We start from the raw sequence: 56,042 nt of genomic DNA on the forward strand, positions 1-56,042 counted from the left end.
ACCCGACCGCACCTGCCGACCCCGCGTCCGCCGACGGCCCCGCCGCCGGGGCGACCCTGTCGGCGTCCGCAGCCGACGGCGGCGGCCGAGCCGCGCCTCCCGGACCCGGAGCCGACCACGTCGTGACCGGGCCCGGCGGCGGACTCACGTGGTTCGAGGACGGCACGGTCGAGGGCGCCGACGTCGCCGTCTTCGCGAACGAACTGCTGCCCGAGCTGCCGGCGCACGGGGTCCGCACCGTCGTGCAGGGCGAGCGCGTCGACTACGAACGGCTGACCGGTCGCCCGCACATCCGCGTCACGACCATGCCGTCGGACAAGCACGACTGGTTCGACCTCGGCATCTTCGTATCGGTGAACGGCAAGCAGGTTCCGTTCACCCCGCTGCTCCGGGCGCTCGCGAAGCGGGACCGGCGGATGAAGCTCATCGACAACTCGTACCTGTCGCTGTCGGACCCCGCGTTCGACCGGCTGAAGGAGCTCATCGACGAGGCACGCGACCTCGACGAGTGGGAGCCCGACCAGCCGATGACGGTCACGCCGCTGCAGGCCGGGCTGTGGTCCGAGTTCGACCAGCTGGCGGACGAGACCTCGCACGACGAGCGGTGGCAGGCGATCGCGTCGGGGTTGCTCGGGGCGACGCCCCCCGGGTCGGTGCCCGTGCCGACGTCGGTGCACGCGGAGCTCCGGCCGTACCAGCACGCCGGGTACGCGTGGCTCTCGTTCCTGCTGTCACACGGCGTCGGCGGGGTGCTCGCCGACGACATGGGGCTCGGCAAGACGCTGCAGGTCCTCGCGACGATCGCCGCCGCGCGGGAGTCGTCGCCGGACGAGCCGCCGTTCCTCGTCGTCGCCCCCACCTCGGTGGTCGGGAACTGGGCGACCGAGGCCGCCCGGTTCACCCCGTCGCTGCGCGTCTCCACGATCGGCTCGACGACGCTCAAGGACCCCGGGCTCGTCGCACGCGCCGCGGCATCGTCGGACGTCGTCGTGACGTCGTACGCGCTGCTCCGGCTCGACGCGACGGCGTACACCGACCTGCCGTGGGCGGCCCTCGTGCTCGACGAGGCGCAGTTCGTGAAGAACCCGCAGTCGCAGACGCACCGGGTGGCGGTGGACCTCCGCGCGCCGGTGAAGTTCGCCATCACCGGGACCCCGCTCGAGAACGGGCTGACGGACCTCTGGGCGCTGTTCCACATCGTCGCCCCCGGACTGCTGTCGTCGTGGTCGCGCTTCGGGGACGACTACGTGAAGCCGCTCGGCTCCCCCGACCTCCGGGGCGTCGCCCGGCAGGAGCTCACGGCGCGGCTGCGTCGGCGGATCCGGCCGCTCATGCTCCGGCGCACGAAGGAGAGCGTCGCCGCCGACCTGCCGCCGAAGCAGGAGCAGGTCGTCCGGGTCACGCTCGACCCGGCGCACCGGACCCTGTACGAGACGACGCTGAACCGTGAGCGGCTGAAGGTGCTCGACCTCATCGACGACCTCGCGAAGAACCGGATGATCGTGTTCCGGTCGCTGACCCTGTTGCGGATGCTCGCGCTGTCGCCGGCGCTGGTCGACGGTCCACGCGATGACCTGTCGTCGGCGAAGCTCGACCTGCTGCTCGACGAACTCGAGCAGCTCGCCGCCGAGGGTCGCCGCGCCCTCGTGTTCAGTCAGTTCACCTCGTTCCTGCGGATGGTCGCGGCAGCGCTCGACGACCGTGGGATCGGGTACGAGTACCTCGACGGCTCGACTCGGCGCCGCCCCGAGGTCATCGACCGCTTCCGGAACGGCACCGCCCCGGCGTTCCTCATCTCGCTCAAGGCCGGCGGCTTCGGGCTGACCCTGACCGAGGCGGACACCGTCTTCGTGCTCGACCCGTGGTGGAACCCCGCTGCCGAGAACCAGGCGGTCGACCGGACGCACCGCATCGGGCAGACCCGCTCGGTGAACGTGCAGCGATTCATCGCCGAGGACACCATCGAGGAGAAGGTCCTCGCGCTCGCGGCGAAGAAGGCCGAGCTGTTCGCGACGATGATCGACGACGACGCGCTCTTCGCCGAGGACCTGACGGCCGACGACATCCGGTCGCTGCTGGGCTGACGTCGCCGGGGCGCGGCGGCGCGGCGCGCGGTGCGCGGTGCGGGCGCACAACGGAAGTCCCGCCGAACCACGGCGGTGCGCGGTTCGGCGGGACGTCGGTTTTGCGGCGCCTCAGCGGGCGAGGGCGTCGATCGCGGCGACCTCGTCGGAGGACAACTCGATCCGAGCACCGGCGGCGTTCGACCGGATCCGCTCCGGGTTCGACGACTTCGGGATGACCACGAACCCGTGGGCGACGTGCCACGCGACGATGACCTGGGCGCTGTCCGCGTCGTGAGCGTTCGCGATGTCGACGAGCGTCGGGTCCTGCAGGTTGCTCGCCTTGAACGGGCTGTAGCCCTCGAGCACCACCCCACGGGACGCGAGGCCGTCCGCGATCGTGCGGTCGTACTCGACGGGACTCCACTTGATCTGGTCCACGGCCGGGGCGGTGCCCGTCGCCGAGGTGATCTCGTCGATCTGCGCGAGCGAGTAGTTGCTCACGCCGACGGCCCGGGTCAGCCCGTCGGCCTGCGCCTGGACCACCTGCTCCCACACGTCCGGACGTGCCTCGCCGTTCGGCGGCCAGTGCACGAGCCAGAGGTCGAGGTGGTCGAGGCCGAGCTGGTCGAGGCTCTCCTCGATCGTCTCCCGCACCCGGTCGGCGTTGTCCGGCGGGAGCTTCGTCGTCACGAAGACGTCGTCGCGTGCCAGTCCGGACTCGGCGATGGCCTTCCCGACGCCGCGCTGGTTGCGGTAGCCGGTGGCGGTGTCGATGTGGCGGTACCCGGCCGCCAGGGCTTCGCCGACGGCTGCGGGGGCCTCGGCATCGGGGATCTGCCAGGTGCCGAAGCCGAGGAGCGGCATCGACCCACCGGTGACGGACACGGACGGGTTCGCGTAATCGGTCATGCACCCGTGTCTACGCCGTGCTCGCGACGCCGTTCAGAGCGAGGCGGTCCAGTCGGCGACGGTGACGACCTCGGCCTGCCGTGGGAAGACCTTCTCGACGAGGACGCGGTGGACCTCCGGATCGCCGTCCACGCACGCGTCCGACAAGACCGTGAGGCCGAAGTCGAGGTCGGCCGCCTGGCGGAGCGTCGAGAGGACGACCCCGCTCGTCGCGATACCGGTGAGGACGAGGTCGCGGACCTCGAGACCGCGGAGCAGCACCTCGAGGTCGGAGCCCGTGAACGCACTGACGCGCAGCTTCGTCACGACGAGGTCGTCGTCCCCGACCCCGAAGGCACTGTGCACGTCCGTCGCGCCCGGGGCCTGGGCGCCGATGCGTTCGCGTGCTTGCCGGAACACCTTGTTCGAGCGTGCGGCCTCGGGAGCACCGGGACGCATCGCGATCCGCACGAAGACCACGGGGATGCCGCGTTCACGGGCAGCCGACACCGCGGCCGTCGCTGCCGCCAGGACCTCGTCCGTGCCGAGCCGTTCGACGATGCCGTTCTGGTAGTCCATGACGAGGAGTGCGGTGCCCACCCGGAAGACGCTACTCCGACGGTCCGGGCGGTCGACCCTCCGCTGGGGTTCCGGTCGATGTCCGACGTGTCCGGCATCATCGACGAGGCCGTCCGGCCCGCACCACCGCACCACCGCACCACCAGGAGCTCCACCACCGCATGACGTCCCGCCGACGCCGTACCCGCACCAGCCTCACGTCCGTCCTCGTCCTCCTCGCACTCGCCGTCGGTGGGTACGCCTTGCACGCCGCGGGCGTCATCGCGCCCGATGCCGAAGCCGCACCGGCGACGACCAGCGCACCCACCGCAACCGACGCGCCCACGATCGAGACGGAACCGGGCACGGCGGGGACGACCCGCGCCTCCCGAACCGCCGCACCGAGCGCGGCTGACGCACCGAGCGCGGCCGCTGAGATCGCGCGAGCGGAACTCGCCGCGCTGCCCGTCAAGGGCAAGGCGCCCGCGACCGGGTACGACCGGGTCGGCGAGTTCGGCACCGCCTGGCTCGACGTCGACCGGAACGGGTGTGACACGCGGAACGACGTGCTCGCGCGCGACCTCTCGGCGATCACCCGTCAGGGCTCCTGCCGGGTGATGAGCGGGACGCTCGTGTCGCCGTACACCGGGGCGAGGATCGACTTCGTCCGCGGCGAGGGGACCTCGACGCTCGTGCAGATCGACCACGTCGTCGCACTCGAGAACGCGTGGCGGACCGGGGCGCAGCAGCTCTCGCAGCGTGAGCGGGAGGCACTCGCGAACGATCCCGAGAACCTGTTCGCGGTGGACCAGCACTCGAACGGGCAGAAGCGCTCCGGCGATGCGGCGACCTGGCTCCCGGCGGAGAAGTCGTTCCGGTGCACGTACGTCGAGCACCAGGTCGCGGTGAAGACGAAGTACCGGCTGTGGGTCGCCCCGGCCGAGCACGACGCGATCGCGCGGATCCTCAGCAACTGTTGAGCCGTGCGGCAAAACGACAGGTGTAGTCTAAGTCGTGTCGATGCGAACGCATCGTCCGGACTCGCTGCTCCACCGCGGACCCCGAGCCCTTCACCGTCGAAGACCTCAGGAGGCCTCCCCATGCCCGGCACCACCACCGCCCGCTTCACCGACCGCGTCGTCCTCATCACCGGCGGTGGATCCGGCCTCGGCCGCGCGACCGCCGTCCGCCTCGCCACCGAGGGCGCGAAGCTCTCCCTCGTCGACGTCTCCGCCGAGGGCCTCGAGGCCTCGAAGACCGCCGTGCTCGACGCGGCCCCCGACGCCGAGGTCCTCACGACCGTCGCCGACGTCTCCGACGAAGCCCAGGTCGAGGCGTACGTCACCGCCACCACCGAGCGCTTCGGTCGCATCGACGGCTTCTTCAACAACGCCGGCATCGAGGGCAAGCAGAACCCCACCGAGTCCTTCACCGCGGCCGAGTTCGACAAGGTCGTCGCGGTCAACCTCCGTGGCGTGTTCCTCGGCCTCGAGAAGGTGCTGCGCATCATGCGCGAGCAGGGTTCGGGCATGGTCGTGAACACCGCGAGCGTCGGCGGCATCCGCGGCATCGGCAACCAGTCCGGCTACGCCGCCGCCAAGCACGGCGTCGTCGGGCTCACCCGCAACTCGGCGGTCGAGTACGGCCGCTACGGCATCCGCATCAACGCCATCGCCCCCGGCGCCATCTGGACGCCCATGGTTGAGAACTCGATGAAGCAGCTCAACCCCTCGGACCCCCGGGCGGCCGCCGAGGAGTTCATCCAGGTCAACCCCACCAAGCGCTACGGCGAGGCCCCGGAGATCGCCGCGGTCGTCGCGTTCCTGCTCTCAGACGACGCCTCGTACGTCAACGCCACGGTCGTCCCGATCGACGGCGGACAGTCCGCCGCCTATTGAGCCGCGCGGTCCGGCGCGTGACCGTTCTGGTTCGCGATCCCCGGCTTCCCCGGACCAGAACGGTCAACGCATGACCACGAAAGGCCGTCCCGTCCCGGCGTCCCGACGACCCCGCCCGACGTGACAGCATGGAGGCCGACCCTCGGGAGGGAACCGCATGAGCACGAACGACCAGACCGGATCGGCCTTCGGTCGCGGCGTCGACAACACCCCGCCGACCGCGTCCGCCGAACTCCGCCGCCGGATGGCGACCTCGCCCGCGGGCTTCCTCCGGAGCGCGGCGTGGGTGCCGTGGCGTCCCGCGGATGCGCCCGACGGCGGGAGCGTCGCGCACGTGATCATCCGCGAGAAGCCGTTCGTCCCGGTCTTCACCGACCCTGCCGAACTCGCCGCGGGGCTGCCCGACACCGAGGGCCGACCGGTCTCGATGTCCGAGCTCGTGACCGCGCTGCCGGAGGAGTTCGGGATCGTCGTCGACCCCACGAGCGCCGCGGAAGCGAACTTCCTGCACGCCGATGTCCTCGCCACCATGCGGGCGCAGATGCAGAGCGGTGTCCAGCTCGACGAGGACCCCGACCAGAGCTGAACCGGCCGCCTACCGACCACTCGGGCCGGGCTCGACGAGCTCGATGAACCGGGACAGCAGCGACAACCCGGCGATCGAGGGCGGCAGACCCGTGGCCAACGCCGGCGAGTACACGAGGTACGCCGCCCACTTCGCCCGCGACAGCGCCACGTTCAACCGGTTCGGCATGAGCAGGAAGTCGAGCCCACGCGGGATGTCGGCCGCGCTCGACGCCGCGAGCGAGACGATCGACACGACGGCCTCACGCCCCTGGAACAGGTCGACCGTGCCGACCTGGGTGCCGCGCAGTCCTGCTCGGTCGAGGGCGTCGCGGATCACCGACCCCTGCGCGTTGTACGGCGCGACGACGATCACGTCCTCGTCCGTGAGCACGCGTTCGGTGTCGCCGTCCACCCATCGCCGACCGACGACGTCCTGCGCGAGGGCGACGACCCGGGCGGCTTCTTCCACCGAGGAGGTGGTGTTGCCCGCGTGCACGATCGGCTCCGGGTGGACCCCCGGTTCGATGCCGTCGAGGTGCCGCCCGGACACCATCGACGCCAGCTGCCCGTCGTAGGACAGTGCCGACACCGATGCTGTGAGAGCTGGCTCCATCCGACGCGTCCGCGCCAGGAAGTAGCCGAACGCATCCGGCAGTACGTGCTGGCCGTCCGCGAGCCACCCGAGTGCGGACTCGTCGACCGGCTCGGGGTGGGACCCCTGCGACACCTGCGGCAGTTGCTGCGGATCTCCGAGCAGGAGCAGCCGGGTCGCCGCGATCGACGAGGCGATCGTCGGCGCGAGGGAGAACTGCCCCGCCTCGTCCACCACGAGGAGGTCGAGGGACCGCCGCGGGATCGTGCCCTCGTTCGCGAAGGTCCACGCGGTGCCGCCGACGACCCCGCCCGTGCCGGTCTCGGCACACGACGACAGGAACGCAGCCACGGCGGCGTTGTTCTTCACCGGCGTCCACGCGGCCGACTCGAGGTCGTCCTCGGTCGCACCGCTCTTCGGCACCTTGACGACACGATCAGCCGGAATGCCGGCCGCGACCACGGACGACAGGAAGTTCTCGGAGGTGGCGTGCGACTGCCCGACCACGCCGACCCGCCAGCCGTACTCGCGCACGAGCCGCGCGACGACGTTCGAGCCGACGTACGTCTTGCCCGTTCCCGGAGGGCCCTGGATCGCCAGGTACGACCGATCCAGCTCGAGCAGCGTCGCGACCACGGCCGACACGGTGTCGTCGCCCTGCACGGGCACGATCGGTCCCCTGGGCGGGACCCGACGGAGCAGGTCGAGCGCCGGGTCGGGCAGCATCGCGGGCAGGGCGTCGAGGACCGCTTGCCCCCACTCGGCGATCGCCTCGGGCTGGGGCTTCGCTCGCGGCGGTGCTGCCGGTGCGAGGGCGACCGGGAAGTCCTCGTGCGGCGAGCCACCGACCGGCAGGCTCTCCTTCACGAGCACCTCGAAGCCGTCACCGTTCTCGAACGCGTCCAGCACGACCGCGCGAGCCGACGCGCCCTTCGAACCCGGCGCCGGAGCGGCGACCGATGGCGGGAGTGGGTCGTCGTAGACGAGGTGGGGCGTGCCTCCTGGACGGAGCCGCGAACCGGGCGCGAGCGTCCCCGACAACCGGATCTCTCGTGACTGCGACCGCGCACGCGGCAGGGTCCCCCAGTCGCGCTCGACCGAGGCCCGCTCGACGACCAGCACGTCGCGGGTGTCCGCCCACTCGTCCACCGGGTTCCGCAGGCGGTCGAAGTGGTCCTGCCAGAAGGTCTTCGCCTCGCGCCGGTGGTAGTCGATCGCGGCCGCGGCGAGCGCCAGTGCCGTCTGGTCGGACGTGCGGTCAAGGGCGTCGACCCCGTCGAGCTGCGCGGCGAGCGCCGTGTACACGGGGTTCGGTTCGCGGTCGACCGGGATCGGCGGGAGCAGTTCGTCCGGCTCCGCGGCGATCGGTGTCGGCGCGGCCGCTCGGAGCGACAGGAGCCAGTCGCGCAGCCGGAGGGTCGACCGGCAGTCGTAGGCGTTGTAGTCGGCGACCTCGTCGAGCATGTGCTGGCCGGCGGCTGGGTCGCCGTTCCGGAGCTCCTCGATCGCGTCGACGTACGCGGTGATGCTGTCCGCCGCGTTCGTGACGTCGCTGAGCCGCAGGTCGTCGCCCATGTACAGCGGCTCGAGCTTCTTGATGGAGTAGCTGCGGCTGCCGACCACGAGCGCTTTGCGGACGATCGGGTAGAGGTCGACGAGGACGCCGGCGCGGAGCAGGTCGTCGACGGCCTCTTCCCCGACGCCGTGCCGGGCCGCGAGCGAGAGCAGGTGCGTTCGCTCGTACGCCGCGTAGTGGTAGATGTGCATCCCGGGGTGCTGCTGCCGCCGAGCCTCGATGAAGGCCAAGAAGTCCACCAGGGCCTGGCGCTCGTCGCGGATCGTGTGGGCCCAGAACGCGGTGAAGCGCGCCTCGGGGTCGACGAGCCCGAACAGGTAGTCGAGTCCCCAGTGCACGCCGTCCTCGGTGTGGAGCGGGTCCCCCTCGAAGTCGAAGAACACGTCGCCCGGGTCCGGTGCCGGGATCGCGTCGAGCGCGCGCGGGTCCGCCACCTCGTAGGCGGGCGTGCGGCCGTCAGTCTGCTCGGTGTCGACCTGGAGGCGCGCCTGACGCACCAGCCGAGCCTGCGTCCCGCGCGGGAGACCGGGCACAGCGGTGGTGCGGTCCGCCAGCTCGTCGATCGTCCGCACCCCCTGCCGGATGAGCTTCGTCCGTTGGTCGAGTCGCATGCCCGCGACGAGGACGAGGTCACGGTGCTCGGCGACCTGCGTCGTGCAGACGTCGCACCGGCCGCACGACGAGTACCGCAGGTCGGCCCACTGCAACGGCTCGGTCTCGGCCATCCGCTCGGCGATCACCCGCTGCAGCTCGACGCGCTGCGTCCGGTACACCGGCGCGATGTCGGCGAGGTCGTGCGTGGTGGTGGTCCGGTCGCCCAGCACCAGGTGCACCTGCTCGCCGGTGGGGATGCCGTGCGCCTGCATCTGCTCGGCGTAGGCGGCGAGCTGCAGGAGGGCGCTGATCTTGGCGTGACGGGCGAGCTTGGTGTCGTAGACCTCGTACTCGCCGCGGTCGTTGCGGATGATGAAGTCCGCGAAGCCGATGAAACCCGGCGCCCCTGGCGTCGGCGAGGCGAAGAAGGTCGGTTGGTAGAGGACGTCGGCGCCGTCGTGCATCGCTGCCCGTGCTCGTTCCGCCGTCTGGGCGTACTGCGCGGGCTCGGGGCGGTCGAACTCGACGACGTCCCGGGTCTCGCGGAGGATGTCGAGGTAGTCGAGCTCGTGCTGGTCCCCCAGGCGTGCCGTGCGCTCGAGCATGTCGTCGTGCGTCTCGGGCAGTGGTTCGCCCCGCCCGAGCTTCGCGTCCATGCGCCGCAGGAACGCCCACTCGCAGGCCGCCCAGGTCGAGAGGTCGCTCGGGCTGAGCAGGACCTGCCCGTCGCCGCCGATCTGCATGCGTTCCCCCGTCTCGTCGGTCTCCTGCGAGCCTAGGGCCGCCCGCCGACACCGTCCGTCCGCACGAACCGCGGCCCCTCGTACCCGTCCCGCGACACCCACGCCGTGAAGTCCGCGAGCGACCGCACCCAGTGCCCTCGCTCCCCGTAGAGGGCCTGGTAGACGACGACCGGCTCCTCCGTCTCGACGTCCCGCGCCACGAGGACCACCTCGTATTCGCCGCCCTTGAAGTGCCGGTACCGCCCAGGCGTCACGTCGTCGACCATGCCCCGATGCTAGGGCCGACACGCTCCCTAGACTCGACGCCATGACCGAGCCGGCACGCACCGAACGCGGACTCGACCGCCTCGTGAACTTCTCCGACGCAACCGTCGCCATCGCGATCACTATCCTGATCCTCCCGCTCGTCGACCTGGCCGGCGAACTCAGCGGGGGCCGGGGTGCCGGAGACCTGCTGCAGGAACACTGGCCCGCAGTCCTCGAGTTCTTCATCACCTTCTGGGTCATCGCCCGGTTCTGGACGCTGCACCACCAGGTGTTCGAGCACGTCCGCTCGTACAACCTCCGGGTGATGCGGCTCAACTTCGTGTGGCTGGCCAGCATCGCGTTCCTGCCCTTCGCCGCAAACCTGCTCAACACCGAGGTCGAGGGCGACCGGGTCGCACACGCGCTCTACCTCGGCAGCATGGTCGTGACGAGCCTGACGCTCACTGCGATCGAGTGGGAGCTCCGCCGCGCACCGGAGTTGCTGTCCTCGCCGCTCGGCGACTGGCGGAAGGGGCCGATCGCCGCGGGGCTGCTGGTCCTCGCGCTCGTCCTCTCGTTGATCTTCCCGTCGGTCGGCCTGTACTGGGTGCTCCTCCTGGTCCTGCAGGGCACCCTCGCCAGGCGGCTGCCGAAGCCCCACACCTGAGCCGACCGCACTGCGACCCGCCACGCGCCGCGCTCGTCACACACGGTCATGTCGATGCCCCCGAGCCCTCGAGGACGTACCGTCGCGACATGACCGTCGCCACGGCAGTCGCCGTCCTCGTGGGAGTCCTCGCACTCGCCACGGCCCTCGGCCTGCTCCTCCGCGCCCGGACCGGCCGAGCCCGCCCCACGCGGACGAGCGACACCCGCACGAGCACCGAACCGAGCACGGGCACCGACCCCACCACCGCCGACCTCGCCCCCGCCGAGGCCTTCGGCACCGAGGCCACCCTCGTCCAGTTCTCCACCCCCACCTGCGCCCGCTGCCCGGCCACCCGTCGCCAGCTCGACGCCGTCGCCGCCGCGAACCCCGGCGTCGCTCGACTCGAGATCGACCTCGCCGAACGCCCCGAGCTCGCCCGACGCTTCGCCGTCATGCAGACGCCGACGGTCCTGCTCCTCGACCGGAGCCGCGCCGTGCGCACCCGGTTCGGCGGCCCGCCACGCCCCGCCGAACTCGCCACGGCACTCCACGCCGTCCTGGCCGCAGCAACAGCAGCACCAACAGCAACAGCAACGACCCCCGGAGACGAGCTCCCATGACCGCCACGAACGACCCCGCACGCGGCATCGACCCCCGATCCCCGAGGTTCGGCGCCGCCATCACGACCGTCCTCCTCGCGGCGACGATCGTCCTCACGCTGATCCCCGCGACGTGGACCGTCGGCATCGTGCTGCTCGCCGTCATCGTCGTGCTCTTCGCCATCGGTGGCATCGCGGGCATCCGGCGACACCCCTACGGCGCGCTGTTCCGCCGCCTCGTCCGCCCGCGGCTCGGCCCGCCCGCCGAGCTCGAGGCCCCGGAACCCCCGACCTTCGCCCAGCAGGTCGGCCTCGTCATCACGGCCCTCGCCCTCGTGCTCGCACTCGTTGGTGTGCCCGTCGCAGCCCCCGTCGGCGCCGCGATCGCGCTGGTCGCCGCCTTCCTCAACGCCGTCTTCGACGTCTGCATCGGCTGCCTCCTCTACGTGTGGCTGGTCCGCGCGGGCGTGTTCCGCAGGCGGTCCGCGGTCTGATCAGGGGCCCGGAGGCGCGACCCACCCCCGCGACGCACGCCGCGTCGTCGAGGTGATCCGTTCCTCCCGGCCTCCCTGCCGTCCCGTCTCGTAGCCTGGCCGCATGGGGGACGACACGTAGCCATGCCGTACACCGACGCCTCGACGGTCCTGCTCAAGAAGCTCGCGACCTACCTCGCCGACGACGAGAACTCCGGCGCAGCCGACATCATCCGCGGATGGACGCCCCCGTCGAGCGCCCGCCCGAGCCGCCGGATCGAGGTCGGCGGACGGATCACTCTCACGCCCGAAGTCATCTGGTTCAATGCCCATCCGCTCAACTACGCCCGCTCCGACTTCGGGATCCCGGTCGAGGAGATCACCCGACTCGACGACGTGTCGAGCGGGCTGCGGAAGAAGGTCCGGATCACCCTGCGAGGCGGGATCGAACCGACCTTCCTGATGTGGGGCATCCCGCGCTTCATCGAGGCGGTGGACCGGGCGCGCGGTGCGCTCTGAGGCCTGGAGGCGCGGCTCACCCCCGCCCCGCTGGCGGCAGCGGAGGATCCCCCCACGACATCCTCCGCCGCCACGACTGGAGAGCACGGCGGCTCAGTACCTCGCGAGCGCCTGCTCACTCAGAGCGACGAGGTCGTCCGCGCGCATGCCCGGCCATCCGTGCAGCAGCTCGCGCCACTCGGTCGGCAACGCCGCCGCCCCGTACCTAGCTCCCGCGAGCCCGCCGGCGATCGCGGCCACCGTGTCGGTGTCGTTCCCGGTCCGGACCGCCCGGACGAGAGCGTCCTCGAGGCTCGTGCTCGTGCGCACCGCCGCGTAGGCCGCCTGGAACGCCGACACGACCCATCCGTTCGAGTCCGTGAAGTCCACCGGCTCCGAATGCTCCGCCGTCACGATGCGGTCGACCCAGGTGCGGCGCTTCTCGAGGTCGAGCAGGTCGAGCCCGCGCAGCACGTCGAGTTCGCCGGTGAGGACCGCGTGCCGGATCGCCACGCACCAGAGCACGCACGCGTCCCCGGCGTCCGACTCGTAGTGCGTGAGGTCGCTGATCGCACGGGCGGCCTCGGCGAGCCGGAGCTCCTCGTCGGCTGCGCCGGTCAGGTACCCGAGCACGAGCGGCGCTGTCCGCATGAGCGATCCGTTGCCGGCCGACCGGCCCCTGGACTCGTGTTCATGCCGGGCTGCAGCGCGCGATGCGGAGGCGACCCGCGCGTCCAGTCCGGCGAGGACGTTGCGTGTCTGGATGCCGACGTCGGGCGCAGTACGTGCCCAGTCTGCCCAGGCGGCCACCAGGCCGTCGAGAGCCGCCTCGCTGGCGGGATCACCGCCGCGCGCGACCGTCCGGAGGATCGAGACCGCCATGCTCGTGTCGTCCGTCCACTCCCCCGGGGCCCAGCCGAACGAGCCGCCGCCCGCCATCCGGATCGGCGTGGGCTCGGGGACGGCAGGGCGGAACTCGTAGCCGGCGCCGAGCGCGTCGCCCGCGGCGGAACCGAGGACGGCGCCGATCGCCCGGTCGGTCTGTTCAGTGGTCAGCACGGCTGCCTCCTGGTGGTTAGCGCGGAATTGCGTAAATCCGAGTCTGCACGATCGCAGCGGTTTGCGCAAGTGTGCGTAAACTCGCTGTCGTGAGTTCATCGGAGTACCGCGATCCTTCCGGCAAGCGCCTGGTCGACTACCCGCGACCATCCGTCGCTGTGGACACAGCGGTCCTGACCGTGCCTGTGGGGGGATTGCTGTCCGTCCTGCAGGTGCGCGATGCGATCGACAGCGACTGGCGCCTGCCGGGGACGTTCGTGCACGAGGGCGAGCGGTTGGCCTCGGCAGTCTTGCGGTCGTTGTCCGACAAGGCCGGCGTCACCGGCCTGGCGCCGACGCAGTTGCACGTGTTCGATGACCCCTCGCGGGACAGTCGCGGGTGGGTGATGTCGGTGGCGCACCTCGACGTGGTGCCCTTCTCCGCACTGTCATCGTCGCTGGACTCGTCACGGGCGCGCCTGGTGCCGGTCGACACCGCGACGGGGATGGTGCACGGGCACGACGACATCGTGGCGTTCGCGGTGGACTCCTTGCGGGCAGCGTACGCCGGGACCCCCGATCCGCGCGGGCTGCTGCCCGAAGTGTTCACGATGACGGAGCTGCGGCACGTGCACGAGGCCGTCCGCGGCGAGCGGCTCCTACCGGACTCGTTCCGGCGGGCGATGCTGCCGCTGCTCGTCGACACGGGGTCGCGTGCGACTGCCGGGCCGGGCAAGCCGGCGACGCGCTACCGGCGCGCCTGAGGCTGCCCGCTTGGTGGGCAGGAACGGTCGGGTTCACTGGTGCTTCCCATTTCGACGACCAATCGGCCTCCCTCGTTGCCGCGTCGCTCGCCGCTGCGCCGTGCTCACGGAAGGTCGGTGGGCCGCGGGTTCAGCGGCGTCCCGAACTTCGGAGCCTTTCCGCTGACGCAATGCCCCGTGATCGACACATCGGCGTAGGAATCGAAGGCCTGGAACTGCACGAGGAATCCGTCAGGAGCGGCTCCCCTGAGGTAGCCGTTCGGGTACGCGATGACCGGTCGCGGCGGGGTGAGCGTGTCATCGTGCTCCACCCGAGCACCGCGGTAGCCGATCTTGTCGAGAGCGTCGGCGACGCGCTTCGCCAGCTCGTCCGGAGTGGTAGGGAGAGGCAGCTTGCGAGTGGCCGAGTACGTGTACTGAGCTGCATCATGGCCACCGCTTCCGCAGATGAACCAGCTCGGCTGCTCATCGCCCCAGCCGTCCTCCCCGACGACTGTCCGAACCGCCGCGAAGATGTTCAGCACGTCTCGGTGAGACTCCGCAACCGTCATGGACGAGTCCTTCCCAGCGGCTGAGTGAGGTCCCGTTCCAGCGCAGCCACTCATGGCCAAGGCGGCGACCCCGATCAAGGTCGCGGCCCGAAGCCAACGCCCAGAGTGCGGTTTCACCGGCGCGTCCTGCCTGCCACGCGAACGTGAACGGATGCCAGCTCCCGTTCGAGACCAGTCGGTCGGGGGTTCAACGACCTCCCGAGCTTGGGCGGGTCTCCGGGTACGCAGTGCCCGTAGATGATGACGCCGACGAAGCCGGGATCGGTCTGGAACTGCAACCCGTACCCATCGGCAGCGGTCCCACCGTTGTAGCCGTTCGGGTACCCGATGACCGTCCGGGGAGGCGACAACGTCTCGTCGTGCTGAACGCGGATGCCTTCCATGCCCTGCTTCGACTCGAGCGTCTCCGCAACGCGCTTCGTGACCTCATCCGGCGTACCGGCGAGCGGCTGGTTCCGGATTGCGGTGAGCATGAACTGCGCGCCCGCTTTGCCCCCGGAGGAGCAGCCATTCCATTCCGACTCGGTCCCCTTCGCCCAACCGTCCGCTCCGACGACCGACGTGATCGCGGCGAAGATGTCGAGCACATCCTGATGTGACTCCTGCACTGTCATGGGTCCGTCCTTGCTCGCAGGGGCGTGAGGTCCGGTGTCCGAGCAGCCGGTGATGAGGGTCGCGATGAGTGCGCACGATCCACCCACGACCGCCCATCGGTCACCAGGACGCGTCCCAGCGGCGAGCCGCATCACGGGGCAACCGTGGGGCTCGGATTCAGCGGGGTTCCGAGCTTCGGCGGCTCACCGGAGATGCAGCGGCCGGAGATGATCGTGGCAGCGTAATTGGTGCCGGACTGGAACTGGATTCCGAACCCATCGTTCGCGGTGCCGCCGTTGTACCCGTTCGGATACCCGATCACGGTCCGCGGTGGCTGCAGTGTCGTGTCGTGCTGAACACGCACATCGTCGTAGCCGGAGGCTTCGAGCGGAGCGGCGACCCGCTTCGCCACCGCATCCGGTGAATCGCTCAGGGGCGACCGACGCGCTGCGTACAAGCTGAACTGGGAGGCGTCGGACACCGACGGGCAGGAACCCCACGACGATTCGAAGTCGTCGTCCCATCCGTCCTCGCCCACCACGCTCTTGATCGTGTCGAACACGTCGGTGACGCTCTGGTGAGCCTGCTCCGGGGTCATCGTCGAGGCCTTGGTTGCCTCGTCGGACGGGTCCGCGCCCGAACAGCCGGTCACTACGAGAGTGGCCGAGATCGCGATGGCGAGCCCGAAGGAGCCGCGCCGAGAATGCCGGATCTCCAGCGGACGACGCCGCACGAGGGCTGCCCGAGCTTCATGACGGGCACCGCGTCGGCGTGGAGTGATGCGCTGCATCACGGGAGGTCGGTAGGCCGAGGATTCAAGGAGCTGCCGAGCTTCGGCACGCTCCCGGGCACGCAGTGTCCGTAGACCGAGAGGTCGGCGTATCCGTCGTTCACCTGGAACTGGATCCCGAACCCGTCCGCTGCAGTGCCGCCGTTGTAACCGTTCGGGTAGCCGATCACTGTGCGTTTCGGCGTCAGAGTCTTGTCCTGCTGCACCCGCGCTCCTCCGTATCCGATCGCGTCCAGGGCATGCGCGACCTCCCCTGCGACTCCGTCGGGTGTACCCGGCAACGGGAGCTTGCGCGTCGCCGCGTACGCGTACTGCGCAGCGGCAGTCCCCCCGCTGCTGCAGATGTTCCAGCCCGCATCGTCGTCGCCCCAACCATCCTTTCCGACGACACCCTGGACCGCAGCGACGATGTCGAGAACGTCTTGGTGGGATTGCCCAATGTTCATTGTCGTGTCCTCACCAGCGGGATCGTGCGGGCGGGTCTCACTGCACGCCGAGACGAGCGTGGCAGCGACGACTGCTACGGCGAGCGCGCCGGAGCGTCGAGGTCCGCCCGTCCGTGAGCTGTGTCTGACCGCTGCGTGAAGCCGCACTACGGGAGATCGGTCGGACGCGGATTCAGAGGGGTACCGAGGTTCGGCACTTTCCCCGGCACGCAATGTCCCCACACGAGGAGGCTGGCGAAGTCCGTACCGGACTGGAACTCCACGCCGAACCCGTCCGCGGCGGTCCCGCCGTTGTAACCGTTGGGGTATGACACGACCGTCCGCGGCGGACGCAGCGTGTCGTCGTGCTGCACGGGAACACCGTCCAACCCCACGTCGGTCTTCAACGCCTTCGCAACACCTCGAGTCACCTCATCGGGTGCTGCGGGCAGCGGATGCTTGCGGATGGCCGTGAGCGTGAATTGAGCACCGTCGTCTCCGTTCGATGAACAGTCGTTCCATCCGGATACTGTTCCCTCGTCCCAGCCTTCCGCTCCGACGACCGACTTCACCGCTCGGAAGATGCTCATCACGTTCTCGTGGGACTGTTCGGGGGTCATCGAGGAGTCCTTACTGGCAGGAGCATGCGGACCAGTGTCGGAGCATGCGGTCAAGAGGAGCACGGCGGCGGCGACCAATCCGCCCATTTGAGTCAAGCGTCTAGAGCGTGGGGTCACCGGTGAGTCCTGTCTGCCACTGGTACATGAACCAATTGTCCTTCGTTTGCTGCCGCATCCGATCGAACGGGGCGCCAGCCTCCGGGATCTCATCGCCCAGTCCCATCGTCGCTTTCGCGGTGTAGTACTGCGAGGTCGTGTTGTTGTCGAAGTACGAGTAGCGACCTTGATCGTTGCCCTCGCGGCCGTCGTACGGGCCGTGGTGCGTGACGCCGTGCAACTCGTCAGCGCCGGACCCTTGCGTTTCGGAGCTGAAGTCATGGGCGTCCCAGGACGGGTCCGTAGGGTCCTGACGGCCCGACAGGTTCTGTCCCGTGATCGCCCACCCGTCCTTCGCACCCTGGCTTGCGAACACCTCGCCCCTCGGTACCTGCAGCGCCTCGGCGTTCGGCGCCACATCCGTGACTCCTGCGGACCCGAGGAGCACGACGTGGTCAGCGTGTGTCTTCGTCAGGGCGATGGTCGCCACGTTGGTGCCGTAGGAGTGTCCGACGACCGACAGGTCGGCGTCCCTACCCGACGCTGCCCGGACCGCGTCGAAGCCGTTCAGATCGGTGGCGAGGGCGTCAGCGCCCGTGTGGGCGCGTCCGTTGGCCACGACCGAGGCGAACGACAGGTCGTCGGCCATCGGGCCGTGGTAACCGATCCATGACACCACCGCGACGTCAGAGGGCAGGACACCGCCCACCGCGGCTTGACGACTGCGCATCCCCTCGGCGATCGTCGCGTAGTTGCTCACGGTCCCGTCCTGGTACGTCGCCGTGTTCATGCCAGGCACGATGTACGTCACGTGTGCAGCTGTGTCCATGTCACCGGCGACGATCTGCGCCAGCGGCGGCCTGTCATCGACGAGCGAGATGAGCGAGACGGCCTTCGTCTTCAACGTGTCCTGAATGTTCTGGTACCCGTCGCGCTGCCGCTGCCAGGTCTGCAGTTGCGCTCTCGCAGCCGCGGCAGCCGCAGGGCTCGAGGCGTTCTTCAACTGCTTCTCCCAGTACGACGTCTTCTTGTTCGCTTCGGTCAACTTGCTCGTGAGCACCCTCTTGTTCGCTCGCGCCCTCGCCCAGTAGGCGACGCCGTTCAGGTTCCCGAGCGCCGCCGGGATAGCCGCGACGAACGCATCCTGCTCAGCAGAGTGCGCACCGTCCGGACCGGACATCGCCGACCACCACGCCGCCACGTCCTTCGCGTCCATACGCGCCAAGCGTGCAGCAATCGTCGGGTCGTCCTCCAACGCGGCGATCGACTCCTTGTCGAGCGAGCCGAGCCACGTGAGGAACTGCCCGTCGCTCATCTTCGCCACGGCCGCGGCAGACTTCAGCTTCCCGACGACCTCCGGTGCTTCCAGAGCCGAGGCAACCTGTCGATCGGCAGCGTCGCGCCGCGTCACCAGCTCTTCCCACTGCGCCGACAACCGTCCCTGGAGCCCGGCAAGGCTCGCGGCTCCGTTCTGCAACTGGTGCAGCTTCGTCGTGTCGGACTCCACCGCGTCCGCGCTCTCGACAGCCTGGGTCGCGGAGCGGATCGCGCGGGCGTTCGCCGCGACGTCGTCGGCCGCACTCTGCTGGGCAGTCTGTACGCGCTGCGCTTCGTCCTGGATCCGCTGGACCTCACTCGCGTAGGTGTCCAAGGCCGACGCGGCCTCATCGAGTCGCGCCGCGGTTCGCTGCGCACTCGCCGGCACCGTCGCCGCCACCGAGACGAACCGCTCCTGCGCCTTCCCGGTCCACCCCGACTGCGCCGCCTCAGCAGCGTCCACCACGTGTCGAGCCCCCGCACGGACCGCGTCAGCGTGCTGCGTGTGCAGGCGTGCGAGCCGACGGATCCCGTCCGGGTCACCCGCTGTCGGATCGGCGGTCATCCGAGCCTCGCCGCCAGACCCGCGTCCGCCTGCTCCAGCTCCGAAGCGGCGTCCTGCACGAACTGGCTCAGCGTGTCCGCATCGTCACCGAGCGAGCGGACCATCGCGTCCTGCGCCCGCGCCGACGACGTGAACGCCGACGCCACGACATCGGACCCCAAACACCCGCCGTCGGCCTCCGAGAGCGCACGCTCGGAACCGAACTCCGCCGCCGCGCTCTTCGCCTTCGACGCCACCGAGTGCATCGCCGATGCATCGACCGTCAGATCCCCCAACACTGCCCCCTTCGCCCCTCAACGCCCCGCCAGCATAGCCTGATATGTCAGCCGCGTGGTACAGCTCTCCCGGATCCGTGGTGATCGGCGCACTCCGTGAGCAGAAATCGTCGGGTTCGTCACCTCCACTCGACCGTTTCTGCTCCGTCACGTGACGCAAACCGGGCCCGGCACCCGCGCACCCACCCGCGCGCCCCTCACCCCGCACCCACCCCCCCCCACTCCGTAACACGCAATTTACTTTCAGCACTGGCCACTCCGCCTGCAATGCGCTTTCATGGAGCGCATGACCATCGCCGACCGCACCGACCGCGCCGACGCGTTCGCCCTCGTCCGGACCCAGTCCGGCACGATGCCCACGAGCATGCGCGCGATCGCCGACGCCGTCCTCGAGGACCCCGGCACCGCGGCCACCACGAGCGCCGCCGAGCTCGCCGACCGCGCCGGCGTCTCCCCCGCCACCGTCTCCCGCTTCGCCCAGCACCTCGGGTTCGCGAACTTCGCCGCACTCCAGCGCAGCATGACCCGGGCCGTCGAGCGGGGCATCCACGAACGCCGCGAGACCGAGATCCACGCAGGCGTCAGCGTCGACGACGACGTCACCACCGTCATCGCGAAGGTCACCGAGGACGTCCGCGCCGTCATGAGCGACACCCGCGCCACGCTCGATCCGTTCGCTCTCGAGGCCGCCGCGGTCCGCATCAGCGAAGCCCGCCGCGTCGTCCTGTACGGCGTCGGCGCGAGCGGCATCGTCGCCCGCGACCTCCACCTGAAGCTCGAACGCATCGGCATCGCGAGCTCGATCGCGGACGACCCGCACAACGCCCTGACCCTCGCGAGCGTCCTCGGCCCGAAGGACGTCCTCGTCATCACGAGCCACTCGGGCACCACCGTCGAAGCCCTCGAGGTCGCCGCCGAAGCCAAGATGCACGAGGCCACCGTCGTCGCCGTCACCGGCCACGCCACCTCGCCGCTGACCCACCACACCGACCACGTGCTGCTCGGCGTCGCCGGCGCCGAGAGCGACCTCCGCCCCGCCGCGATGGGCAGCCGCATGAGTCAGCTCGCCATCGTCGACGCCCTGTTCATCGTCGTCGCGCAGCGCACCGACGAACGCTCCCGCCCGCTCCTCGCACGCAGCCGTCACGCGGTCCGCACGCACCACCGTCCCTGAATCGAGCACCATGCACCACCACGACGACCTCCGCGAGGAGCTCAAGCACCTCGCCACCGAAGCCACCGACTCGTCACTCGACGACATCGACCTGATCTCCACCCTCGAGGCTGCCCAACGCATGAACGCGCTCGACCGCAGCGTGCCTGCGGCAGTCGAGCCGTGCCTCCCGGCCATCGCCCTCGCCGCCGACTCGATCGCCGCAGCCTTCGGACGCGGCGGCCGCCTCGTCTACGTCGGCGCCGGCACGCCGGGCCGGCTCGGCGTCCTCGACGCCAGCGAGTGCCCGCCCACCTTCGGCACCGACCCCTCGCAGGTCGTCGGCGTCATCGCCGGCGGCCCCGTCGCCCTCACCACCGCCGTCGAAGGCGCCGAGGACGACGAAGCAGCGGCCGTCCGCGACCTCGACGCGCTCGGCCTGACGGCCGACGACGTGGTCGTCGGGATCAGCGCGTCCGGCAGGACGCCCTACGTCATCGCGGCCATCCTGGAGGCGCGGCGCAGGTCCGCCCTGTCCGTCTCCGTCGCGTGCAATCCCGACTCTGCCGCGGGGCGGGAAGCCGACATCGCCATCGACGTGGTCGTCGGCCCCGAGTTCATCGCCGGATCGACCCGCCTGAAGGCGGGGACCGCGCAGAAGCTCGTGCTGAACATGCTCACCACGCTCGCGATGGTGCGGTGCAACAAGACGTACGGCAACCGCATGGTCGACGTGCGGGCGACGAACGAGAAGCTCGTCGCGCGGTCGTTCTCGCTCGTGCAGGACGTGACCGGGGCTGCTTCCTCCGAGGTCGCTGCTGCCCTCGATGCAGCGGACGGCGAGGTGAAGACGGCGATCGCGATGATCCTCAGCGGGTCGTCAGCCGCGTCCGTCCGGGCACAGCTCGCCGCCGCCGACGGCTCGCTCCGCGCCGTCATCTCCTGACCCCTTCCCTTCTCAGTCCGTTTCCTTCCCCCCGAGGAGCACCATCAATGACCGATGCACAGCAACTCGCACAACAGATCCTCGACACCGTCGGTGGGTCCTCGAACATCGCCGACGTCGAGAACTGCATGACCCGGTTGCGGGTCGAGGTGGCGTCTCCTTCCTCCGTTGATCTGCCTGCGCTCCAAGGCACCGACGGGGTGATGGCCGCGATCGCCGCGGGGTCGAACCTGCAGATCGTGCTCGGGCCTGGACTCGTGGACCGGGTGGCTGACTCGCTCGAGTCATTGCGTGCTGCTCCTGCTCCGGGTGCGTCCTCGGCGTCGGTGTCGCCCGAGGAGCTGGCGGCGCGGGGCGCGTCGATCAAGGCATCCGCCCGTGCCCGGTCCGACGGCCGCACCATGCGTGCCATCCGTCGCATCTCGGCGATCTTCATCCCGCTCATCCCGGCGCTGATCGCCTGCGGGCTCATCGCCGGGATCAACGGGATCCTGACGAACCTCGGGTGGTTGCCCGGGGTGACGCCGTTCCTCGGCGTGCTGTCCAGCGGGTTCCTGTCCCTCCTCGCCGTGTTCGTCGGGATGAACGCCGCGAGGGAGTTCGGCGGGACGCCCATCCTCGGCGGTGCCGTCGGCGGCATCATCGTCGCGGCCGGCGTCGCGAACGTCACCGTGTTCGGCGAGACCCTGGCGCCCGGGCAGGGCGGCGTGCTCGGTGCACTGGCCGGCGGCATCCTCGCCGCGTACGTCGAGCGGTTCATGCGGAAGGTCACGCCGGACGTCATCGCGCTCATCGTCGTGCCGACCGTGACCGTGCTCGTCGCAGGCTCCGTGACGCTCGGGGTCCTGATGTCCGTCGCCGGGGTCGTCTCGGTCGCCATCGGCACCGCGGCCACCTGGCTGCTCGCGAACGGCGGGGCCTTCGCCGGGTTCATCCTCGGCGGGCTCTTCCTGCCGCTCGTCATGACCGGGATGCACCAGGGGCTCATCCCGATCCACGCCACGCTGATCGAGCAGACCGGGTGGACCGTGCTGCTGCCGGTGCTGGCGATGGGCGGTGCCGGGCAGATCGGTGCGTGCATCGCGCTGTGGGTGCGGTTCCGATCGAACGAGTCCCTCGTGCGGACGATCCGTGGGGCGCTGCCGGCCGGGTTCCTCGGGGTCGGCGAGCCGCTGATCTACGGCGTGACACTCCCCCTCGGGCGGCCGTTCATCACGGCGTGCATCGGTGGGGCGTTCGGCGGCGGGGTCGTCGGGCTGTTCGACCAGCTCGGGCACTCCGTGGGGGCCATCGCCATCGGGGCGTCGGACCTGTCGCTCATCCCGCTGTTGAACGGGTCCTCGGGCTACGGCTGGGCGTTGCTCGGGTACGGGTCGGGGCTCGTGGTGGCGTACGTGGTGGGGTTCGTGGCGACGATGGTGTTCGGGGTGTCGGAGTCGGTGCGGGCTGATCTGGACGCGCAGGCGGCTGCTTCGCCGGGAGACCCGGTCGCGCCGGACGCGCCGCTCGACGTCCCGGTCACGCCGGTCGCGGCTGTGTCGGGTACCAGCCGCTGATCGCTCGTTCCCTCACCGGTGCGTTCGACACCCGTCGATCCACAGCTCGGCGCCTCGGTCATCGCAGCGATGACCGCCCGAGGAGGATCGAAGTGTGGAGGAATGGGAAGCGGACGACGCTCGTCGACGACACATGGCTCGCTTCGGTCGACGCGACACGGCGCCCGAGCTGGCGTTGCGCCGAGAGCTGCACCGGCGAGGCCGGCGGTTCTTCGTCGACCGGCAGGTCAGCCGGCAGTGCCGCGTTCGACCCGACCTCGTGTTCCCGCGGGCACGGATCGCCGTCTTCGTAGACGGCTGCTTCTGGCACTACTGCGAGGACCACGCTCACCTGCCGAAGGCGAATGCTGAGCTCTGGCGTCGGAAGTTGCTCGCCAATCGCCAGCGAGACGCACAGAACCAGGCGATCCTGGTGTCGGAAGGCTGGCGTGTGTTGCGGTTCTGGGAGCACGACCGTCCCACCAAGGCCGCGGCCTTGGTGGAAGCAGAGCTCGATCGGTGGGCCGCGATCGCCGACACCGGAAGGATGGCGATGGACGAGACCGGGCCCCGACATCTCGTGACTGTGACTCGCGCACCCTCTTCGTCGTTCACACGACAATGCGTCAGCATGACGGAGGACGCAATCCCCTCTTCAGTTCAGTAGGAGCCCGAGATGCCTCAGCCCGCCCAGACCAACGTCACCGAGGAAGAGCGAGCAGCTGTCGAACAGGAGCGCGAGGAGCTCAAAGACTTCGTCAAGAGCTTGACGGGGGACGACATCAAGTCGGGGAACTGGTTCTCGAAGCTCCTGAGCAACGCGTTGAACGCTTACACGCAGAAGGTGGACGCTCCTTACTTCGAAGAGCGCTACAAGGGAGTCCCCGCAGACGCTGTAGTCGATCAGAGGGTCAAGATGGCTGCCCGGTACGCCGCGATCGAGGGCGGCCTCTCGGCTGGCGTCTACTCGGCGGCGATCGTCGCCACATTGGGCACTGTGGGCGGTGCCTCACCGCTGACGCTCCCTGCGGCAGGCGTCACCCTACTCGTGGACGTCGCCTACATCGCTCGCCTGCAATTGCACCTCGCCTACGACATCGCCGTCCTGTACCGCGTTCCGATCAACGTCGACGACCCGGATGACCTCTGGAAGCTGGTCCGAGTCGCCTTCACGATTCGGGGCGCCCAGGCTGTGAGCGAGGGCGTCACCAAGGTGGTCCCAGCATTGGTGAGGCCGCTGGTCAAGGCCTTCTACTCGAAGGCAGTGTTCACGGCTGCACGCAGCCTGCCTGTCGTTGGAAAGTTCCTTTTGCAGCGGAACGTGGTCAAGATCGGTATTCCCGTTGTCGGAGTGCCGGTGTCGGTCGCACTGAACTACTACTCCACGATCATCGCGGGCAAGCACGCTCGCGCTGTCTTCCGGAACGATGCTCGCGTTGACGAGGCCGCGACACGTGCGGTTTCGAGGACGGATCACCCTCGCTCGGTGCTGTGGGTGGCATGGATGATAGTGCTCGCTGACGGCAGAATCACCGACGACGAGGCTCTGTTCATGCGGAAGTTGGTCGAGCAGTTGCATGATCAGCACGATCTCGCAGACGAGCAGTTCGCGAACGTCATCGACCTCGACGTCGATGACGTCTGGCGCCGACTCGACCAGGAGACAGGTGACCTCTCAGATCTCTTCGATGTGACGCTCAAGACCGCGGAGATCGACGGCTCGGTTCACAAGCTGGAGACAGCTGTGCTCGAGGAGCTGCGGGAACGGTACGGTGCTCGGCAGAGTTGAAGCGAGGAGGAAGACCTTTTCACTCGTCCTCTGGCCGGATCGCTCTCAACGACGCTCCGGCTGCGGGAGAAGCAGCATGTAGCGTTCCGCCCCGGGTCTGATAGGGGCTCTCAATCCACGGGAGATGAGAGTCATGGGAGCACCGAGGAAGTATCCGAATGTGCCTCGGGAGCGAGCGGTCCGGCTCGCGATGGAAGCGCGCCGCGACCCGAACACCAAAGCCGGCGCGTTGCGTTGGATCGGAGAGCAGCGGGGCACCGATTTGGAGACGCTGCGGAACTGCGTGCATCAAGCCGAGATCGATGCCGGTGACCGGCCGGGTGCCACGACCGATGACGCGGCCAGGATCGCGGAGTTGGAGCGTGAGGTCCGGCAGCTGCGACGTGGGAATCAGATTCTTAAGTCGGCGCTGGCTTTCTTCGCGGCGGAGCCCGACCGCCCGTCCAGCAGATGACGCAGTTCATCGACACGCATCAACACAAGTTCGGGGTCGAGCCGACCTGTTGCACGTTGCAGGTCGCCCCGTCGAGCTACTGCGCCGCGAAGCACAGGCGGCCGTCCGCCCGGTCGATCAGCGACGCCGCCCGCACGATCGAGGTGGAGCGGGTGCCGCAGAAAGTACGGCGTCTACGGCGCGTGGAAGGTGCACGCGCAGTCGCGACGGGAATGCCACAAAGTGGCGCGCTGCACCGTCGAACGCCTGATGCGGGTCGCCGGCTTGTAGGGCGTCCCGAAGCGGAAGGGCCCGAAGACGACGGTTCAGGGTCCGCTCGGAGAACGACCCGCGGACCTGGTGCGGCGGGCATTCACGGCGACCGACCCGGAACAGGTCTGGGTTGCGGAGATCACCTACATCCGCACATTCCCCGGTTGGGTCTATGCCGCGTTCGTTCCGAACGTGTTCTCCCGTCGGATCATGGGCAGTCAGTTGTCGCGGAACATGCGCACCGACCTTATCCTCGACGCCCTCGAGATGGGTATCCGGACCCTGCAACGCGAGGGCCGCGACCTGACGAGGCTTCCATCACAGCGACCTCGGAGTCCAATATCGGGCCATCGCTACACGGACCGGCTCGCCGAAGCAGGCGCGGTCGCGTCCGTCGGGTCCAAGGGCGATTCGTAGACAACGCTCCAGCGGAGTCGGTGAACTCAATCTCCGAAGCCGTACTGATCCGCAACAAATGGCCCGGGAGTGGCATCGAGGACCTCGAGATCGCTACGGTCGAGTGCATCGACTGGTTCAACCGCCGGCGCCTCCACGGCGAACTCGGCATAGTCCCAACCGACGAGTTCGAAGACGACCACTACCGGCACGAGTTCGCTCCGACTACCGTCGGAGCGCCATTACCGAGCCTCCACTAAACCCGGGACGGAACATTCGTCATCGACGACGTCCCATACTCGCTGGCTATTCCCGATCGGACCCGGCCAGACGCTATTGAGGCAATCATCCGGCTCGAGCACTCGCGGGAGCGGTTCGCCGGGCTGCCGCTGCCCGAGATCGGCGGGCAGCCGAGGCCGGCGGGGTCGGTCACCGTGCAGTTGGCTTCGGCGGGGAGGTACTACGGCGAAGTCGCGATCACGTTGCGTCACCTTCCCGCTGACTGCTGGGTCGCGGTGATCGTTTCCACCCCAGCAAGCCTCCTCAGTACGACGCTTGGCCAACGGTTGCCTTCAGCGCTGCACTGAGCACCCGGTACAGGGAGTGAGTAGTACTAGCACAAGCTCTAAGACCCGAGGCGGGAAGCCCGCGACGCAACGCTCAAGATCCGCCGCGCAGGTTCGAGCCTCATGTGGAATTTGTCTGGCCTCGGGGCGCCGGACGATTGTCGGCCTTGCGGTACTACTTTAAGTGCCCCACTCAATACGCCAGCATTCAAAGCGGAAGTGTTGGAAATCCAGTACGCTTCCACAGCCAGAGGCAAGAACGCAGCTTTGCGCGCACGTGATTTCCCACTCAGGCTCGGCTTGCTTGGCTTTCCCTTAAACTCGTCGTGCCAGCGCTTGAATTCACCGTCTTGGTCATTGACAGCCCTGCCGGTGAGGACAATGAAGCCAAGGCCTTGCTCGTCGACGCAAGCACGAACCGCAGACGCATCATTGAGCTGAACTTCGTCATCACATTGCACCACGGTCGCATCGTCGGGCCGCTGCCGCTCAGCCGTGTGCGACTTCAGATCCCAAACGTGGTTCAGCGAGTAGTCGAAGACGGTATGTCCGTACTTCACTCGCATGGGGTGCGGGTTGGGGCGGAAGGTGCTATTGAGCACATCGCGACCACGATACTCAAAGTAGAAACCTGGCCATTCCATCTGGTTCTCCTGACGAGTCCCCTCGTCGCGTAGCCATTCGATCTTCTTCCTACCATCCCAACGCTCTTCTTTATCAGTCAGCATCTTCTGCCATAGGGCGTCGACCAGGGCAGCACCTTCCCCTTCGGGCGTCAGGCCAGCAGCGTAAGAGGATCCAAGCCTGCCCAGTCGCCGTTCAGCACCGGCCAGAATTGCATTCAGCCCATTCAACCGAATTGTCTCCCCGGTTGAAATGAAGTCGTCACTCCAGGGCGCATCAAGACCATGGGCGATCGCGGCGGCCAGCTGCGTTTTACTTAATCCGTTTTGATCGAGAGCTGGCAGTAGATGAGCACCAAGATTGACGAGGACACTCTTGTGTTCTTTACTACCCGGACCCAACCACTCCGGACCCGAATTGGTCAAAGCCGCTATACGAGTCACCGCCTCGATCTTCGAAACGGCAGGCTGAAAGCCCGACCAGGCCGGTGTAGCAAAATGGTCTGAAAGCTTGGGTTGCAGAGCCCGCAGCGCTCCCTCTTGATAGGCGAACGTCGCACCCCGAAGCAGCGCGTTCACACCAGCGAGAGTGAGCCTGTTAGCGTCGACGTGCATCGCCGGCAACCAGGTGACACCGAGTGCATCGGCAAGCGCGGACCCGAGCACAGCGTTCGTTTCAACTGTTGCTACGTCTAGGCCCAGTGCATCGCGCAGAGCCAACAGTGCACGCTTTTCTCCGCGAGTGGATTCAGGAGTAACACCAGTCAACATTCGGACACGAATAGTCGCCTCTGAAAGCGTTTCTGCCGGAACGAACTCTCGCTCGAGACCTACACGACGCGTTCTCGGCTTCGATTGTTCGAGGTCACGAGGATCGTGTCGGTCGGCACTCTGATTCATGCTCGCGACGATAGCGACGGCTACTCAGATGATCAAACCCCAGTCCGAGGGCCAAAGTTAGCCGGCAAATAAATCAGGAGCATAGACCTCTCGGAAGCTCCCATGCGCGCCTCCCAATACGCACCGGTTCACTGCCTCCACCAAAGCAGGGGACCGCTTCACGTTCTCATTGTGACGTCCAGCGTTGAGTTTGAGGACCACGTCCGTCGTCTCAGAATGGCGAAGGCGCGCAATAAGTGAGTCGTCGGGAGCGAAGTCAGGCATCGGCATAGATCGTAACGCGCGAAGCGGTAAAGTGACCCCTCCGTCGATCACACGCCACCACCAATATGATACGGAGGAATTTATCAGGAGATACGCGCGATCACGGCTTTCCGCGTCCGCGAAAAACAGAATGTGCTTGCTCGTACGATCGAGCGGACGGAGCGACGCCGAGATGTAGTAGCGCGGCGTCGAAGCGACCTCCAAGCGATACTCTGTCGGGCCCTTGACGAGTAAATCTGAAAGCGAATGTGGTGCACCCTCGAGGTATTGCCATAACTGCTCGGTACCTCGCATCACTTTTGCCCATTGGCCGTCCGGCCCAATGCGCCGCTTCACAAGATGTTTATGCGCTTCCAAGAACATTCGACTCCGCGATCCCGCGGCCCATCTAAGAATTGGAGTTATCTGCCATTCCCCACTCTGGGGTGTGCAGACAGTAATCGCGGCGCGAACAAAATTCGTCTTTGAGGTATTGGTCGATCCATACTTGTAGCCGCGAAAAAGCGTATCAGGAACATTATCGAAAACGAATACGCACCCTCCGGTCTGCGTTTCGTCGAGATGGTCACGCAGCACCTGGTATCGTGGTGCATTCAGATATGCAGCCGGCGTTACAGCAATAAAACCACGCGACGTAGATGCTACTCGTTCCGTAAAGTAAGCGAAGAGCTCGTTTGCCGCAGCCGTCCTGAATCCGGTCCGGCGAGGACTCCTCGCGTACGGGGGATTCACGATCACGAAATCGTGGGGCGGCAGAGCCTCGTCTGAGAGGAAATCCCGAACCCGGCTCCGGCCCCACACCGCTTTCAAAGCGGTATGGTCGTTCTCCTCTGCGAAAGTGCTCACGAGGATTACGACAGCCGTTAGTAACGCAGTACGATCCAGATCGATAAGGGTGAGTCTGTGTTTGACGAACGAAGCAGGGTCCGCCTGAGCCGCGGCCAGGTGCCAGGCGAGGTTTCCTACCCCCGTACAGGGGTCAAGCCAGACACCCTCGTCCGGGAACGTGCGCGATTGTGCAGCCATGAATGCGGCAGCATCATCGGGCGTGAAGTATTGGCCGCTAGCCTTGCGTTCACTCCGACCCAGGCTCGCCAAAAGCGCTTCGTAAACGACGCCAATCTCGCCGACAGTCATCCCGCGTAAGTAATTGGAACTTGAACGAGTTCTGCCTAGAAAAATCTCGAAGGCCTTCTCGAGATCTGGCCGAGCTTCACTGGCAAAAGCACACACCGCGGCAAGCCAGTTGGACTCGAGCCTGCGCCTGGTGTCGGCCTGCAGTGCCTCGATGGCACGGTGAACGCGCCGGGCCGAAAATTGTCCCGCCAGTGGCGGACGAGACGACCGGCCGCCGACAGGAGGATCCTTCAACGAAGCCTGCGGTAGCGAGGGCTTAAGATCGAGCACTATCCTCAACTTCCCATCCGGAGCACTCGCGGATGCGTCAATCATGAGTTCTAGACTGTCCGCCTTGCGTCTGACAGACTCGGCGAGCCTACCGGGCTTGGCGGTGTCGGACATCACCGGTCCCGGGCCCGTGGACACTTCGCAGCACGGATGATCTTCCAGAGCAGCGGGGGCAGTCATCGGCGGGGAGGAGGCCGCCATGCCGTTCTCGATCCGCCTAGGTGCTCATCCGGCGAACGTCGTCGAGACCAGGCGCTCGGCGGCTACTTGCGTGCGCTAGCTACCTTCTCCCACTCGCACGAACGGCCTACCCCGGCGGGTACACGCTCGGCGAGGTCGGCATCAACCTGTCCGGCCGGGGCATGGTGCTCGCCGTCAACCACCGGAACACCGCCCAGGTCCTGGATTTCGCGCAGGAGATGGTGGCCGACAACCAGTTCGTGGACATCGAGGGCGTCGACCGGGTCGGTGATGCGGCGTCGACGTCTCGCGCTGCGAAGCTGCCCCCATGATGGCGCGCTTCACCAATCGTGCCGGCCACGTCCGGGCGATGCTCGACCGGCTGACCGAGGCCCCCCGGCTGGTCGGGACGGACCAGGGCGACGTCGGCATCCTCACAGCAACGAACCGGCAGGCGGACGACGTCATCGAGGCACTGGGGCGAGCCGGAACCCCGAGCGTCTCAGTGCAGCAGTAGGCGGGAGGGAGTTCGGACGCGGGGACTGCTGCAGGTTCGGTTGACTCTGATGTGCCCGATGGCCTGCTTACCCAAGGAGATGGTCGATCACCGGGTGAACCCTATTGGGCCAGGCCGGTCCTCCCCGAGTACCTTCGATGCCTTCTTCAAAGTCGTGACTTCCTCCTCGAGCTGTCGGATCCGCTTCTTCGTTTCCGCGAGGTTGACGCTCTCCGGTGTCGTGACTCCGGGGCGTTCCCCGCGGTCGATCTGGTCTTGCCGCACCCAGTTATGGATGGCGGCTGCGCTCACGCCGAGTTCGACTGCGACGGTCGTGATCGGTTTGCCGGCGCGGATGCGCGACTGCCCGTCGACGGAAGCCCGCTGGAAACGGTCCTGGCATGGTAGGAGCCTCTCAGAACAGGGCCCGGTCCTCAGAAAACCGTGGCCAATCAACCCATGGGGTAGTTCAACGAGTCAACCGAACCCGCAGCAGTCCCCGTTCTCGACGTGCTCACGCGCATTCAGATAACAGGCAAGATGTAAGAGTGCCTCTCACTTCCCACGCCACGCTTCGAGACCGGCTCCTCACCTACCTCGCTGGTATCGGAGGCTCCTCGAAGAAGGCACAAGCGCTGGATGCGCTTGAAACGCTTTACGCCGGCCAATGGACGGAGGAGGATCGCTCGCCTCAGAACACCAGACCGTTCAGCGCCAGGTGGCGGAATCGCGTCAGCGTCGAACGGCAGCGGTTAGTGGAGCGAGGAGTGTTGCAGGCTCGTTCCGACGGGATCTGGGCATTGGCTGACGGCTTTGATTTCTCGCGAGTGGATCTCCCTCGACTCGCGGCTCGAAACTCAGAAATTCAACGTCGGGAGGAGATGTGGATTGCTGCCAAGGCTGTAGGAGCACCGGGCAACGTCCACCCGAGAGATCTCCAACCGTTGCGCCTGCGAGCGGGGGGCCGTGGCATCTACGTTGACGTGCCCACGACGAAGAGTGCGATCGCCCCAGCCGGTATCGCTGTCTCCTTCCTTGACCTCGGCGAGACCTACGCCAACGAACGAAACGTCCACGGGGTCACCTATCGGCTGCCCCGAACCGCGCGCGAAGGTCGAGATCAGGCAGAGATCGCGGCCGCCGTTCGTGCCTACGAGCTGGCGATGCCGGTCTTCATGATCCTGCCGGGTGCGCAGCCGACGTCCCGGTCGGTTCGTCGTGCGCTTGTCGAGAGCGTCGATCTCAAGCGCGGCTCCGTGCTCATCACGTTCCTCAACGACGATCCACTCCCGCCGGAGCCTGAGAATTATCAGGATGACCAGTTCGAACTTGTCGTCGACGACGTCGAGAGCCGGTGGCAGCGACGTAAGGCAAGGCCGAATCAAGCGCGCTTCGCCTTCGCGGTTCTGCAGCGCTATGGGGCTCGCTGTGCCGTGTGCGATCTTGAAGCAGAGCCGGTCATCGAAGCTGCTCACATCCGTGCGAAGGCGCTGCAGGGTTCAGACGATGCACGCAATGGCCTGCCGCTCTGCTGCAATCACCACCGCATGTACGACGCGGGATGGTTTGCCTTCGAGCCTCGGACGACCGGCATAGTGTTCGAGGCTGCGCGAGACTCGGGCCAGTCGCAGATCGTCAGGAGGGACCTCACTCACCTCCCGCTCCGACCCAGCAGCGTGGCTCTCGCTGATGCATGGAAGCGATGGTCCGCCGTACCATAGGAAACATCCCCGGATACGACCTCGACGAGACCGTTGACCCGATCGACCCTCGAAGTGCGGCATCGGAACCACGCCCAGGTCTGAGTTCCCCGACATTGAGGTACCACCGCAGCAAGCAGTACCCCGCCCGCAGGCGCCGACGACAACGTCTCCTTCCCGTTCCAGGTTCAACTGCGGCCCACACTCTCTGCGACGGGCTGAGTTTCGCCGCCCGACCATCACCCCACAACAGGTACTCCCGCCCCACCTCCCCAACCACGAGGATGGTTCAACACCACTCGTCCCGGGGACGACGAGCGGCACCGAGGACCAGGGACTCCCGAGGGACAGCACCATGACGATCGCCGGGGAATCGGCAGGTATTGAAGCACGCCGCCAACGCAGCCACGCACAGGAACTCCGTCGCCAGGCACACGACGCCGAGCAACGCGCAGCCCGCTTCGAGATCGCCAAACGCACCGAGAGTGAAACAGCGCAGCTTCTCGCCCCCCTCGCCGGCATCGGCTACCACCTCCTCGCCGACCGCCGCTGGCCCGGCAGCCGCACGGCCCAGGTGGACACGGTCGTCGTCGGCCGCGCCGGCGTCTTCATCGTCGACACGAAGGCCTGGCGCGAGGTCGCGGTCCACGGCGACCGCATCACCCGCGGCCAGGAGGACGTCACCGACGACATCGCCCGCCTCGCCGACCTCGCGTACAGCACCGAGGCCACCCTCGCGGACATCGGCCTCGCACCCGGCGAGGTCCACGCCGTCGCAGCACTCGCCGGCCAGAAGCGCATGCACGCCCGCGTCGCCTCCGTCGACGTCATCGGCACGCACGACCTCGTCGGCCACATCACGAAGCGCGGCGCCCGGCTCTCGGCGTCACGCGTCGACGAGGTCCTCGCCGCGATGCTCCCCCACTTCCCCGTGATCGGCGAGGACGCAGCGAACCCGCCGCAGATCGTCGTCCCCACAGCCGTCCGCCCCCGTGAACCCGCGCCGACGATCGCCTCGCTCGACGACGAGCTCACGGACGAGCTCCTCGACGGCGTCCTCGAGGCACCCATCGAGGACTAGATGGCCTTCCTCGACCCCGCCCAGGCGAAGCTCGTCCGCCGTAGCTTCAACGGCCCGGCGCGCAACTGCGGCGCCGCCGGCACCGGCAAGACCGTCGTCGGGCTCCACCGCGCCGCCTACCTCGCGCGCTCGACCGGCGGCCGCGTCCTCTTCGCCACCTACATCAAGACCCCGGCGCGGGGTCGCGGTCTACGTCGACCGACATCCTCAGTCTGCTGCGATTCTCGCGAGCCGGAAGATCTGAGCACGCACCCCGTCCTGGGGGCGACAGCACTCTTTCTCAAGACGGGCTGAATCCCTAATCTGAAGACGATTGCTCATTTACCCGAAGCACGGAGTCGTCATGTCCGGGATGTACCCGCCGAACGGTCAAGCACCGCAGCCGCCGAACGGGGGTCAGCCGTACCCGCCCCACCACCAAGCTCCGCCCTACCAGCAGAGCGGTCAGCCACCGTTTCCTCCCGGACCGCCTTTTCCTCCGAACGGGCGGCCGTCGTTTCCACCCGGTAGTCAACCGCCGTTCATGCAGGGTCCGCCTCCGCCACCTCAACTCCGCGGAAACGGCTTCGCCACAGCGGCACTGGTTCTCGGCATCCTGGCCCTCGTCTTCGCTTTCGCCTCGGCCGTCGCTGTCGCGGTGCTCCTCGGAGCGCTGGCGCTGACGTTCGGACTCATTTCGCTGCGTCGGCGCACCGGACGGGGCCTCGCAGGCACAATCATGGGCTCGGCGGGCCTCATCATCGCGATCGCGCTCGGAACGATCTCTGCGAACAGCAGCGACGAGCCGGTCGACTCCTCGGAGCAGGTGGTTGCCGAGCCGGAGGCGGGCTCCAGTGACGGCGTCGTCTCCGTTCCCGGTGTCACCGGTAAGACCGTCGCAGAGGCTCGCGCGGCACTCGACGCTGCAGGTTTCGAAGTCGCGTCGCCCGGCGCAGGCAGCGATGACGAGGTCTCGAAGCAGAGTCCCGCCGCAGGCTCGTCGGCTGACGCCGGAAGCACGGTCACCTTGACCGCAGTGAGCCCTGCCGGAAGCTCCGTCACGAATCCCGCGAAGGCCGGGACGAAGTTCGGGATGGATTCCTGGGGCCGCCCCGGTGACGCAGACCCGGAGTACCGAATTTGGTTCGACGGGTACAACGGGAACCAGCCGACGACGGACTCCTGGGACGCCCCAGACACCGGCATGAAGTACGTGACGGTCGTCGTCCACGTGGAGGCACTCGAGGCAGGCGTGCACACCGGGGTCGAGACCTGGGACATCAACCTCACCGACAAGCACGGCAAGGTCTACGAGGAGACGTATCTTTCCGGCGTCGAGGACATTCCAAGCGTGACACTGGGCAAGGGCCAATCGTCCAGCGGCCGCGTCGCGTTCGAAGTTCCGAACGACTTCGACGGCGGGGTGCTGTCCTTTGCCAATGCGACCATCTTCGTTCGGACGAACTAGGCCTGGACCGGGCCGGGCGGACGAGACCGTCGGGTCGCCCTGCTCGTGCCGTCCTTCCCGCCCGCTCCCCTGCGGTCACAGCCCGCCCCGACATGTGCAGACGTGCCTGAATGCCCTCCCTCATCGCCTGGCTCGACGCCTCCTCCGACGAACAACGTCGCATGCGCGAGATCATCGCCCTGTTCACCGACCGAGACAGCCGCGACGAACTCGGCATCGGACAGATCCGCGACGCCATCTCGAACGGTCTCTTCCCCGGCACTTCGACCCTGCTGACACGCGCTCGCTACGCGCTCTTCGTCCCCTGGTGCTTCGAGCTCGCCGCACAGCGACCGGACCCGCGCGAGGCAGCAGCGCGCAACGAACGCACCTTGATCAGTGGACTCCGGCGGAGCAACGAGCGCGGCGTACTCGGCCTCCGCGCAGGAGAGGCGCTGAAGACGCTTCCCTCCTCGCTGTACTGGGGCACGCTCCGCACCTACGGCATCCTTGACGACTCGATTGAGAGCACGGCGGACTTGCTGAACCGCCTCCGCGAGCGGGACAGGCGAGGCGTCTCCGCCTCGAGCGAGGACGATCTGCTCGAGCAATCGGGCCTGGCGTGGACGCCGACATTCGAGACGCTGCCGATACCGGAAGGCTTCCCGTCATCGGTCAAGGGCGGTTTCGACCTGACGAACGCTGAAGCCGGGTTCCTCCGCGACCGGATCCTCGAACGCGCGCCGGGCACGGTGATGGCGCACCTGGTGACGACTGGCATCGCTCCCGACCGCGAGAGTCCGAGTCCGTGGGCCGACCCTGCGACCGATGGTCTGCCTCCGGAAGCCCAAGACCTCTTACGTCTTGCGGCGGCGTTCTCGATCGTGAATCACGGCGCCGCACTGCTGTACAACCTCATGCTCGCCGAGGAGCGCGCGCAGATCATTGCGAGTGAGAGCGGCGCCGACGACCCCGACGAGACGGACGCCACTGTCACCGACTACCGGGAGGCCCTGACGGAGTGGGCCCTCGAGGCCGAAGCCGCGGAGATCACCGCGTGGAACACGACCGCGCTCTGGGCATGGCTCGCGACGAACTCGTCGGCGCGGATCGCCGGCTCCACTCGCGGCTACGTCGATCAGTGGACAACGCACCTCCGCGACACGAATTTTGCATCCATCGCGGATGACGACACAGCACGCGGCATGGTCCGAGCCCGCGAACAATCGCAGAAGCGCGGCCTGGCCCGCCTCGGGAATCCCGACCGCCTCCGTGGCTGGACCGGAGCGTCCGGATCGAACGCCCTCACGTACCGTTGGTCAACTGTCCGCGACATCGTCATCGACATCCGCGAGGGGTTGGCCCGAGATGCTTGAACCGCAGACCCGCGCAACGCTGACCGAACAACTGCGACCCCCGACGGGCTTCGAGCTCGTACACGCGGTTGGCACGACGTTCACCCTCGGACTCGACACCGCCCTCAGCGTGCCCCTGGCCTTCGCAGCACGAGGAGTCGCCGATCAGCACGACCCCATCGCGATCCTCGACGCCGTCCGCCGATCCGCCGACCGCGTTGACGTCTTCGCCCAGGCCGGCGAGATCGCCCTTGGCACGCGCAACAACCGACTCGTCGCGTTCCTCGAGCCGATGCTCCACCCGGTGAGCGTCCCGACCGGCATCTTCCACCCGAAGGTCTGGTTCCTCGAGTTCCGCAACGGTGACGCCTCCGCGTTCCGCTTCGTCTGCGCCAGCCGCAACCTCACGAGCGACCGCAGCTGGGACGTCGTCGTCAGTCTGGACGGCGTGCCCGGAGACACCGCTGACGCGGCAGGCCTGGAGGCGCGGAACGCCCCGATCGTCGGCCTGCTCCGGTCGCTCCCCGGCTCTGCGGTCGTTCCGCTCGCTCCGGAGCGTACCGTCCGGATCGAAGGGCTCGCCGCGCGCTTCGCGCGCGTCGAGTGGGAGACGCCGGACGATCTGGAGGACCTGCGTTTCCACGTCTGGCAGTCAGGTGCACCAGCGCGACCTGATCTGTCAGGCGAGCGGGCCCTGATCGTTTCCCCGTTCCTCCAGGACAGCGCCTTGGCGACCATCCGGGGAGGGATCCGACGCGAGCTGCTGGTCGTCTCCCGGAGCGAGAGCCTGAACCGCCTCTCCCCCGGGATGATCGGCGGGCGGACGTCCGCGTTCGTCCTCGATGCCGCAGCCGGCCGCACGGAGGGCGACGAATCCGCGCTCCCGGGCGTCCTGAGCGGTCTGCACGCGAAAGTCATCGTGGTGAACCGCGAGCGACGGGCCCGGGTGCTGCTCGGGTCGTTGAACACAACTGACGCGGCACTGCACAGCAACGTCGAGGTGATGGTGGAACTCGCCGGATCCGCCGCGAAGTTCGGAGTCGACGCCACGAGGAAGGCTCTCGGCGATCTCATCGTCGAACACACGGTCGAGCCGATCGACGAGGCGGACGCCGATGATGAGACTGGTGGGTTCCTCGACGCCGTCCTCCGCGCTGTCGCTGGCGCGCAAATGCGGATCGATGTTGAGGGGGACGGACCGTACCGCCTTCGCGTGAGCTGTGTCGACACGGTTCCAGCGACGGACGACGTTGCGTTCTCGTGGCGGCTGCTCACCCGAGCGGACGAGTTCCGTGAGGGGCTGCCGAGCGAGAACGGTTCGTGGATCGAGTCGGTCGCCCTCCCAGACGTGACGCCGTACCTGATCGTCACAGTCCGTGACGGAGCGGGCGCGGAGCGGTCGACCGTGGTGCTCGCGGATCTGCACGGTGACCCGGATGATCGGCTCGACGCGGTGATCGCCTCGCACCTGTCAACCCCGACCGACTTCATGCGCTTCATCACATTGCTGCTCGAACTCGTCGGGCTCGGGACAGCGGGTGCTGGTGCGGGCACCGCGTGGAACACCACCGCGGGTGCTGGTGGAGACCTCGGCGCCGGGCTCTTCGAATCGTTGATCCGGTCCGTCGGGGCACGCGGCCGCGGACTCGCTGACGTCGATCGCGTGGTGCAGTACCTGCGCGGCCGTGGCGACACCTCCATCCTGCCCTCAGGCTTCGACGAGCTGTGGGCGTCGGTGTGGGAGGCTCAACGACAATTGGAAGGCTCGCGGTGAGCGGGTTCGACGCGAACGCCGTGCTCGCCGGCCTGAAGCCGTTCCAGCGAGACGCGGTGCACCACGTGTTCGAGCGGTTCTACGGCGACGACGCTGGTTCTGGCCGATTCCTCGTCGCGGACGAAACAGGTCTCGGCAAGAGCGTCGTCGCCCGGGGCGTGGTGGCGCGTGCGGTGGAGCACCTGCAGAACGTCGACGAGGTGAAGCGGATCGACGTCGTCTACATGTGTTCGAACGCGGACCTGGCACGGCAGAACCTCGCGCGCCTCAACGTCACCGGCGCCGACACCGCACCACTCACGACACGCCTCAGTCTGCTCGCACTCGAGGTACCACGGCTTCGCGCAGACGAAGGATCGACCGAGAAGAAGGTCAACCTGGTGTCCTTCACGCCGGCGACCTCCGGATTCAGCGTCGGCGGGGAGCCTGCGGGCAACGCTCGGGAGCGCGCACTCATCGCGATCCTTCTCCGCGAGCTGTTGACGCTGAACGACGACGAGTGGCACGCGACGCTCCGGCTGTTCAAGCGCCGAGTGACCTCAGTCGAGCGCTTCCACTGGCGCGTCCTCGACGTCGCACGCGAGATGGGACAGCGAGACGGAAGCGACCGTCCGGAGCCGGACCTCGAGACGCTCAACGGCTTCCGCGATGCGCTCGGTCAAGAGGCACTTCACGAGTTCCGGTCGGTTCTCGCGCTCGTCACCGGTCATGGCGCAGACGATCGCGACTTCGACAGCGTGTGGAATCGAACAGGAGCGTTGCTCGGACGGATGCGGCGAGCGCTCGCGAAGGCGAGTCTGCAGGCGCTTGAACCGGACCTCGTGATCCTCGACGAGTTCCAGCGGTTCCGCGAGCTCCTCGACGCTCCGGAGACGAGCGAAGCGGCGGAGCTCGCGCACGACCTCTTCTCGTTCCCCGGAGTTCGGGTGCTGCTGCTCTCCGCGACGCCGTACAAGCCGTTCACCCAGGCCGGCGAGGCGGAAGACCACCACCGCGACTTCATGCAGACGATCGGCTTCCTTGCGAACCGCGATCCTGCGATCACCGCGCAGGTCACCCGAGTTATGACGGAGTATCGCGCGTGCCTCGTGAGCGGTGAGGACGCAACGTCGGCAGCCCGGGCTGTCAGGATGGCACTGCTCCCGGTGATGAGTCGCTCGGAGCGGCCGAACGTCGCTGGCGGATTCACCCCTCGGATGCTCAGCAGCGCCCCACCGACAACGGACGACGTGCTCGACTTCGTGGCACTCCGAGAGTTCGGCGACGAGGTCGGAGCACCGATCGATCTCGAGTACTGGAAGTCGATCCCGTACTTCGCGAACTTCATGGACGGGTACAAGCCCGGTGAGCGGGCTCGCGAACGGTTCGGAACACTGGAAGGTGCCCGCGCCCAGGAGTTGCTGGGACGGAGCCGGTCGCTCGATCGCCGCGACCTCGATGCGCGTCGGGAGATCGACCTCGGGAACGGGTACCTCCGCACGATCGCGGCGGACACGCTGGGGACAGGGTGGTCGGACCTGCTGTGGGTTCCGCCGTCGATGCCGTACCTCGAGCCCGGGGGTGCATACCGAACCGTGCAGGACGTCACGAAGCGAGTGGTGTTCTCTGCCTGGTCGGGCGTACCGACCGCCGTCGCGTCGCTGCTGTCCTACGAGGCCGAGCGGCGAGCGAGCGGAGCTGCGACCCGAAGCGCCAACACCGACGTGATGCGCCTGAACTACTCGCTCGAACAGGGGCGTGTTGGTTCCCTCTCGACCCTCGCGCTGTTCTTCCCACATCCCGCCCTCGCCGAGGTGGGAGACCCGCTGGCGATCGCTCGGTCGTTCTCTCCCGAAGCGGGCGTGGAGGCCGGTCGCGCAGAGGCGCTCGTGGCCGAGCGGCTCGACGACTCGGCGCAGGCCGGACAGCCGTGGGAGGCCTTCTTCGCGAGACCGACCGGCCTCAGCGAGGACTTCGTCGGCCTGGTCGGTGAGGCGATCGGCGGACCATCGGAGGACCGCGAGGAGGAGTCCGAAGCATCGAACGGCCTCGTTCGGTTCGTCGAAGCCGCGATCGACCGGATGGTGAGTGATGATCCATCTCGGACGCATCCGGAGCTCGCCCGCTTCGCCATGCACGCGCCGGGGATCATCGCCTACCGCGCGGTGTCTCGGATCGCGCCGGACACGATCGCCCCCGCCACACGTTGGACGGCGGCGTTCCGGATCGCCAACGGCCTACGGTCCCTGTTCAACCGTGCCGAGGTGAACGCGGTCCTCGATGCGCGGTACAGCAGCGACGTCCCGTACTGGTCAGCCGTGTTGCAGTACTGCGCCGACGGCAACCTCCAGGCCGTCCTCGACGAGTACCTCTTCCAGTTGGTGAGCGACCTCGGCACAGCAGAGCTCACTGCCGATCGACTCCTCGACATCTCGCAGCACGCGGCGTCGGTGCTGTCGCTGCGCACCGTGAACTACGTTGGCCACGACACCGACGTGGACCGCACACAGATCCGCATCCGGTCCCGATTCAGCCTCCGGTACGGCGGCCGAACGGGGACTTCCGCCGGCGACGAGCAGCGGCAGGCCGACGTTCGCGCGGCGTTCAACAGCCCGTTCGCCCCGTTCGTCCTCGTCTCGACCAGTGTCGGGCAGGAGGGGATCGACTTCCACTGGTGGAGCCACGCCGTCGTCCACTGGAACTTGCCGTCGAACCCGGTCGATTTTGAACAGCGCGAGGGCCGTGTGAACCGCTTCGGCGGCCACGCGATCCGCCGGAACGTCGCCGCAGCGCACTGGGCCGACGTCGTCGATTCCGACGACCCCAACCCGTGGCGCGCGGCCTTCGAGGCAGCGACAAGGTCCACCGCTGCCGCTGAGTACGGGCACTTTGCGCCATGGTGGGTCTACCCGGGCGACGCCAGTATCCAGCGCATCGTGATGGAGCACCCCCTGAGCCGAGACCGGGCCCGGTACGAGCGGCTGCGTGACTCGCTCGCGCTCTACCGACTCACGCTCGGGCAGCCCCGGCAGGAGGACATGGTGGAGCTGATGAAGCAGCGGGGCGTCGATGGCGCTTCGGTTGCGTCGATTGATCTCCGTCCACCGTCCGCATCGGCCTGACAGCCGCACCGCACGGCGGGTTCCCGCAGAGGGAGGTCGAAACGTCCGCCGTCCGTGCAACGATGTCCTCGACGCAAGACCCGAGCCGGACTCACCCCGAAGGACGACCCAGATGACCGACACCGACGAAGCCGATGTGACGCTCGAAGCCGAGGTGGCTGCGGACGATGTCGACCGCGACATCGCGAAGGCGGTGTCGGGTCGCCGAGCAGTCGCGCGCCAGTACGTCCGCTGGCTGCGGCGTCGCAACCCGTCCGCGACTCCGGCCGAGATCGTCCTCATGCTCGAGCGCCAGTACACGACTGCGATCACGACGGCTGGAGCAGCGGTCACGGTCGGCTCGATCGCTGCCGACATCGCCATTGCCATGATCCCGGTTGCGGGCCCGGCGGTCGTCGGCGCGAAGAGCGCGAGCGCGCAAGCTGCGAAGGCAGGGACGAAGGGTGCTATGAAGCTCGCGGCAAAGAACCTCGCGAAGAGTGCCGCGCAGACCGGTGCGAAGGGCGCCGCGGCACGGCTTCTGCCCGCTGGCGATCAGCAGTTGCAGTTCGAGATCACCGCGGTCTTCGGTCTCGCACTGGCAGACCTCCACGGGATGGACCTCGACAAGGACCAGGCACAGGCGCTCGTCCTCGGCCTGACCAACGAACGTGTGAGCCAGCAGCAGATCGCGACGATGGCCAGTGACGTCGCCGAGGTGACTTCCGATGGCGCGATCTCGACGGGACAGAGGATCGCGGCCGGCCGTGACGACTGGTCGCATTGGGCGACCACGCTGTCCGACGCGCTCCCCGGTGGCGCCGCGCAGACGCTTGTGCGGACCATCCAGACCGGCGAACTCGACCCCGTACGCGAAGGTCTCACCGGCAAGCAACGAGCCTCTGTGGAGTACGGCGTCGGCGCGATCACCGGAGGCGTGGCCCGTTTCGTGTTCGGCCGCGACGTCGTGAAGTCCTCACGGACGGCCTTCCCGGAGGCGCCTGAAGACTTCCCCGACCACCTCGCGCTGACAGTGAAGACCGCCTCCGACGACGAGGGGTCGGACAACCGTGCGCTCGCCGCGCTCGAGGATGCCGCTCGCTCGACGGGCACGTGGGTGACCGGAGCCGCCGGCGCAGTCGGGACTGGAGTTTCCGGCGCTGCGAGCTCAGCGACACGGGTCTTCCGTCGAGTCGACCTGGACGGTGACGGCGTGCCGGATGAGGCCCAGGCCCTCACGGTCGCGAAGAACGTCGGTGGGCGAGTTGCGGGTGCCGCGGACGCGGTCGGCGGCCGTGTCGCCGGACTGTTCAAGAAGAAGAAGGACGCCGACCTCTCCACACCCGAAGCCGAAGCCGACTGAAGTCGTGACGAAGACAGGCGCTCGCGTCACTGCCCTCGATCAGATGCTCCGGGACTCGGGCCTTGCCTCGCGTCCGGCGAAGCGCAGCCCCCGGCTCCCCGAACTGCCGGAAGCAGCGCGGTCGGCGGTGATGCGTCTCTACCGCCAGTTGGGCGGAGTACTCGACGAGCCGGAACTTCGTCCCGGCTCGTGGGACCTCGCGTACGACGACGTCATCGTCGAACTCGATGAGGAGATGCACTTCAACCGCTACCGTGCCGCAACGCTCGGCGTCAGTGCCATCGCGAGCGCGCCCTGGGCGGCTGCGTACGACGACTTCTGCCGAGCACATGAGCGGCGATCGGGAACCGGCGGCCGACGGTGGAGCAGTCCTTCGGCAGAGCGGATGTTCGGGGCAGCCGCACCTCATTGGACGTTCGAGAGAGGGGGCGCGCCGCGGTGGAAACAGCGAGCACTCTACGACGCCATGAAGGACATCGCATCTGCAGCAGGTGTGGTCCGGCTGTCGAGGGTCTCCGTGTACGACATGGTTGAGGGAGTTCGACTCGAAGACCTGCTCCGGGGCCGAGCCTTCGTCGATCCTTCGGTTCTCCGGACCTTCGTCGACTCGCGCGCTCTCAGCGTGCACAGATAGGTCCGATCGCAGTCGCGCTGAGTGTGCCGGCTCCTCTCACTGGCGATCACCATCCCGCGCCCAGCACTCACCACGTCAACACGAATCGCCCTCGCGTCGTCAGCCTCCGGCCGCTCCTGTGCTTTCTCCGCTTGCGAGCCCGTCTGCCGGACTTCGGCGTTAGCCAATCCGCGATCTCCAGGTCGGGGCAGGCGTAGGCGACCCACCGGTTCGCGAGCCGAGGGCGGCCGCTCGATGGTTGCGCGACTGAACGAGGTGTTGCGGCCGATCGGTACGGGCACGGCGAGGTGGGGATGACCGTGATGACGCTCAACGAGCACTCGGGCATGACCGCTGGCTCAGTGCAGGTCGGCACCGTGAATCGGGCGAAGGGGCTCGAGTGCAAGCAGGTGCTGTTGGCGCACGTCGAACCGCGGGCTGCTCGAGCCGGTGACGTGCAAGCCGTCCGAGACGGAGCGGGATCGCGGCCGGCGCGAGCTGTGAGTCGGCATGATCCGGACGCAGGACGGTCGAGGTGATCGATCAGCCCCGCCCGCCGCTCTCGCCGAGGACCAACTCCGAACCAGCCCACCGCACGAGTACGGGGTCGTGCGTTGCGACGACGACAGCCCCACCGTTGCTGCGCAGCATCGCCAGACTGTCTCGCACGCGCTCCGCGCTGATGTCGTCCAACGACGCCGTGGGCTCATCGGCGAGGAGCACACGGGGCCGTTGCACGAGGACCCGGGCGACAGCAACCCGCTGTTGCTCACCACCGCTCAGCAGACCGGCCCGGGACCTTCCACGTCCGCCGAGTCCGACGGTGTGCAGCGCCTCCTCGATCCGCTCCGCGAGCGCGTGACGTGTCTGGCCGTGCCGGGCCACGGCTCGCAGGTTCCGTTCGACGGACCACTCCGGGACGACGGCGTGGTCCTGCGTGACGAACCCGATCGTCGCTCGTCGGAGCAGTCGCCGCTCCCGCGCGCTCGCGCGGTGCACGTCTCGGCCGAGGACGCGGACGACCCCACGGGTGGGCCGTTGGATGCCGCCGAGGCATCGGAGCAGCGTGCTCTTGCCCTGTCCGGAGACGCCGCGCACCGCGACCGACTCGCCCGGTGCGAGGGCGAGCGACAGGTCCTCCCACAGTGTCCGCGTTGCGACGTCGTATCGCAGCGCGTCGGTCTCGAGGAGTCGCTGGTCGGTCATCGGAGGCTTCTTCCATGTCGAGCGGTGAGTACGAGCAGGCAGACGAGGAGGACACCGACCCCCACGCCGGCGATCGCTCCGTTCGCAGCGGCGGCTCCGGGCGGCTCACCGAGGACCGCCTGTGTCGCCGCGCCGACGACGACCGTCATCACGACGCCCGTCAGCACGAAGCGTCGGTGCGGCACGGCCGGATGGCGCCCGAGCAGGGCGAACAGGCGGGCGGAGCGGCGGGTGCGGACGCGGTGATCGATGACCAGGGCGGCGCTCGTGAACGCGAGCACGGCGAGTGTCGCGACACCCGTGGTCTCGGAAGCGCGCCGATCAGCCCGCAGCGCTGCGAGCTTGCCGTCGACCACCGCTCCGACGCGGCGGACCTGCAGCACGGATGACGACAGTCCACGCGCCGTCAGTGCCGCCTCGAGGGCAGAGCGGTCCGTGAACCGGACCTCACCGTTCGCGACCGCGGTGCCGATGCGGTTCGGTGCGATGTCCGCCGGGTCCTGGACGACCAGCACCGGGACGTCTCGACCGCTCGAGGAGACCGCGCCGGTCCCACCAGCCCAATCCGCGACGGATGTCGTGACGGCGGCCGTCGAACGGACCGTCATCGCGCGGACGTCGAGTTCGTGCGGCGGGTCGCTGTTCTGGACCTCCCACCCTTCGAGGAGCGATTCGTGCGCAGTTTGGCGGAGTGCATCGGTCTCGGCAGCGAGCACAGCGGGGACGAGGAGCACGGGCTGGCCACCCGGACCCGCGTCAGCGATGCGTGACACGAACTGGTGCAGGGCCGGCGGCATCCTGCCCGCGACGGTGACGTGCTCGGCGACGGGCACCTTCGCGAGTCCTGCCTCGCCGCGCTTCAGCATCTCGAGCGTCGACTCCCCGAACGCCACGTCCTGTTCGAAGGTCGTGAACCCTGTTCCGAGAACCACGTCGTCACCGTGCTCGGCTTCGGCCCGGAGCCTCGGTTCGATCGCGTCCGCGGCGGACCGGTGCTCGTTCGCCGATCGGAAGTCGATCACGGCGAGCACGAGCAACACCGCTGCGATCCCGGCGACGAGCGGACGGAGCGATCGGACTGACCGATGTCCCACGCCTTCGCGCGCCCACCAGAGACTCAACGCGGTGTGCACCGCGACGATCAGACCGCCGCTCGTGACCAGGACACCGACGAGGATCGTCATGGTCATCTCCCACACGGGCGAGTTCGCGTGTCGGAGACTGAGGGAGATGAGGAACCCGGCAACGCTCGCGGCGGCCGGGATCGCGACCACGACGCCCGTCTCCGCTGCTTCGACCAGCGCGATGCGCCTGCGCTGCCATCCGGAGATCCATCGGAGTCGCTGGCGCGGCGCCCGGCGCACTGATTCAGCGATGAGCGCGACGAGGACCCCGAGCGCGGTCACCACGCCCGCTGCGGACGTCGTCGGCTTCTCGGCCGCGTACGCGACCGCGTCCAGCCACGTCGGCGTGACGTCCTCGAAGCGGTACCCGGCATTGCCGAGCTGCTCGAGGAAGCGATGCGTCGCGGTTCCTGGTCCGTCGACCGCGTACGAGGTACGGAGGTCGAGATCGTCCTGGTCCCCGATCGGACGGACGTCGATCGCTCCGCGGAACACCGGCTGCGCGGGCTCACCACTGAACGTGTACGCAGTCCAGACGTCGGCGCGTGCAGCACGATCGGGGACGAGCATCGCGAGCTCGACGTCGTTGTCCGTCGCGGTGCGACGCAGTGCTTCGACGTGCTCGCTTGTGGTGAGTCCGAACGGTAGATCGGTGATGGCGATGCTCGTGCGCGCAGCCAATCCGCCGGCCGATTCGACAGAGCCGACGACGCCAACGACGAAGCCGCACGCGGCGAGCATCGCGGCCACCACCGCTGCCAGGGTGGAGGCCGCGAAGTTCCTCACCCGCGGGTCGCCCAGAACGCCTGGTTACCGGACCCCGCCTTGGCCTTGTGGGCATAGGCGATCTTCGTCGGGGGCACCCAGTCCGAGCGCTTCACGACGCCGCTCGACTTCACGGAAGCTCGGTGCGTCGACTTGTCCGTCACGAAGATGGAGTAGACCTCCTTCTTGTCGACGCCGTAGGTCCAGGTCCCACCACCGACGTACGCGATCGTTCGGACCTGCGGCAGGTCTGCGGAGGCGCTTCCCTCGCGCACGGAGCCGGCTTCGGTGGATTGCGCGGCGAGCGCTGGGGCGGCGAGGCCGACGCCCAGCAGGACGGACGCGGCGATCGACGCGAGCGTGATCTTCTTCATGGTGCTGTCCCTTCTTCGGCGACCGAGAGTGGTCACAACGGGACAGTAGCGGTGAAGTCCTGATATCAGAAGTTCTGAATATTCCGCATACACATCGCTCGCAGGGCCGCCACCTCACCACGTCAACACGAACCGCCCCCGCGTCCCCCCGGCCTCGAGCCGCTCATGCGCTTCCCCCGCCCGCGAGGCCGGCAGCACCTCCGCCACCCGCGGCGTCACCGTCCCACTCTCCACCGCGTGCCGCAGCTGCTCGAGCTTGTCGAACGACCGGTACTCCGCGAACACCATGATCTGCTCGAACCGGATCCCCCGAGCCCCGTCGCCCTCCCACCCCCGCACATCGAGGAACACGCCCCCGTCCCGCACGGCGTCCACGACCTCAGACCGCTGCACCGCGGCATCGGCGAGCGCATCGACCCCGTCCGGCACGAGCTCGCGCACGGCAGCGGCGAAACCGGCGCCGCGCGCGACGACGTGCGTCGGACCGAGGGACCGCACGAGCGCCTCGTCCGCAGGAGCAGCATCCGCGATGACGGTGAGTCCCGCAGCGACGGCGAGCTGCACGACGTAGTTCCCGAGCAACCCGGCGGCCCCGGTCACGGCGAGCGTCTGCCCGGGAGCGAGTCCCGCCCGCGAGAGGATCTGCAACGCCGTCAGCCCGTTCATCGGCACCGTCGATGCGAGCGGAAGAGACGTCCCCCGAGGGATCCGCGTGAACGAGCCGACCGGCGCGACGAGCTCCTCGACGTACGCGCCACCGTGGGCACTGAGCGGCAGCGCGATCGCCATGACCTCGTCACCGACCTCCCACCCGGAGACGTCGGGCCCGACCTCGTCGATGACCCCGGCGGCGTCCATCCCCGGCACGTACGGCGGCGACGCCTGCGAGCCGTCCCGTTGGCCGGCTCGCACACCGGTGTCGGTGGGGTTCACGGCGAACGCCTGCACCCGGATCCGCACGGACCCGGCACCAGCGTGCGGCTCCGGCACCTCGTGGACGGCGAGGGCCTCCGGCCCTCCGAACTGTTCGACTCCGACGACCTTCACCCGTCCGGTCTACCGGACGGCTCGCAGCCGCACCCAGCGAGCGGGCGGGTGGCGGTGGTCGAGACCCGCCAACTGTCGGACGGGAGGCGCGGATCACCGCCGACCCGCGCCTCCCGTCCGGTGCTCGGCCGGCTACACGGCGGGGGCGAGCGCGAGCTGTTCGCGCGCCACCACGGCGTCGGCGGCCGGAGGCCGACCGTACGCTTCGCGGTAGTCCCGCGAGAAGTGGGAGGCGCTGCGGTAGCCGACGGCGGTCGCGGCGCGGGCGGCGGTGTCGGCGTGCAGGACCATGCGGCGGCGCGCTTCCCCGAGTCGGGTCCGCTTGAGGTACTGCGCGGGTGACATGCCGGTCGCCTGCTTGAAGCGGGCGAAGAGGGTGCTCTCGCTCACCCGGAGTTCGCGGGCGAGGCGTTCCATCGTCCACGGTTCGTCCATCCGCCCGGTCAGGAGGGCGGTCGCGTCGGCGACGAGGCCGGCTTCGGCTCCGGTCCGGTCGAGCGCCGCGGTGATGCGGGGCGCCTGCGAGGTCTGCAGCAGGCGGAGGACGATCTCGCGAGAGACGAGGGGGAACAGGACGGGGATGTCCTCGGGGGCGTCGAGCAGTGCGAGCAGGCGGCTGAAGGCGTCGGCGAGCGGGGGCGTCCACGTGCCGAGTCGTGGCATGTCGGTGCGGCTCGTGCTGGTCGTCGTGCTCGACATCGACGCCACGACCTCGGCGACGACGACCGGGTCGAGCTTCCAGACCGCCGAGACGAAGCCCGCGCTGCCGGCGGTGTCGATCACCCCGGCGACCACGGGCAGGTCGACCGGCGTGATGATGAACCGTTCGCGTCCCCAGACCTGGTCGTCGTCGCCGACGATCGAGCGCTTCCGGCCGCGCAGGACGACGGACAGCGACGGGACGTACCGACGGTCGAAGAGTCCCGTCGGTTCGTGGACGCGCGAGACGGTCAGGCCGAGGGCGTCGGCCCGCTGTACCGAGGCGGGACGGGCGACGACCTTGGCGGTCGTCGCCCGGTCGAGCACGGCGGCGTGCCGCTCGGCAACCTCCGCCGCGCGGTCGAGGTGCTGCGCCGTGCGTTCGTCCACGTGCCCACGCTACGCACTCCCGGCGGCGCGGAGGAACCCGCACGGGATCCGGCAAGCTTCCCGTCGGATCGGGCAAGCCGCGAGGCTCCCCGCCGATCGAGCATCGGGGCATGACCACTGCACCCACCTCCCGGACCACCGTCCGCACCGCCCTCGTGACCGGCGCCTCGAGCGGCATCGGCGAGGCCATCGCCCGCGAGCTCGCCGCTGCCGGCATGACCATCGCCGTGCACGGTCGCGACGCCGTCCGCACCCGTGCCGTCGCCGACGACATCGAGCGCCAGGGCGGCCGAGCGATCCCGGTCGTGGCGGACCTGTCGGCGGATGCCTCCGAGGTCCGAGCCTTCGCCGCCACCGTCCGGGAGCTCCTCGGCGGCCACGTCGACGTCCTCGTGAACAACGCCGGCGTCTACCCCGGCGGGCCGACCGAGTCCCTGTCCGACGACACCGTCGACGCACTGCTCGCGACGAACGTCCGAGCACCGCACGTCCTCGTGGCCTCACTCGCTCCAGCGATGGTCTCGCGGGGATCCGGCGTCGTCGTGAACATCGGCTCGTGGATGGCCCGTGTCGGTGTGCCGTTCATGGCGCTGTACCCGGCGACGAAGGCCGCCGTCGAACAGCTGACCCGGGCGTGGGCCGCCGAGTACGGGCTGCGCGGGGTGCGGGTCGTGACGGTGGCTCCGGGTGCGACGGCCACGCCGGGGAACGCCGACTCGGCGGACGTGCTCGCCGCGATGACGCAGGGGACGCCCGCCGGGGTGCCGGTGCAGCCGGTCGACATCGCTCGCGCCGTCCGGTGGGTGGTGTCCGACGAGGCGGCGTTCGTGACCGGCGGGACGATCGACGTCGACGGCGGGATCGCATCCACCCGCCTGCGGTGATCGAGGCTCGCCGCCGGTCAGGACCCCGGGGTGGCGATGCAGTCGCTCTGCACGAGCAGCGTGTTGTCGGTCGCGAGCCACGAGATCGTCGCGCCGGCGGAGTACACGCTGAGCTCGAGGCGACCGTCCCGCTCGTCGAACCCGGTGCGATCGCTCTCGGTGTCCCACGCCGCACGGAGCGCCTTCTCCGCGCTCGAGCGATCGACCTCGTCGCCGAGTCGGATGCGCTCGTGGAAGGTCCGACACGTGTTCCCCACGGGGGTGGTGCCGCTCGTGAACCAGGTGCTGGAGCGCGCGGCGCCCGGTGACACCTCGAGCAGCCGCAGCGCGTCAGTGACGTACGGCTGCATGTCCTCGCCGGCTTCCTCGGCGGAACCGGGCCCGTAGCCCGAGTCGAGGTCGTCGAGCTCCTCCTGCCGCTGCTGCTGCGCGTACCTGTCGGCATCGCGGGCGGCCTGCGGGAGGATCTCGAACGACGGGACGATGACGAGCAGCACGACGGCGAGCAAGCCGATGCCCGCGACCACCGTCGCTCCCGACGCCGCGACCTCGAGGGTGCGGGCACGGAGCGCTCGGATCCCGGCGATCAGCGCGGGGACGGTCGCCAGCAAGCCGATCGCGATCGCCATGATCTGTGGTCCGGCGGCCGCTCCGCCGTCGTTCGTGGACCCCCACGAGGAGTCGATCTGCGCCAAGAACGAGAGGAAGAGCGCGATCAGGACCCCGATCGGCGCCACGACGATCCCGAAGACCAGCCGGTTGCGCCGGAGCCGCACGTCGTCGGCCATCGTCTCCCCCTCCCGACGTCGCACCCCCGCGACGCGCCCACTGGCAACACATCATGCACGTTGCCGGATGCAACCCGCCTGAGAACGACCGGTGCACGGCCAGGCCGCACCGCGCCCCCCCCCCGTCCGGCGGGCCATCCTCCGATCGGAGGACGCCGGTCCACCCGCCCGGTCGAACCGCCTCCGGACAGGACCGGTCAGGCTGTTCTCATGCCCGACTCCCCCGCCATCGAGGTCCACCACCTCACGAAGCAGTACGCCACCGGCAAGCGCGCCGTGGACGACGTCTCCTTCGACATCCCCCGCGGCGAGACCTTCGCCCTCCTCGGCCCGAACGGCGCGGGCAAGACCACGACGGTCGAGATCCTCGAGGGCTACCGCACCCGCACCGACGGTGACGTCCGGGTGCTCGGCCACGACCCGGCCCGCACGAGCCGGAGCCACAACGCACGGATCGGCATCGTCCTGCAGACCAGCGCCGAGTCCCCCAACGTCACGGTCGCCGAACAACTCCGCCACTTCACGACGTTCTACCCGAGGCACCGCAGCGTCGAGGAACTCCTCGACGCGACGGGACTCGAGACGCAGCGCAACACCCGGATCAGCAGACTGAGCGGCGGCCAGCGTCGCCGCGTCGACGTCGCCCTCGGCATCATCGGCCGCCCCGAGGTCCTCTTCCTCGACGAACCGACGACCGGCTTCGACCCCGAGGCTCGGCGCCGCTTCTGGGACCTCATCGACGAGGTGAAGCGGGAGGGCACGACGATCCTCCTCACCACGCACTACCTCGACGAGGCCGCGCACCTGGCCGACCGCGCCGCCGTGATCGCCGGCGGCACGCTGCTCGACATCGCGCCGATCGACGAGATCGGCGGCGCCGAGGCACGAACCCCGCGAGTCCGGTGGCGCGACGACGCCGGGCAGCGCCACAAGGAGCGCACGCACGAACCGACGGCGCTGATCCGGAGCACGCCGGGCCCCATGCACGATCTCGAAGTCATCCGCCCGTCCCTCGAGGACGTCTACCTCGGAATGGTCGGCCACCGATGAACAGCATAGCCACGCACACGACCGCCACGAACGCCGCCCCCATCGGCGCGCACCGCATCGGCTACGAGCTCCGCTCGTACTTCCGCGCGCCCGACGCCGTCTTCTTCACGTTCCTCTTCCCCATCGTCATGCTGGCGCTCTTCTCCGTCGCGTTCAGCAGCGCCCCGGACATCCAGGCGGGCCCGGACGTCAGCGTCGACTACGCCACGTACTACCTGCCCGGCCTGGTCGCGACCGGCATCCTGCTGTCCGGCACGCAGTCCCTCGGCGTCGACATCGCGGGCGAACGCAGCGACGGCACGCTGAAGCGCCTGGGCGGCACACCGCTGCCGGTCGTGAGCTACTTCATCGGCAAGATCGGCATGGTCCTCGTCACGACGGTCGTGCAGACCGCCCTGCTGCTGGCGATCGCGAGCATCGTGTTCGGCGTGGACCTGCCCACCGACGGCGGCGCGGGGGCGCGCTTCGCCGGCATCATGCTCCTCGGGGTCGCGACGAGCTGCGTGCTCGGTATCGCGATCTCGGCGCTCCCCCGCGAGGGCCGCCGCGCCACCGCCACGATCGTCCCCATCGTCCTGGTCCTCCAGTTCATCTCCGGCGTCTACCTCCCCTTCACCCAGCTCCCCGACTGGTTGCAGAACGTCGCGTCCGTCTTCCCCCTGCGGTGGATGGCGTCCGGCATGCGGTCGGTCTTCCTGCCGGACGCGTTCGCGTCCGCCGAGCCAGGAGGCGCGTGGCACGTCGGCCTCGGAGCCCTCGTCCTGACAGCGTGGCTGGTCGGGGGCGCGGTGGCCTGCCTGCTGACGTTCCGGTGGAACCGCAAGGACGCGTGATGGCGCCCCGCAGGTGGGATGCTGGGCACATGAACGGCGAGACGTGGAGGTGCAACCGGTGGTTGCACGTCTTCTTCGCGGGCACGATGCTCCTCACCGCCGTGATCACCGCGGTCGGCTGGTCGCCGTGGGAGACCCGCTGGCCGGCGTCCGACGCGATCGCGGTGCTCGTCGTCGCATACGTCGCGTACGGCCACCGTGGCTACGACGATCACCGGGCGGCCGCAGCGTTCCTACCGCTCGTGATCGTCGCCGCCCTGGTGTTGCCGGCCGTCGTGCCGAGCACCGCCTTCGTGCAGTGCATCGTCTTCCCGCTCGTCTGGGTGCAGTCCGAACGGATCCGCACCGCGGTCGTGCTGTCGGTGGCGGTCGGCGTCGCGAGCGGCATCGGCCTGCAGCTCGCGAGCGGTCCCGGCGCCCTGGTCACGACCCTCCTGATCGAGAGCATCAGCGTCATCGGCGCCTGTGCGATGGGCGTCTGGATCTCGAGGGTCGCCGGCCTCTCGGAGGAGCGCCGTCAACTCGTCGAGGAGCTCCGCGCCACCCAGCAGTCCCTCGCCGATGCGAACCGCAGCGCGGGCATCGCGAGCGAACGGGAGCGCCTGGCCCGCGAGCTCCACGACACCGTCGCGCAGAACCTCGCGGGCATCGTGATGCTCACCGAGCGTGCCCGGAGGGACCTGGCCAACGATCGCGGCCCCGACCTCGAGGAACGGCTCACCGTCCTCGAGGAGTCGGCACGTGCAGCGCTCGAGGACTCCCGGGCCCTCATCGCCGCCGGGGTCGCCGGTGCCACGACCGGGAGCCTCGCCGGGTCGCTGCACCGTCTCGCCGAGCGCTTCACCCGCGAGACGGGCACGCCCGTGACCGTCGATGCGACCGGCGGCCCGCTCGACCGTGACGCCCAGGTCGTGCTCCTCCGGGTCGTCCAGGAGTCCCTCGCGAACGTCCGCGCGCACGCCGGCGCGGACTCCGTCCGCGTCGTCCTCAGCCACTCGCCCGAGCGGGTCGGGGTCCGCGTGACCGACGACGGAGTCGGGTTCGACACCGGCGCTCCGCTCGCCGGCCACGGGCTCCGCGGACTCCACGAGCGGCTGGCCCTCTCCGGCGGCACCTGCACCATCACGAGCAACCCGGGCAGTGGCACCGTCGTCGAGGCGACCCTGCCCACCGGACCCGAGCCGCGCCTCCCGGATGCTGTTCGTGACCCTGTCGCGCAGGTGACCCGGTGATCCGCGTCGTGGTCGCCGACGACCACCCGATCGTCCGTTCGGGCATCGTCGCGCTCCTGCAGGACGCCGACGACATCGAGGTCGTCGGCCAGGCCAGCGACGGTCAGGCGGCGGTGACGGTCGCGTTGTCCGAACGCCCCGACGTCGTGCTGATGGACCTCCGGATGCCCGAGCTCGACGGCGACGCGGCGACCGCCCAGATCCTCGCGGCCGAACCGAGCGTCCGCGTCCTGATCCTGACGACGTACGAGTCCGACGACCACATCCTCGCCGCCATCGAGGCCGGCGCCACCGGCTACCTGCTCAAGGCCGCCCCGGAGTCCGAGATCCTCGCCGGGGTGCGGGCGACCGCGCGTGGCGAGACCGCGCTCGCGCCCTCGGCCGCCGCAGCCCTCGTCCGCCGGGCCACCGGCTCGGCGACCGCGGCTGTCGGCCCTTCGCTGACACCGCGCGAGCTCGACGTCCTGCGCCTCGTCGCCCAGGGCGGGTCGAACCCGGCGATCGGCCGCGCCCTGTTCCTCAGCGAGGCCACGGTGAAGACGCACCTCGGCCACGTCTTCGAGAAGCTCGGCGTGAACGACCACACCCGTGCCGTCACCCGTGCAATGGAGCTCCGCCTCCTCCCCTGACCCGCGATGGCTCGGTTGCTGCAGCGCTCCTGACCGTTCTGGTTCACGATCCCCGAGGATCCCGAACCAGAACGGTCACAGCGCGGGCACGAAGGGCCCTGCTCCGCCCGGCGGACTGGTCCACCGACGGAACGGGAGGCACGGTGCCTGCCCGCACCGCGCCTCCCGTCCGCCGCCGCGCGCGCCGCTGCCATCGGCACGCGCCCGCTCAGGCCCCCGCGTCCGACTCCTGCATCCGGACGCGGAACACCCGCGCTGTGGGGGTCGCCCCGCCGTTCGCGATCTCGAGCGACGCCGAAGCGGGATCCCACGCCGCCGACCACGACCCGAGCGCCGTCGGGAACAGCGGCTCGACGACCACCGCCTGGCCCGCGAACCCCGGCAGTGGCAACGACACCGCCGCCGGCGCACCGGGTAGCGACCACACCGACAGGTACAGGTCCCCCGAGGCGGCACGCAGCCCGAGCGCGAGCCACGGGTCCTCCCAGGCCGGCAACCCGAGCGGCCACACCGGCACCGCCGATTCGACGATCTCGAGCACGGCCCGGTGCGCTTCGATCGCAGAAGCCACGGACGCCAAGTGCGACGACGACATCTCGTTGAGGTACCCCGACAGGTACATCCGCCCGAGGACGCCGTTGACGAGCGACAGGGTGAACAGGTCGTCGGACATCGTCGGTGCCGGGTAGGCCCAGTTGCCGGCCTGCTCGGGCAGCATCGCGGCGGGAGCAGCGGCGGCGATCGAAGCCGAGAGCACCGGGTCCTGCTGATCCGACGTCGACTGCATGTGCAGCCGGGACAGCATCGCGAAGTCGGCGCGCATCGCTCCCGAGGCGCAGTTCTCGATGAGCAACTGCGGGTACCGGGCCTGCACGTCGTCGAGCCACGCGAGCAGTGCCCGCTGGTGCTCGAGCATGCCCGGGAACGGCCCCGTCATCGTGTTGTGGTCCATCTTGAAGAAGCCGACGCCCAGCGAACCTACGAGCCGGTCGACGACCGCGTCGAGGTGCGCCCGCGCAGCCGGTGAGCGCAGGTCGAGCAGGTGCCGCCCGTGCTCCGCGACCCGCACGCCGTGGTGGTGCACGAACGCCGACGACGGCAGCGAGGTGGCCAGCGGCGAGTGGATCCCGATCACTTCGGGTTCCAGCCAGAGCCCGGCCCGCATGCCCCGCGCCCGGATGTGGTCGATCACGGACCCGAGGCCGTCCGGGAACCGCGAGGCCGCCGGTTCCCACGCGCCGACCGTGTCCCACCAGTGCCCCTCGGCGTACCAGCCGGCGTCGATGCAGAACAGGTCCGCCCCTGCGTCGGCGGCCGCGTCGATCAACGGCAGCAGTTTCTCGGTCGTCGGGTCGCCCATGAGCGTGTTCATGTAGTCGTTGAACACCAGGGGCAGCGAACGGTCGGCCTCCCGCAGCATGCGACGCGCCCGTCGCTGCCGGGTGAGCACCGCAAAGGCATCGTCGATCGACGCAGCGATCCCCACGGACACCGGCACCGAGGTGAACGGCTGCCCGGGCGCGACGACCGCGGTCCACTGGTGCTCCTGGTCGGTCGGGCCGCTCAGCAGCAGGTACGTGTGCCGCCGGGTCTCGCCGAGCTCGTAGAGCCACGGCCCGTTGTGCTCGACCTGCCAGACGAGGGCGTACGGCACGGCCGCAGTGCCAGCGCCAGCGCCGGACGCAGACGCCGTCAGCACGCCGATCGGCAGCGCCTCGCCGGTCGACCACGCGCCACGGTTCTGCACGACGGCGCGGCTGCGGGGCGGGTGGTGCTGCGCATCGCGGTCGATGCGCGCGAGGCCGATCTCCCGCAGCGGGTCGGTCCGCCAGCGGCTCTCCGCCGCCCAGTCGTCGTCGGCGTGCGACAACGCGAACTCGTCGACGCTGCGGCCCGAGTCCGTCAGCCACGCCCCCGTCGCGAACGACGACACGAAGTCGACGACGTGCTCACCCTCGGCGGAGGACACCTCGGTCCAGGTCTGGAACGCCGGGACGCCGTCGCGTGCGCGGAACACCGAGACGGCCTGGAGGCGCGTGGCCGCGTCCTCCTGCACGATCCGCAACCAGAGGTCGGTCCCGTCCACCGCGCCGATCGCGTCCGCGGGCACGGGTGTCGACGCGTCGTCGTGCCATCGGTACCGCAGCCGCGCACCGATCGTGGAGTCCACGTGCCGGAACCCACCGGGGAACCGGCCGTGCCCGATGGTGGTGAGCTCGACGAGCGGTTGCGCGTCCTCCGGTCCGTCGGCGAGCTCACCCCCGACCGGGACGAACGACACGAGTGACACCGGCGCGTCCGGGCCGGTCCGGAAGCGCGCACGGAACCCCGCGGTCTCCCAGTCGACGAAGTCGCCGGTCACCGCACGCCGACCGGTGCCGGGTCGCTCGACACCCACGCACCGACGCCGTGGTCGTAGCAGGTGGTGTTGTCGATCGAGGAGCGGTCGAGCGCCGGTCCCGAGGTCAGCCGACGGTCGGTGCGCTCCGGGTCGGGCGCTGCCTCGGCCAGCAGCCGGGTGTAGTCGTGCTGCGGGTTCAGGATGACGGCGTCCGAGGGCCCCCGTTCGACGACCCGACCGCGGTAGAGCACCAGGATCTCGTCCGAGAAGTGCCGCGCGGTCGCGAGGTCGTGCGTGATGTACAGCACGGCGAGGTGGTCCTCGCGTTGCAGTCTGCCCATGAGG

General features: G+C 68.8%; 58 protein-coding genes and 1 other annotated feature (1 of these 59 running past the window's edge). Of the genes, 34 read left to right on the top strand and 24 right to left on the bottom strand.

Going from position 1 to position 56,042, the window contains the following annotated elements:
* The coding region (locus Q7F20_RS01865; RefSeq protein ID WP_305738410.1) for a DEAD/DEAH box helicase at positions 1–2,084 on the top strand (2,084 nt) is incomplete at its 5' end.
* Between the two features lie 111 nt (positions 2,085–2,195).
* Here Q7F20_RS01865 and Q7F20_RS01870 read toward each other — a convergent pair.
* Both Q7F20_RS01870 and Q7F20_RS01875 read right to left on the bottom strand, forming a co-directional pair.
* A complete protein-coding gene (locus Q7F20_RS01870; RefSeq protein WP_305738411.1) occupies positions 2,196–2,975 on the bottom strand; it encodes an aldo/keto reductase in 780 nt (259 codons plus the stop codon).
* A gap of 33 nt (positions 2,976–3,008) precedes the next feature.
* Positions 3,009–3,554, bottom strand: coding sequence for a cysteine hydrolase family protein (locus Q7F20_RS01875; RefSeq protein ID WP_305738412.1), 546 nt, complete (start codon positions 3,552–3,554; stop codon positions 3,009–3,011).
* 140 nt (positions 3,555–3,694) lie between these two features.
* Between Q7F20_RS01875 and Q7F20_RS01880 the strand changes: the two genes are divergently transcribed.
* From Q7F20_RS01880 to Q7F20_RS01890, 3 genes are all read left to right on the top strand, one after another.
* A complete protein-coding gene (locus Q7F20_RS01880) occupies positions 3,695–4,492 on the top strand; it encodes an HNH endonuclease family protein (protein WP_305738413.1) in 798 nt (265 codons plus the stop codon).
* Positions 4,493–4,612: 120 nt separating this feature from the next.
* Positions 4,613–5,410 carry an SDR family oxidoreductase gene (locus Q7F20_RS01885; RefSeq protein WP_305738414.1) on the top strand — a complete coding sequence of 266 codons (798 nt, stop codon included), beginning with the start codon at positions 4,613–4,615 and terminating at the stop codon, positions 5,408–5,410.
* Positions 5,411–5,567: 157 nt separating this feature from the next.
* Positions 5,568–5,996, top strand: coding sequence for an SseB family protein (locus Q7F20_RS01890; protein WP_305738415.1), 429 nt, complete (start codon positions 5,568–5,570; stop codon positions 5,994–5,996).
* A gap of 9 nt (positions 5,997–6,005) precedes the next feature.
* On the opposite strand, the gene Q7F20_RS01895 is transcribed toward Q7F20_RS01890, so the two are convergent.
* Positions 6,006–9,482 (bottom strand): TM0106 family RecB-like putative nuclease, encoded by a 3,477-nt coding sequence (locus tag Q7F20_RS01895; protein ID WP_305738416.1) that lies wholly within the window; start codon positions 9,480–9,482, stop codon positions 6,006–6,008.
* Positions 9,483–9,514: 32 nt separating this feature from the next.
* A complete protein-coding gene (locus Q7F20_RS01900; RefSeq protein ID WP_305738417.1) occupies positions 9,515–9,748 on the bottom strand; it encodes a DUF1653 domain-containing protein in 234 nt (77 codons plus the stop codon).
* Between the two features lie 41 nt (positions 9,749–9,789).
* On the opposite strand from Q7F20_RS01900, the gene Q7F20_RS01905 reads away from it, so the two are divergent.
* The 4 genes from Q7F20_RS01905 (at position 9,790) to Q7F20_RS01920 (ending at position 11,968) form a co-directional block, all read left to right on the top strand.
* Positions 9,790–10,395 carry a TMEM175 family protein gene (locus Q7F20_RS01905; protein ID WP_305738418.1) on the top strand — a complete coding sequence of 202 codons (606 nt, stop codon included), beginning with the start codon at positions 9,790–9,792 and terminating at the stop codon, positions 10,393–10,395.
* Between the two features lie 89 nt (positions 10,396–10,484).
* Positions 10,485–10,997: a thioredoxin domain-containing protein gene (locus Q7F20_RS01910; protein WP_305738419.1), complete on the top strand. Its 513-nt coding sequence runs from the start codon at positions 10,485–10,487 to the stop codon at positions 10,995–10,997.
* Positions 10,994–11,470 carry a DUF4395 domain-containing protein gene (locus tag Q7F20_RS01915; protein WP_305738420.1) on the top strand — a complete coding sequence of 159 codons (477 nt, stop codon included), beginning with the start codon at positions 10,994–10,996 and terminating at the stop codon, positions 11,468–11,470. The genes Q7F20_RS01910 and Q7F20_RS01915 overlap by 4 nt, the downstream gene beginning before the upstream one ends.
* A 123-nt stretch (positions 11,471–11,593) precedes the next feature.
* Positions 11,594–11,968, top strand: coding sequence for a hypothetical protein (locus tag Q7F20_RS01920; protein WP_305738421.1), 375 nt, complete (start codon positions 11,594–11,596; stop codon positions 11,966–11,968).
* Between the two features lie 93 nt (positions 11,969–12,061).
* On the opposite strand, the gene Q7F20_RS01925 is transcribed toward Q7F20_RS01920, so the two are convergent.
* A complete protein-coding gene (locus Q7F20_RS01925) occupies positions 12,062–13,006 on the bottom strand; it encodes an ADP-ribosylglycohydrolase family protein (protein WP_305738422.1) in 945 nt (314 codons plus the stop codon).
* 89 nt (positions 13,007–13,095) lie between these two features.
* Between Q7F20_RS01925 and Q7F20_RS01930 the strand changes: the two genes are divergently transcribed.
* Positions 13,096–13,749: an NUDIX hydrolase gene (locus Q7F20_RS01930; RefSeq protein ID WP_305738423.1), complete on the top strand. Its 654-nt coding sequence runs from the start codon at positions 13,096–13,098 to the stop codon at positions 13,747–13,749.
* A 104-nt stretch (positions 13,750–13,853) separates the two neighbouring features.
* Here Q7F20_RS01930 and Q7F20_RS01935 read toward each other — a convergent pair whose 3' ends face one another.
* The 7 genes from Q7F20_RS01935 to Q7F20_RS01965 form a co-directional block, all read right to left on the bottom strand.
* Positions 13,854–14,300, bottom strand: coding sequence for a hypothetical protein (locus Q7F20_RS01935; protein ID WP_305738424.1), 447 nt, complete (start codon positions 14,298–14,300; stop codon positions 13,854–13,856).
* Positions 14,301–14,413: 113 nt separating this feature from the next.
* Positions 14,414–14,914, bottom strand: coding sequence for a hypothetical protein (locus Q7F20_RS01940; RefSeq protein WP_305738425.1), 501 nt, complete (start codon positions 14,912–14,914; stop codon positions 14,414–14,416).
* Positions 14,915–15,045: 131 nt separating this feature from the next.
* Positions 15,046–15,687, bottom strand: coding sequence for a hypothetical protein (locus Q7F20_RS01945; protein WP_305738426.1), 642 nt, complete (start codon positions 15,685–15,687; stop codon positions 15,046–15,048).
* A complete protein-coding gene (locus Q7F20_RS01950; protein ID WP_305738427.1) occupies positions 15,684–16,130 on the bottom strand; it encodes a hypothetical protein in 447 nt (148 codons plus the stop codon). Before Q7F20_RS01950 ends, Q7F20_RS01945 begins: the two co-directional genes overlap by 4 nt.
* A 146-nt stretch (positions 16,131–16,276) precedes the next feature.
* Positions 16,277–16,729: a hypothetical protein gene (locus Q7F20_RS01955; protein ID WP_305738428.1), complete on the bottom strand. Its 453-nt coding sequence runs from the start codon at positions 16,727–16,729 to the stop codon at positions 16,277–16,279.
* A 100-nt stretch (positions 16,730–16,829) separates the two neighbouring features.
* Positions 16,830–18,707, bottom strand: a complete 1,878-nt coding sequence (locus tag Q7F20_RS01960) for an alpha/beta hydrolase (protein ID WP_305738429.1) — start codon at positions 18,705–18,707, stop codon at positions 16,830–16,832.
* Positions 18,704–18,982 (bottom strand): hypothetical protein, encoded by a 279-nt coding sequence (locus Q7F20_RS01965; protein WP_305738430.1) that lies wholly within the window; start codon positions 18,980–18,982, stop codon positions 18,704–18,706. Before Q7F20_RS01965 ends, Q7F20_RS01960 begins: the two co-directional genes overlap by 4 nt.
* A gap of 286 nt (positions 18,983–19,268) precedes the next feature.
* Here Q7F20_RS01965 and Q7F20_RS01970 point away from each other — a divergent pair, with 286 nt between their 5' ends.
* From Q7F20_RS01970 to Q7F20_RS02000, 8 genes are all read left to right on the top strand, one after another.
* Positions 19,269–20,156: a MurR/RpiR family transcriptional regulator gene (locus Q7F20_RS01970; protein WP_305738431.1), complete on the top strand. Its 888-nt coding sequence runs from the start codon at positions 19,269–19,271 to the stop codon at positions 20,154–20,156.
* Between the two features lie 10 nt (positions 20,157–20,166).
* The gene (gene murQ / locus Q7F20_RS01975) at positions 20,167–21,081 is read left to right on the top strand and encodes an N-acetylmuramic acid 6-phosphate etherase (protein WP_305738432.1); all 915 of its coding nucleotides are present in this window, start codon (positions 20,167–20,169) and stop codon (positions 21,079–21,081) included.
* A 47-nt stretch (positions 21,082–21,128) separates the two neighbouring features.
* Complete coding sequence (locus Q7F20_RS01980; protein ID WP_305738433.1) at positions 21,129–22,637, top strand: PTS transporter subunit EIIC; 1,509 nt, start codon at positions 21,129–21,131, stop codon at positions 22,635–22,637.
* 94 nt (positions 22,638–22,731) lie between these two features.
* The gene (locus Q7F20_RS01985) at positions 22,732–23,283 is read left to right on the top strand and encodes a very short patch repair endonuclease (RefSeq protein ID WP_305738434.1); all 552 of its coding nucleotides are present in this window, start codon (positions 22,732–22,734) and stop codon (positions 23,281–23,283) included.
* Positions 23,284–23,292: 9 nt separating this feature from the next.
* Positions 23,293–24,405 carry a hypothetical protein gene (locus tag Q7F20_RS01990; protein WP_305738435.1) on the top strand — a complete coding sequence of 371 codons (1,113 nt, stop codon included), beginning with the start codon at positions 23,293–23,295 and terminating at the stop codon, positions 24,403–24,405.
* Between the two features lie 160 nt (positions 24,406–24,565).
* Entirely contained in the window at positions 24,566–24,859 is a 294-nt protein-coding gene (locus Q7F20_RS01995) for a hypothetical protein (RefSeq protein ID WP_305738436.1), read from the top strand.
* Positions 24,817–24,930 (top strand) — a sequence feature (AL1L pseudoknot). (Overlaps the previous gene by 43 nt.)
* Positions 24,878–25,129, top strand: coding sequence for an IS3 family transposase (locus Q7F20_RS18650; protein ID WP_370871602.1), 252 nt, complete (start codon positions 24,878–24,880; stop codon positions 25,127–25,129). Its footprint overlaps the feature before it by 53 nt.
* A gap of 69 nt (positions 25,130–25,198) precedes the next feature.
* Positions 25,199–25,528: a DDE-type integrase/transposase/recombinase gene (locus Q7F20_RS02000; RefSeq protein WP_305738437.1), complete on the top strand. Its 330-nt coding sequence runs from the start codon at positions 25,199–25,201 to the stop codon at positions 25,526–25,528.
* Between the two features lie 26 nt (positions 25,529–25,554).
* On the opposite strand, the gene Q7F20_RS02005 is transcribed toward Q7F20_RS02000, so the two are convergent.
* Positions 25,555–25,719 carry a hypothetical protein gene (locus Q7F20_RS02005; RefSeq protein ID WP_305738438.1) on the bottom strand — a complete coding sequence of 55 codons (165 nt, stop codon included), beginning with the start codon at positions 25,717–25,719 and terminating at the stop codon, positions 25,555–25,557.
* 96 nt (positions 25,720–25,815) lie between these two features.
* Between Q7F20_RS02005 and Q7F20_RS18655 the strand changes: the two genes are divergently transcribed.
* Positions 25,816–26,094 (top strand): phospho-sugar glycosidase domain-containing protein, encoded by a 279-nt coding sequence (locus Q7F20_RS18655; RefSeq protein ID WP_370871603.1) that lies wholly within the window; start codon positions 25,816–25,818, stop codon positions 26,092–26,094.
* 38 nt (positions 26,095–26,132) lie between these two features.
* Here the strand turns inward: Q7F20_RS18655 and Q7F20_RS02010 are convergent, their stop codons facing one another.
* Both Q7F20_RS02010 and Q7F20_RS02015 read right to left on the bottom strand, forming a co-directional pair.
* A complete protein-coding gene (locus tag Q7F20_RS02010) occupies positions 26,133–27,596 on the bottom strand; it encodes a hypothetical protein (RefSeq protein ID WP_305738439.1) in 1,464 nt (487 codons plus the stop codon).
* Between the two features lie 57 nt (positions 27,597–27,653).
* Entirely contained in the window at positions 27,654–29,468 is a 1,815-nt protein-coding gene (locus Q7F20_RS02015) for an N-6 DNA methylase (protein WP_305738440.1), read from the bottom strand.
* Positions 29,469–29,629: 161 nt separating this feature from the next.
* On the opposite strand from Q7F20_RS02015, the gene Q7F20_RS02020 reads away from it, so the two are divergent.
* Positions 29,630–29,779 carry a hypothetical protein gene (locus tag Q7F20_RS02020; RefSeq protein ID WP_305738441.1) on the top strand — a complete coding sequence of 50 codons (150 nt, stop codon included), beginning with the start codon at positions 29,630–29,632 and terminating at the stop codon, positions 29,777–29,779.
* The gene (locus tag Q7F20_RS02025) at positions 29,776–29,964 is read left to right on the top strand and encodes a hypothetical protein (protein WP_305738442.1); all 189 of its coding nucleotides are present in this window, start codon (positions 29,776–29,778) and stop codon (positions 29,962–29,964) included. Before Q7F20_RS02020 ends, Q7F20_RS02025 begins: the two co-directional genes overlap by 4 nt.
* Before the next feature lie 87 nt (positions 29,965–30,051).
* Here the strand turns inward: Q7F20_RS02025 and Q7F20_RS18660 are convergent, their stop codons facing one another.
* On the bottom strand, positions 30,052–30,399 hold the full coding sequence (locus Q7F20_RS18660; protein ID WP_370871601.1) for a transposase: 348 nt from the start codon (positions 30,397–30,399) through the stop codon (positions 30,052–30,054).
* Between the two features lie 92 nt (positions 30,400–30,491).
* On the opposite strand from Q7F20_RS18660, the gene Q7F20_RS02030 reads away from it, so the two are divergent.
* From Q7F20_RS02030 to Q7F20_RS02070, 9 genes are all read left to right on the top strand, one after another.
* On the top strand, positions 30,492–31,664 hold the full coding sequence (locus tag Q7F20_RS02030) for an HNH endonuclease (RefSeq protein ID WP_305738443.1): 1,173 nt from the start codon (positions 30,492–30,494) through the stop codon (positions 31,662–31,664).
* A gap of 334 nt (positions 31,665–31,998) precedes the next feature.
* Complete coding sequence (locus Q7F20_RS02035) at positions 31,999–32,724, top strand: nuclease-related domain-containing protein (protein WP_305738444.1); 726 nt, start codon at positions 31,999–32,001, stop codon at positions 32,722–32,724.
* Positions 32,725–33,018, top strand: a complete 294-nt coding sequence (locus Q7F20_RS02040; RefSeq protein ID WP_305738445.1) for a hypothetical protein — start codon at positions 32,725–32,727, stop codon at positions 33,016–33,018.
* Positions 33,019–33,361: 343 nt separating this feature from the next.
* Entirely contained in the window at positions 33,362–34,171 is an 810-nt protein-coding gene (locus Q7F20_RS02045) for a PASTA domain-containing protein (protein WP_305738446.1), read from the top strand.
* A gap of 110 nt (positions 34,172–34,281) precedes the next feature.
* Positions 34,282–35,526, top strand: coding sequence for a DUF6361 family protein (locus tag Q7F20_RS02050; protein ID WP_305738447.1), 1,245 nt, complete (start codon positions 34,282–34,284; stop codon positions 35,524–35,526).
* Complete coding sequence (locus Q7F20_RS02055) at positions 35,519–37,279, top strand: phospholipase D family protein (RefSeq protein ID WP_305738448.1); 1,761 nt, start codon at positions 35,519–35,521, stop codon at positions 37,277–37,279. The genes Q7F20_RS02050 and Q7F20_RS02055 overlap by 8 nt, the downstream gene beginning before the upstream one ends.
* Positions 37,276–40,380 carry a helicase-related protein gene (locus tag Q7F20_RS02060; RefSeq protein ID WP_305738449.1) on the top strand — a complete coding sequence of 1,035 codons (3,105 nt, stop codon included), beginning with the start codon at positions 37,276–37,278 and terminating at the stop codon, positions 40,378–40,380. Before Q7F20_RS02055 ends, Q7F20_RS02060 begins: the two co-directional genes overlap by 4 nt.
* Positions 40,349–41,722, top strand: a complete 1,374-nt coding sequence (locus tag Q7F20_RS02065) for a hypothetical protein (protein ID WP_305738450.1) — start codon at positions 40,349–40,351, stop codon at positions 41,720–41,722. Before Q7F20_RS02060 ends, Q7F20_RS02065 begins: the two co-directional genes overlap by 32 nt.
* Positions 41,723–41,726: 4 nt before the next feature.
* Positions 41,727–42,356, top strand: coding sequence for a hypothetical protein (locus Q7F20_RS02070; protein WP_305738451.1), 630 nt, complete (start codon positions 41,727–41,729; stop codon positions 42,354–42,356).
* Between the two features lie 522 nt (positions 42,357–42,878).
* Here Q7F20_RS02070 and Q7F20_RS02075 read toward each other — a convergent pair.
* The 5 genes from Q7F20_RS02075 to Q7F20_RS02095 form a co-directional block, all read right to left on the bottom strand.
* Positions 42,879–43,541, bottom strand: coding sequence for an ABC transporter ATP-binding protein (locus Q7F20_RS02075; RefSeq protein WP_305738452.1), 663 nt, complete (start codon positions 43,539–43,541; stop codon positions 42,879–42,881).
* A complete protein-coding gene (locus Q7F20_RS02080; protein WP_305738453.1) occupies positions 43,538–45,451 on the bottom strand; it encodes a hypothetical protein in 1,914 nt (637 codons plus the stop codon). Before Q7F20_RS02080 ends, Q7F20_RS02075 begins: the two co-directional genes overlap by 4 nt.
* A complete protein-coding gene (locus Q7F20_RS02085) occupies positions 45,448–45,804 on the bottom strand; it encodes a lactococcin 972 family bacteriocin (RefSeq protein ID WP_305738454.1) in 357 nt (118 codons plus the stop codon). Before Q7F20_RS02085 ends, Q7F20_RS02080 begins: the two co-directional genes overlap by 4 nt.
* 114 nt (positions 45,805–45,918) lie before the next feature.
* Positions 45,919–46,851, bottom strand: a complete 933-nt coding sequence (locus Q7F20_RS02090) for an NADP-dependent oxidoreductase (RefSeq protein ID WP_305738455.1) — start codon at positions 46,849–46,851, stop codon at positions 45,919–45,921.
* A 132-nt stretch (positions 46,852–46,983) separates the two neighbouring features.
* A complete protein-coding gene (locus Q7F20_RS02095) occupies positions 46,984–47,940 on the bottom strand; it encodes an AraC family transcriptional regulator N-terminal domain-containing protein (RefSeq protein ID WP_305738456.1) in 957 nt (318 codons plus the stop codon).
* 110 nt (positions 47,941–48,050) lie between these two features.
* Between Q7F20_RS02095 and Q7F20_RS02100 the strand changes: the two genes are divergently transcribed.
* On the top strand, positions 48,051–48,824 hold the full coding sequence (locus tag Q7F20_RS02100) for an SDR family NAD(P)-dependent oxidoreductase (RefSeq protein WP_305738457.1): 774 nt from the start codon (positions 48,051–48,053) through the stop codon (positions 48,822–48,824).
* A 17-nt stretch (positions 48,825–48,841) separates the two neighbouring features.
* Here Q7F20_RS02100 and Q7F20_RS02105 read toward each other — a convergent pair whose 3' ends face one another.
* The gene (locus Q7F20_RS02105) at positions 48,842–49,612 is read right to left on the bottom strand and encodes a hypothetical protein (protein WP_305738458.1); all 771 of its coding nucleotides are present in this window, start codon (positions 49,610–49,612) and stop codon (positions 48,842–48,844) included.
* A 210-nt stretch (positions 49,613–49,822) separates the two neighbouring features.
* Between Q7F20_RS02105 and Q7F20_RS02110 the strand changes: the two genes are divergently transcribed.
* The 4 genes from Q7F20_RS02110 to Q7F20_RS02125 are packed head-to-tail and all read left to right on the top strand — an operon-like array spanning position 49,823 to position 53,356.
* Positions 49,823–50,662: an ABC transporter ATP-binding protein gene (locus Q7F20_RS02110; protein ID WP_305738459.1), complete on the top strand. Its 840-nt coding sequence runs from the start codon at positions 49,823–49,825 to the stop codon at positions 50,660–50,662.
* Complete coding sequence (locus Q7F20_RS02115) at positions 50,659–51,495, top strand: ABC transporter permease (protein ID WP_305738460.1); 837 nt, start codon at positions 50,659–50,661, stop codon at positions 51,493–51,495. The genes Q7F20_RS02110 and Q7F20_RS02115 overlap by 4 nt, the downstream gene beginning before the upstream one ends.
* A gap of 29 nt (positions 51,496–51,524) precedes the next feature.
* Positions 51,525–52,727 carry a sensor histidine kinase gene (locus Q7F20_RS02120; protein WP_305738461.1) on the top strand — a complete coding sequence of 401 codons (1,203 nt, stop codon included), beginning with the start codon at positions 51,525–51,527 and terminating at the stop codon, positions 52,725–52,727.
* Positions 52,724–53,356 carry a response regulator transcription factor gene (locus tag Q7F20_RS02125; RefSeq protein WP_305738462.1) on the top strand — a complete coding sequence of 211 codons (633 nt, stop codon included), beginning with the start codon at positions 52,724–52,726 and terminating at the stop codon, positions 53,354–53,356. Before Q7F20_RS02120 ends, Q7F20_RS02125 begins: the two co-directional genes overlap by 4 nt.
* A gap of 208 nt (positions 53,357–53,564) precedes the next feature.
* Here Q7F20_RS02125 and Q7F20_RS02130 read toward each other — a convergent pair whose 3' ends face one another.
* Both Q7F20_RS02130 and Q7F20_RS02135 read right to left on the bottom strand, forming a co-directional pair.
* On the bottom strand, positions 53,565–55,754 hold the full coding sequence (locus Q7F20_RS02130; RefSeq protein WP_305738463.1) for a glycoside hydrolase family 36 protein: 2,190 nt from the start codon (positions 55,752–55,754) through the stop codon (positions 53,565–53,567).
* Positions 55,715–56,042: the final stretch of an ABC transporter ATP-binding protein gene (locus tag Q7F20_RS02135; protein WP_305738464.1), read on the bottom strand. It continues 566 nt past the right edge of the window; only the last 328 of its 894 coding nucleotides appear in the window; the start codon falls outside the window, past its right edge — the gene reads right to left on this strand; the stop codon is at positions 55,715–55,717. The genes Q7F20_RS02130 and Q7F20_RS02135 overlap by 40 nt, the downstream gene beginning before the upstream one ends.

Source organism: Curtobacterium sp. A7_M15, assembly GCF_030705415.1.
Taxonomy (GTDB): Bacteria; Actinomycetota; Actinomycetes; order Actinomycetales; family Microbacteriaceae; genus Curtobacterium.

Bases quoted from the DNA above. Each gene is read 5' to 3' on its own strand.
- Q7F20_RS01870 (WP_305738411.1), bottom strand. From the start codon at position 2,975: ATGACCGATTACGCGAACCCGTCCGTGTCCGTCACCGGTGGGTCGATG.
- Q7F20_RS01880 (WP_305738413.1), top strand. From the start codon at position 3,695: ATGACGTCCCGCCGACGCCGTACCCGCACCAGCCTCACGTCCGTCCTC.
- Q7F20_RS01885 (WP_305738414.1), top strand. From the start codon at position 4,613: ATGCCCGGCACCACCACCGCCCGCTTCACCGACCGCGTCGTCCTCATC.
- Q7F20_RS01890 (WP_305738415.1), top strand. From the start codon at position 5,568: ATGAGCACGAACGACCAGACCGGATCGGCCTTCGGTCGCGGCGTCGAC.
- Q7F20_RS01895 (WP_305738416.1), bottom strand. From the start codon at position 9,482: ATGCAGATCGGCGGCGACGGGCAGGTCCTGCTCAGCCCGAGCGACCTC.
- Q7F20_RS01900 (WP_305738417.1), bottom strand. From the start codon at position 9,748: ATGGTCGACGACGTGACGCCTGGGCGGTACCGGCACTTCAAGGGCGGC.
- Q7F20_RS01905 (WP_305738418.1), top strand. From the start codon at position 9,790: ATGACCGAGCCGGCACGCACCGAACGCGGACTCGACCGCCTCGTGAAC.
- Q7F20_RS01910 (WP_305738419.1), top strand. From the start codon at position 10,485: ATGACCGTCGCCACGGCAGTCGCCGTCCTCGTGGGAGTCCTCGCACTC.
- Q7F20_RS01915 (WP_305738420.1), top strand. From the start codon at position 10,994: ATGACCGCCACGAACGACCCCGCACGCGGCATCGACCCCCGATCCCCG.
- Q7F20_RS01920 (WP_305738421.1), top strand. From the start codon at position 11,594: ATGCCGTACACCGACGCCTCGACGGTCCTGCTCAAGAAGCTCGCGACC.
- Q7F20_RS01935 (WP_305738424.1), bottom strand. From the start codon at position 14,300: ATGACGGTTGCGGAGTCTCACCGAGACGTGCTGAACATCTTCGCGGCG.
- Q7F20_RS01940 (WP_305738425.1), bottom strand. From the start codon at position 14,914: ATGACAGTGCAGGAGTCACATCAGGATGTGCTCGACATCTTCGCCGCG.
- Q7F20_RS01950 (WP_305738427.1), bottom strand. From the start codon at position 16,130: ATGAACATTGGGCAATCCCACCAAGACGTTCTCGACATCGTCGCTGCG.
- Q7F20_RS01955 (WP_305738428.1), bottom strand. From the start codon at position 16,729: ATGACCCCCGAACAGTCCCACGAGAACGTGATGAGCATCTTCCGAGCG.
- Q7F20_RS01960 (WP_305738429.1), bottom strand. From the start codon at position 18,707: ATGACCGCCGATCCGACAGCGGGTGACCCGGACGGGATCCGTCGGCTC.
- Q7F20_RS01970 (WP_305738431.1), top strand. From the start codon at position 19,269: ATGACCATCGCCGACCGCACCGACCGCGCCGACGCGTTCGCCCTCGTC.
- murQ (WP_305738432.1), top strand. From the start codon at position 20,167: ATGCACCACCACGACGACCTCCGCGAGGAGCTCAAGCACCTCGCCACC.
- Q7F20_RS01980 (WP_305738433.1), top strand. From the start codon at position 21,129: ATGACCGATGCACAGCAACTCGCACAACAGATCCTCGACACCGTCGGT.
- Q7F20_RS01990 (WP_305738435.1), top strand. From the start codon at position 23,293: ATGCCTCAGCCCGCCCAGACCAACGTCACCGAGGAAGAGCGAGCAGCT.
- Q7F20_RS02010 (WP_305738439.1), bottom strand. From the start codon at position 27,596: ATGAATCAGAGTGCCGACCGACACGATCCTCGTGACCTCGAACAATCG.
- Q7F20_RS02015 (WP_305738440.1), bottom strand. From the start codon at position 29,468: ATGGCGGCCTCCTCCCCGCCGATGACTGCCCCCGCTGCTCTGGAAGAT.
- Q7F20_RS02020 (WP_305738441.1), top strand. From the start codon at position 29,630: ATGGTGCTCGCCGTCAACCACCGGAACACCGCCCAGGTCCTGGATTTC.
- Q7F20_RS02025 (WP_305738442.1), top strand. From the start codon at position 29,776: ATGATGGCGCGCTTCACCAATCGTGCCGGCCACGTCCGGGCGATGCTC.
- Q7F20_RS02035 (WP_305738444.1), top strand. From the start codon at position 31,999: ATGACGATCGCCGGGGAATCGGCAGGTATTGAAGCACGCCGCCAACGC.
- Q7F20_RS02040 (WP_305738445.1), top strand. From the start codon at position 32,725: ATGGCCTTCCTCGACCCCGCCCAGGCGAAGCTCGTCCGCCGTAGCTTC.
- Q7F20_RS02050 (WP_305738447.1), top strand. From the start codon at position 34,282: ATGCCCTCCCTCATCGCCTGGCTCGACGCCTCCTCCGACGAACAACGT.
- Q7F20_RS02055 (WP_305738448.1), top strand. From the start codon at position 35,519: ATGCTTGAACCGCAGACCCGCGCAACGCTGACCGAACAACTGCGACCC.
- Q7F20_RS02075 (WP_305738452.1), bottom strand. From the start codon at position 43,541: ATGACCGACCAGCGACTCCTCGAGACCGACGCGCTGCGATACGACGTC.
- Q7F20_RS02085 (WP_305738454.1), bottom strand. From the start codon at position 45,804: ATGAAGAAGATCACGCTCGCGTCGATCGCCGCGTCCGTCCTGCTGGGC.
- Q7F20_RS02100 (WP_305738457.1), top strand. From the start codon at position 48,051: ATGACCACTGCACCCACCTCCCGGACCACCGTCCGCACCGCCCTCGTG.
- Q7F20_RS02105 (WP_305738458.1), bottom strand. From the start codon at position 49,612: ATGGCCGACGACGTGCGGCTCCGGCGCAACCGGCTGGTCTTCGGGATC.
- Q7F20_RS02110 (WP_305738459.1), top strand. From the start codon at position 49,823: ATGCCCGACTCCCCCGCCATCGAGGTCCACCACCTCACGAAGCAGTAC.
- Q7F20_RS02115 (WP_305738460.1), top strand. From the start codon at position 50,659: ATGAACAGCATAGCCACGCACACGACCGCCACGAACGCCGCCCCCATC.
- Q7F20_RS02120 (WP_305738461.1), top strand. From the start codon at position 51,525: ATGAACGGCGAGACGTGGAGGTGCAACCGGTGGTTGCACGTCTTCTTC.